This window comes from Anaerobacillus sp. (assembly GCF_046314235.1).
In the GTDB taxonomy this organism is placed as follows: domain Bacteria; phylum Bacillota; class Bacilli; order Bacillales; family Anaerobacillaceae; genus Anaerobacillus.
This window is the reverse complement of record NZ_JBKBWN010000019.1, coordinates 1-57,671: the sequence shown is the minus strand read 5'-3', so window position 1 is coordinate 57,671 and position 57,671 is coordinate 1. Positions and strand designations below refer to the sequence as shown.

Here is a 57,671-nt window from a genome sequence, read left to right as displayed (position 1 = left end):
CATTTTTCGATCGAGCAAAAGATATTTGTCAGTTGTGGGACCGGGCATTAATGGCTTATCGATCGCAAAAATTGAATGATTCAATTGAACGATTCCTCCCAACAATCATTAAAAGCTTTAAAGATTCGGTTTACCAGTGGAAACGAAACAAAATTAAGTCTAGCTTTATTCCGTATTACTACGGGACAGTCGTTGGAATGTTGGCGGTGGAGAATCGGAGAATACATGCAAAGAGCAAACAACATTTGCATTGGTTGTATTGTTAGATGCCTAGGTACAACTCGAACTAGGAAAGTAAAGACTAGCAAAATGAAGGATACCCTCCACTGCTCAGATCGTGAGTTTAGACGATAAAAAAAGAAGAGGCAATCTATAAACCTCCTCTTGTAAAAAAGATTTCTATTAATTTTCATTGGCTGGTGAAACAAGATTATTCGGGGGGCACAGTGACGTGGGATCTACTGTACCTGTATTCTCTCGTTTAGCGGAATTAAAGAAGCAACAGCTCTGTCCCCTTGCTTCTCTCATGAAATAATAAGAACTACAGCCAAAGCCATAGTTCTTAAATACCTAACTTCTATTCTATTAATTAAAACAGAGCGATTGAAGTATTGAAGTTACTTACGATTTCTTTCAACTGACTATAGTAAAAAATTGAATTTCTTCTTGAAGGTCGAATTCTCAGATTTCAATAGTTCAATTTCTCGATAAAGCCCCTCTATCGATTTAGTCTGCTGGGCCTTATGTTTGTTAAACTCTTTGAAGCTTACACTATTATAGATTGATAAGTAAGAGGCGATCGTAGCTTCAGATACTTCCTTGTACTCAAAGCCTCTTTTGATTAAACCATCTTTCAAACAGTCCAAAAAAGTAAATCCTACTGACATGAATCTTGCATTAGGATCATTAACTAAAACATCATATCTCATTAATTGCCCTACAGCCTTATCTTTGACGTCTAACTTTACCTCAACGTATAAGTCGTTCCCATATCTATCTTCAAAAAGAAGATCACATCTTTTCCCACTAAGGACCACTTCACGTCCTTTAAAAGTTAAGCCCTCCTCAATAAAGTTAGGGTTCAAGATTAACGCTCTCGTTAAATCAGCTTCATACATACCTGCATTCCCTTTTCAATGATTATTTTAGCCTTCTACTTTATAAATACATGATTGATTGATAAAGGGGGATAACGTTTTTAATATTTTTTTCAATTTTTCTATATGCAGCAGTGCAACAGGGACTACCCTAGTTTTATGGCCATCACCGTACATAAAAGAGGTCTTGTAATGACAACACCTCTTGAAATATTTGTTATGGGGCTAAATAATTCACTTTGTAATTGATTAATGTTTATTCAACAAAACTATTTACAAATGCAACATCATAAACTAGCAGAAGGAACCCATCTTTTCAAATAAACATTCATATAAATAGCAACATTGAAAAACATCCTACATTATTCAAATTTCAGTCTCAGCAAAATTAGGAAAATAGCGATAGTAACCAGCGTATTTTTCTATATCTCTTTTTTTAACTCCAGGTAAGGTCAAGCTACTAAAATCTTCACTAGGTAATTGAGTGTCCAATAATCGTATTTCTTTATAAGTTAAACTTGGTACGTCAATTAAATATCTTTCTTCACTAGTCTTAACAAAAGATAAATTCTCAAAAGTGCATTTTAAATACTTCCCTTCTTCCGCTTCTTCATATAATAAGCCACCTATAGTTAACATTTTTGCATTATCTTTATAGTTAAAATTAAATAATTGTTGAAACTTGAATTTATTTCCTCTTGGTCTAATACCATTCCTTTCCATAAGTGTTTCTTCAATTTGCGATAGAATTATTTTTCTTGTCTCTTTTGCGACTCCCCATCCCTCTAGATCCTCTTCCTTCAGGTAATCTGGCATCTTATCATGTAATGCATCTTTCATTCTTTCTACCCTTGTTCCAAGAGGGTAATGTACATTACATGAAAGAATTAACATAGAACCAGAGACCATACTCCCAATTAAATATTTTACATCTAGCAATTTATCTTGATCTAAGCTATCATCATAATCTAACCAAACTATGGTTTTATGGTCCCAATCTAACTTAGGTATAACTTCATTGGAAACTCCAGGTACCCACTCAATACATTTAAAGGGCAGATTTAACTCAAATCTTTCCTTATTTGATTCATCTTGTTCTATACTAACCATCTTGGAAATACCTAGTGTTTTATGAAACAAGATAAAATCGCTAAAAAAAGTTGAACCAAAACCAACATACCTATAGGATTCTATTAAAGCAAATTCGTTTAATCTTCTAAAAGCATCACAAAGCATTTTTCTCTCAATTGATTTTGCAGGACGAATTCTATAATTTATATTTTCATAGCTTGATTTATTACTCATTTAGTCATCACACTCCATTCTGTAAAAATAATCAAATGTCTTCTCTCCAACCTCTTTCAATGTAGTTACCTTTAGTACACTCTTAACTTTCAATATTTCCGATATCGGTTTAACGTATTGTATTTTCTGAGTATCATTCGGTTTACGAATTCTTACCAATTGTGGAGCTGTGAATTTCGGTGCTAACTCATCAGTCTTCAAGAAAGAAATCCTTTCATTTTTCGCTACATCTATTTTATCATTAAGGGAAAAATCATTTAAAATTTCGTCATCATCTTCCTCTTGATTTTCTTTAACTAAATCTTTTAAAAAGTCGATAACTGTTCTCCCAATTTTTATCATTTCTAAACGTATTCCCCTATATATTAGAGAATCTTGGTCAATACCACTTTTAGTTGTATTCCAGGGTAAAATATCCGCATCCTTTGCGTCTATAAAGACATAGCCTCTAAACCTTGCGAATGAATTATGAAAAAGGGGAAATCCATCTCCCCACCCTGTTACAAGAGTACGGTCTGCTTCTAAAATTAGTCTTTGGTTACAATAAATATACCACCCTGCTTCCTTTGGTTTCCCCCGATCGGTTATACCTGCATATATCTTAATACTAATCCCACCTTCGATTTCGAAGGTGCAATAGGCTGGTTTAATTTCATCTGATATCAATAAATAAGAGGGATTAAATTCAAGATCTTGCCCATTTATTGAGATAATTAATCCCTTTTCAAGCATTTTTTCGTGTGAGGCCTTAATTTCTTTTTTTAAGGTATTAATAAAAGTTGATTGTTCAAATTGTTTCGCTATATCTTCATAAATATTATACATAGTTATCTTCGTACCAAAATTGTCAGTCGTAGGATTTCCGTTAATATAATCAAATTTAAACTGCCAATCATTACTTTCATCTTGCTTCCATTCATTAACATCAACACTAATGGAAAATTCTGAACTAGAACACACACTTTTTACGGTGAAATTTTTACCGATTTTAAAAAGTGCTCTCTTCATTCCGACACCAAATCTACCAACTGAATTATCTACTTTATTTTCAGCTAGTTCAGTTCTACCAAATCTAAATGCATATTTTGCTGCAACTTCTGAAGAAAACCCGCCACAGTTATCTGTAATTTCAAAACTTTTGCTACTTAATGTTAGGTCAACACGCAGTCCTGTATAGTCTCCATTTTTTCTTATTTTAATTGCACCATCTACACAATTATCAACAAGATCTGCAATTGCATTTATTAAACTAATATCTTTAACTAACATTGATATAAAAAAATCCTTTGTTGGGTTTGCATTAACTTTTTCAACTGACATAGAAGTTCCTCCAATAAATTAAAATTTTAATTAATCTAATCAGTTACTATCTTCTTTAAAATACCTGGTATTTCGGCATGATCTTCATACCATACAATACGTATTCCTAACTTTTCGAAAGCTTTCTCCCTTGTTGAATGAAAATCCTCCATAAAACACTCCGTTAACCCTGGTGAGAGATTTAGTTTATTTAAATCCCTTTCTTCAATCTCATCCATATCTATCCTCTGCATTAATGCAAAATGTTTAATATTATTAGCATTTCGACGAGCTGAGATATCTAATATCCTCCTCATATTTGGATCTTTCATAGAAAGACCAATAAATAGGCATACATTTTCTTTTAATACATATAGCTGAATTATATTTGACCAGGAATAAGAATCTGTATAAATAGTGTGATATGCTTGTTCACTAAATACAATAAGATTATCTTTTAAATCATCATAGGAACTATCATTTTGAGGCAGATAGCCGTGGACATGAAAAACTGGAAGTTCGTTTGGATTAATCTCATCATTTTCTCTAAATACTGGTTTGTGATCCACTGGAATATCTCTGAGATGTTGTTCTAATAAATCATCAAAGTTAAATGTAACGACTGACCTAATTCTATATTTCCCCCTATGATTACAAAGCTTAGCTAACCAAACCAAAGTCTCAGAAGTATATTTTCTTTGTCGTTTTCCGTATAAAGCCTCTCTTATCCTTTTAGAAAAGGCCGCCGGTGAATTTAGAGCAGACTCAAGAAAATATGCATTTGTAATAGGAGAATCGTCATTTAGGTGTTTTAATAATTCAGTTAATGATTTTTTCTCTCGTTCATCAATTTTTTTCTCAAAAAGCTTTCCTCCGAAGTTCTTACTACACATATGCCTAATTAAGGAAGCGTTTAATTTATCTAATAAAGCCCCCCAGCCTGGAAAACCTGCTGAAGTAGAAACACCTGAACCTATAAACAATGAAAGTTGATCTCTCCTAAAGAAATCTCGAATTTCTTCTAAATAATCCTCTCTTTTTTTTATCCAATTGCTTTGTTCTGACTCTGTTAAAACTAGAGGAGATGATTTTTCTACATTAGATAATAAATCAAATTTATTATCAATTTTAATAAAATACTTATCCTTTGAACTATGAGTACCTGTATACCCCTTCATATGTCTTTTTATTTGTAGTTTAAGAACAGCTACTTCATTGGAAGTATTAAATATGTACCATCCATTTTTATTTATTGTATCTAATATCTCTTCTACTGTAGATGGTTTATCTAACTCTTTCAAAGCAAGGATGGAAGCTTCATAAATTCTCAATCTATAACACCTCAATTCAAGTTAACAGATTTCACCTTCTATTAATCAATAAAACAATTCTTACATAATATAACAAAATTCTATCACAATAGAAATTGTTTTCTTTAATGTGTTTAAAGTGATTTCCTAATTCCACTATTAATTAAAGAAACTTTACTAATAAATATTTAGACATATACTTTTTTACATTTCCACAAATATCGACTAATTTATTGTACTAAATAACTTTTTTAGCTATAATCAAAGTATAATATTACGTACGTAAAAAGGAGTGTTTACTTTGGAAACTGGTTTTAGTTATACGTTCCCAGCTTTAAGAGGATGGCAGGCAAGCCGTGAGTATTATGTTGTTATGGTCCCTTTGAGATTAATTCCGAAGATTTTCCTATTTGACGAAGATGAAATTCCACCTGAGCATCGTGCACAAAGAATTATTAACAGGTCAAGGGTTCCAGAAATCGCCAATTACATACTGGAAAACCAAAAAGACTACGTATTCTCTTCCCTAACAGCTTCCGTAGACGGTGAAGTTAAGTTTTATCCATTTTCTGAAGATAATCAATTTAAAGACTTAGGTAATCTAGTAATCTCTCTAGAAGCACGCTTCCTAATCAACGATGGTCAACACCGAAGAGCAGCCATTGAAGAAGCTCTCAAAGTTGCCCCAGAACTTGGTAAAGAAAACATTTCGGTTGTATTTTTTCAAGACAGCGGCTTAAAAAAATCTCAGCAAATTTTTGCGGACCTAAATAGACATGCGGTTAACACTACTTCGTCTATAGGTATTTTATATGATCACCGTGATCAACTAGCAATGTTAACTAAAGAGCTAATAGCTGAACTACCACTACTAACTAGATATACGGATAAAGAAAAAGTTTCATTATCAAAGAACTCCCCAAAGATATTTGCATTAAGCAATATTCATAACACAAACCAAAGGTTATTAAACAAGAAAAAAGGTGAGTTTATCTCAGATGAAGAAAGAAGGTTTATTCACGATTTTTGGCTTGAACTAACGTCCTCAATCACAGAATGGCAGCAAGTAATGCAGAAGGAATTAAATGCTAGAGAACTACGAGCAAACTACGTTGTTGCTCATGGTGTATTTTTAGAAGCAATAGGTATTATAGGTCGTTATCTATATTTAAATTATCCTAGTGAATGGAAAACATATATTAATAGTCTTTCAAACATTGACTGGAGTAGAGAAAATTCTGTAGACTGGATGGGTCGTGCTTATGGACATAGCGGCCGAATTAGTAAAACGAATCAAACGATTCAACTTACTGCTAATTTAATTAAACAGAAATTATCACTTCCATTGACTGAACAAGAGAAGGAATTAGAAAAAATCTTAAAGATAGGTGTTTAATATATGAATATTATTAGTAATCTGCTAAAAAATGAAACTCCACAAATAACAGCTTCCAAAACGTTAATCAAAGAAATGTATCTATCTGATGATACACCTTGGGTTGTTGGCTATAGTGGAGGTAAAGATTCTACAGTAGTAATACAACTTGTTTTTGAAGCATTATCTGAGCTTCACGCTGAACAACTACACAAAAAGGTATACGTGATCTCATCGGATACCTTAGTTGAAACACCGTTAATTATCTCATCCATAAATAGTACGTTAAGAAGAGTTCAGAAGTATGCTTTAGAGCAAGGTCTTCCTATTGAAACTCATAAAGTAAAACCTGAACCTGAAAAAAGCTTTTGGGCAAATATTATTGGAAAAGGATATCCATCACCAAATCAAAAGTTCCGTTGGTGTACAGACCGTCTTAAAATCGAACCAGCAAATAACTTTATTTTAGATAAAGTCTCAAAGTTTGGGAAAGTAATCATGGTTTTAGGAGTACGTGATAATGAAAGTGCTACACGTGCAAACGTTATGAAGTCGCATACTGTTGAAGGAAAGGTGTTAATGCGCCACTCTACCCTCTCAAATGCATTTGTGTTTGCTCCGATTAGAGACTTTACAACTGATGATGTGTGGCATTATTTGCTTAACTTCGTTTGTCCCTGGGGCGACGATAATAAGGAATTGCATAAACTATACATGGATTCATCTAGTGGAGAATGCCCTCTCGTTATTGATAAGTCAATTAAAGAAGAAGCTGGCTCTTGTGGTAATAGTAGATTCGGATGTTGGACTTGTACTGTTGTAACTGAAGACAAAGCTTTAAATGGATTTATTGAAAATGGTGAGGACTGGATGAAACCTCTTCTCGAATTTCGAAACTGGTTAGCAGACATTAGAGATGTTCCTGAATACCGACAAAAGTATCGCATGAATGGCCAAGTCTACTTTAAGGATGCAAAAGTAGAATTAATTGATGGAGAACTGTTCGTAATTATCCCTAAAAAGTCACGAAAAAAACTAGAGAAACTACCTTTATCTCAATTCGTCGTAATTTCTAAAGCAGAATTAAAGGATTATCTAATTACAAACAATATTGATCTTGGGTCTGTAAAAGAACTAAATCTCCTTATTAAGGAAGGCGAAACGTATATGCGTTTAGGCCATGGGCCATTTACACTTGAAGCAAGACAATTAATACTAAGAAAATTGCTAGAAACACAATTAAACCTCAATCATCCTAAGGAAACAAACTTTGAACTTATTAAAGAAGATGAATTAAAAGTTATACGTCGATACTGGTTAGACAATGGGGATTGGAGTGATCTAGTTCCTAAAATCTTTAGTGAAGTTATGGGGTATGATTTAGATTGGGAATATGATGATAAACCATTATTCGATGCTGAGCAATTAACTGACTTAGAATTACTATGCGAAGAGATGCAAGTAGATATGAAACTATTAAAGAAACTATTGTCTATCGAGCGAGAATTTAGCGGATACAAGGTTAGAAGAGGTTTATCACAGGAATTAGAAAAGGCATTAAAGCAAGATTATTTACATTTATAAATGAGGGGTCCCTATGCAACTTACAAAAATTACATTAGTAAACATTGGCGCTTATAGAGGCATTAATGAAATTCACTTATCTATTCCATCACCAGATCAAAACGTCATTTTATTTGGTGGCGAAAATGGAGCTGGAAAAACAACACTGCTGAATTCAATTAGATTAGCATTATTTGGTAGTTTTGTATACGGGTATATGACCGAAAACGATAAATATTTAAAAGAAGTATTTGGATTTCTAAATAAAAATGCAGTTAAGGAAAACGATAATCGATTCCAAATTATTTTAGAATTCAGTGAAGTAGAAAATTATAAACGTAACTTTTACAAATTTAATCGTAGCTGGACTCTTTCAAAAGGTGTCATTAAAGAACAGTTTAACATTATAAAAAATGGTGACCACTTATCAGATCTTGATAAAGAAACATATCATTCTAAACTAAAAGAAACTATGCCTCCAGAGCTATTCAATATGTGCTTATTTGATGGTGAAGAAATTTCAAGAATAGTGAATGATAATAGATTGGCAGAGCATCTCTTCTCTGCAGCTAAAGTTCTGTTTAATCTTAATATGTTTGAAAACCTTGAAACAGACTTAGATCAATTCATGAAACACTCGAACGAGCAGCGTGAATTATCCGGGGATGAAGCTAAACTATTATCATTAAATGAAGATCTAGAGAATTTAAATACCATGTTAACTACAAATAATAAAACCCTAAATATAAATGAGAACAAAATAGCTGGTTATAAAGAAAAGCTAACTCAATTAAAAAAGGACTTTGAAGTTCATGGCGGATTGATAAAGGAAGAGCGTGATCACCTCCTTTCACAAGTTAACGAAATTGAAAATAATCGTAAACAAAATAGTGATCAGGTTCGAGAATTTGTATCCACCCTCTTTCCTCTTTACTTAAACCGTGATTTGTTGAAAAAAGTAAAGACACAAATGAATCAGGAAAAAACTCACGAAATTCTTGATTTTCTTGATAACGGATTATCAGATGACAAAGTTTCTATACTATTATCTAAAATTGAAGATACAGGAGCTATAAAAGTTAATAAGCGAGAAGAACTTCAATCACAGTTCAAGAATGAGTTTTTAAACTTATTTAGCACTGAAAATGATCATTACATTCATCGAGCATCCTTTTCACAAAGAAGTGAAATTGAAAATATAGTTTCACAAGTTGAGAAACTTTCTATCTCAGCTTATAGAGACAAAATTACTAATAATCAAGAGTTATTAAATGTTACTTCATCCTTAAGAAAGCAAATTGATACCAATGATAAAACTAATGATTTCAAGGAAATCCTCTCAGAGATTGATGAGCTCAATCAAAACATAATAATACTTGAGCAGAAACAAAATGAAATACATGAAGCAAATCTTGCCCTTAATGAAAAAATACTTGGATCTGAAAAAGAGAGTGAAACGTTAAAGCAAAAATTAAAGGCGTCTACCAAAAATAAAAACGCGTTCATAATCTCATCTCAAATTATTGATTTAAGTAAGAGATTTAGGCAGCAACAGTTACAGAAAAAAATACATGAGGTTCAAATTCAGGCTACAAAGATGTTAAATTCGTTAATGCGAAAAAAGGATTATGTCTCTTCAATTCATATAGATATATCCAACTTTAATATTACGTTATTCAATCAAACTAAAGATGAAATTTATAAAGAAAGATTATCATCAGGTGAAAAAGAAATTTTACTTCTTTCTATTGTTTGGGCAATGTTTAAATCTTCTGGTCGTAGGCTACCGTTTATTTTTGATACCCTACTCGGACGTTTAGATAAGACTCATAAAAATACTGTCTTAACACAATTAATCCCTATGTGTGGCGAGCAAGTAATCATTCTCTCTACTGATACTGAAATTGATCCAGTTCATTACAACTTAATTACTCCACGGATCTCAAAAGAGTACATGTTAGAGTTTATGATTGAAACGGAACAGGTCAAAATCCATAATAATTACTTTAATTTTAATCAAGTGGAGGTAGCAAAATGAATTTCAGATTAAAAACAACAAAATATACCTCCGATAAATTAAAACAACTTCAATCAACAACCAGTATCACGCCTAATATATTGTCAAGAATGGCTGTCTCATTGTCTCTAAATCAGAATGAAGTCCCTGAAATACCAAAACCAGAAGCTGGTGGTTTAGAATTTAACCGTAATACTTTAACTGGAGAATATGACTTCATCTATAAAGCAATGATCACCCAGCACGCAGATAGAGAAATTTCAGATGATGATTATTTCCCTAACCTCTTTAATGCTCATTTAGAGCGTGGTATAAGACTTTTATCAAACGAGTATCAGCATGCTGGTAATTACGATAAATTCTTGATAAATCTATTTGATAACTAAAAGGTGGGGACAGAATATGCTCTATTTAGATAACAGCGCAACAACTCAAATGTTGCCCGAAGTTAAAGAAGCTATGTTGCCATTTTTATTAGAAGAGTTTGGTAACCCTTCAAGTAAGTACTATCCACTGGCTTCTAATGCTACTGACGCAGTTGCAAAAGCTAGAAAACAGATTTCCTTATTACTTGGATGTGAATCCGATGAAGTTATTTTTACTAGTGGTGCTACAGAAAGTAATAATATGATTATTAAAGGTGTCGCGGGACATTATGGAAAAGAAAATAATCATCTCGTTACATCAAAAGTTGAGCACCCTTCTGTCCTCGAAACCTTTAAATATTTAGAGAAAGAAGGATTTAAAGTAACTTATTTGGAAGTTGACAAGTTTGGCAGGATAAACATCGATGATCTTAAAGAATTGGTTTCCACCTCTCCCCCACTATTCGTTAGCATTATGTGGGGCAATAATGAACTTGGTTCGCTTAATGACATTCAAGCTGCATCAGAACTTTGTCATAACAACAACGTCATGTTTCATACGGATGCAACACAAGTAATAGGTAAAGTTTGTGTTAATTTGGAAGACCTTCCTGGCATCAGGTTTTTATCTTGTTCTGCTCATAAATTCCACGGACCAAAGGGGATTGGCGTTTCAGTAATCAGGAAGGATTCACTTGGATTAAAAACTAAACTTACCCCTCTTCTCCATGGCGGTGGCCAGGAGCAAGATTACAGAAGTGGTACATTAGCTGTTCATAATATAGTTGGTATGGGTAAAGCTGCAGAAATCTTGTCTCAAAACATTGAGTTTAATATTACGAGACTACAAAATTTAGAAGGCAGATTAATCTCCATTCTAGAAAGTAAATTTGAAAGCATAATAAGATTTAATAATGATAATACAAATAAGATACCTGGTATCATAAGTGCTCGATTTCAAGGTGTTAATAATGAAATCCTAGTAAAAAATGTAGCACCTTATGTTTCCCTTTCTACGGGTTCTGCTTGTAGTTCGGCTAAACCAAGTCATGTACTTCAGGCTATTGGACTGCAACTGGACGAGGTACGGGAAACTGTTCGTTTCTCTCTTTCCCATTTAATTAATGATAGTGAATTAGATATATTTTACCAACTATAACCGCACCAAGAGAGGATATTATATCCTCTCTTTTTTATTTATCGCAAAAACTGTCGATAAAAAGGAAAAATTATCAATTTAATAAGAAAAGCGATTTAATCAAGGACTAAAGTATTGTAAAATTATAATTAGTTAATTTAAAGAAATAGGTGATAACACTGAATAGATTAAAAGTACAAGAAAGTATACTATTGGAGCAAATCTGTCAAAAGTATGAATTACCAACTAAGTTAGTCGAACAACTACTAAAAAGCTCAGAGAAATTCACTTACGAAAATGTTCCTGATAGTGTCAGGAAAAAGGATTATTTAGACCTAATTAATTTTTATACCAAAAGTGAAAAAGGTGGTCAGTAATGTTATTTAAGAAATTAGTTTTCGATAACTATAAGACTTACTATGGACACCAAGAAGTGAATTTCTATATTCCCAAAGAAGATCGAGAAGAAAAACGTAAAAATATCATTTTACTTGGTGGTCTAAACGGTGCGGGGAAAACAACAATCTTAAGAGCTATCTTGTATGTGTTGTTCGGTAAAAGAGGCATTAATGATCAAGAGCATAAACGATTATTTTCTAATGTTATTAACAATACATTCTTTGATGAAGGTGGTCGTGATTGTTCTGTTGTCCTTACACTTGAAACGGACAAAGGCGAGGAATGGGAGTTAAAGGTCAAGTGGAGCTTTGACCATAATAAAAGGTTGATTGGTGAAAATCGTGGAATAGTCGTAAGAAAGCCTGGCGTACTTCATGGGAGACATGCTCAAATTGATAATATTGATGTCTTTAACCGCTTTATTGATAAAATTATTCCTTATCATGCTGCTCCGTTCTTTATCTTTGATGGTGAAGAGATTAAAGATATTATATTAAGACAAAATAGCATGGAAATGAAAGAAGCAATTCATAAGATTAGTGGTATTGAAGCTTATAAGCAGCTTTTAAAAGACCTTACTTCTATGAAAGTTTCACTTGAGAATACCCTTGCAAAGGCAGTAAGCCATGGGAAATTAAATAACTTAAAAAGTGCTCTTGAAGAAGTAGAAGGAGAACTTAATAAGCTTGAACCAAGAAGACTCACTGGCCAAGCAGAAAAGGAAAAATTAGAGAAAGAAATTGCTACCCTAAAGCAAGCAAGAAATGAAAAGTTATCTACTAACTCCAAATCAAGAGAAGTAGTAATAAAAAAACAAACCCGCTTAGAGGCTGAACTTAAGCAAGCTAAAGAACAATTGAAATATAGTTTTAAGAATGATGCGATTTCTATTATTCTTTACAAAAAAATTAGCAACTTAAAAACACGACTAAAAGTAGAAAGTGACCTTCGACATAAACGTATTTTACAAGAGGCATCACTAAACCCTTATCGTGATTTTATGTACCAACTATTAAGCAAACCAATTTCTCCCCCTTTATCAGAATTGCAGTTAGAGCAGATTAAAAAAATTGGAGAAAATGTCTGGATTAAAGAAAACAATATTAAAGAAATTACTGATGACCTTATTGAGATACATGATATCTCCTCAAAAGATTACAATTACTTAACGAATTTTAATAGTAAGGATAAATCTGGAATCGTGTCTATGATAAATAAAATTGAAAGATTAAACTCTGAGCTAGAAGCAATTGAAGTTGACATACGGAATGCTCCAGAGTCTGTCGATATTAGTCAGGAAAATGGAAAAATAGATGTATTCACAAAAAAGATAGGTGAAATAGATTTAAAACTTCAAGTTGTTAGGAAAAAAATAGCTATTGCAAAAGAAAAAAAGACGAATTTACTAAACCAAATTACACGCCTCTCTGACCAAAGTACTGATTTTAATGAAGTGAACAATCAACTAGCACAAGTAAGGAAAATAATAACAGCTATGAGCGAATATGTACAAGAAACAGTTACATTAAAAGCAAAATTTATTAGAGATGAATTTGCAATGATGTTACAAAAGCTATTCCGTAAACAAGATGAATTTGGAAAAATAGAATTTGATATCGACACTTTTACCGTTCGCCTATATAATGACAAAAATCAAGAGATTAGTATTCAAGATCGTTCCGCTGGGGAAATGCAAATTCTCTCCTCTGCTCTAATCTGGGCCTTAACTAAAGCTTCTGACCTAGCTCTACCTATGATTATTGATACTCCATTAGGTAGATTAGATAGCTATCATAGAAATCATTTAATAAATCACTATTACAAAGAATTAAGTGATCAAGTTATTATTCTGTCTACAGATACAGAAATCACACAAGAATATGTTACTCTGATGCAAAACCATTCATATAGACAGTACATGCTTGACTACGATGAGAATAAAAAATATACAGTTATCCGTGACGGATATTTTAGTTTTGTAAGGATGTGAAATGATGGCCAATAGAAATTTGATACTTTCTGGAACTGGGAAAGAATATCTAGATATACTCTGTGATCGCCTAGATGTAGAACGTCCACAAGGTTTAAAGATTGCATTTGCAAAGGGAATTTCTAATGCTCAAGGTAATGTCTCGGTTACACAAAATGAAGGAAATAAGCAAAATTGGGCCATTCCAGATGGAATTATCAGGGAAAAAGAATATTTACTTTTCAAACATTTGATCATTAATGAACTACAAACTTCATTAAGTGATGATGAAGTGAATAAACAAATGCTAAACTATATGGAGTTTGGACTTAGAGTAATTTCTAATGAGTTAAAACAACTTTCTTCTATGGAAGATTACAGAATTAAAGTCTTGAGCTAAAGAAGGGAACCACAATTGTGGTTCCCTTTTGATTTATTATATTCTATCCGATAACGGACTAATATCAACAATTGTTACAGTTGGTTTAGATAATTCGTTATTCTCCCTCAACACTGGGCCATGAACTATACATTGTCCCTTTTTTAATGTAGAGAGTCTGTTTTCCCACTTTTTCTTCTCTGCCTGATCATTCGCTAAACTAGCTGCAATATTAGATACTTCCTGCTCAGGTGGAGAAAAGTAAACTTTTTCTGACGCATTTTGCAATCTAGCTAATTCTCCTGCATCAAGCTGCGATTTTAAGAATTGTGTAGCATACCACCCTGACCAACCAAACTTCCTTCCTTCTGTTAGGATTCTTGCTGAAGGTGAGTTTTCTGTATGATCTAAATTTTGTGCTTCATCCAAAAGAACTGGCATTGGTGTATTCTTATTACCAAATCTTACTGAGTAATTCCATAAATCCCAGAGAATAAACTCAGTAATCATTAATTGAATATCTCTTGGATAACCTGTAAGTTGAACTATGAAAATTTCACCATTACTCTCAACAACGTCTTTCCAATCAATAGTTTCACCGGAACTAAAAGGATTACGATCGATTAGCTGCCTTATTTGAGATAGTGCTGTCTTCGCATAACTTGAATTATCATCTTCAAGAACTTCTTTCAGTCTAGGTAAACTCATATTTTCTCCATGAGTTTCCAACCCTCGAATTAGCGCCTCATAAATGGCATTTAATTGTTGAATTCCTAAACTCTTATAAACAGCTGAGAAAATACTCTTAATCCGTTCAGCGATATCTATATTCGTTTCAGGTAATGAAATTCCACCTATGTCACGTACATTTATCTTAAAAGGATTAATTGGAAGTTTATCACGAAAAACAATCTTATGTTTTAGCTTATCTCCCATATATTCAACAAATTCAGGTTCAAGCTGGTTTGGTAAAAAACCTTCTGTGTAATCAATTACGATACTCGGAATTCCTTGCTTCGACTTTTCTAATAGTAGGCATTGCATAAAATAAGTTTTACCTTGCCCTGATTTACCAGAGATCAATAAGTGTCGATTCGCAAGACCTTTATTTCCAAATTCCCAATAAACTTCTCTATTTGAGTTCTCTGCCTTACCAATAAGAATTCGAATATTCTCAATATTAATCCTTTCAGGTAGGGATGTTCCCTCTGGGCTTCCACTAGGCATTTTTACAAGCCCCACTTCTTCTTCACTTAAAGGCTCATCAACATGTACTCTAATTGCTGGGTCTACAGTTTCTGGATCATTAATTACCTCATCCAAATGCTCAGTTCGGCCTTTATACTGATATGATAGAAAGTTCTCCTTGACAAAATCAGTATCTTTTGTTTGGATACGATTATGCATCGATTCAATTGAGTTTACAAGTGCATTAAATCCATCAAACAATAGAAGATTTATCAGAGTAATTCCATCTTCAAGTGATGCACTTCTATGATAAGCATCTCTTTGGAATGATAGGATGGCACCTTCTCCAATTATTTGGTCGAGATCGTTAGAAACGACATACTGATCCTTATTTAACCTTTCAATTACATCGTCGGACAAATTATAATTCTTTTCATCCCATAATCCATTCTGTTGAAGTTTTTTAGCATTAGAAATAAATAATTGAATAAAGAAATTTCGATAAAACTTCTTTGTGAAACTATTGTCAGTGGTATTGAGCAATGCCTCATTTAATAATTTCTTAGTTTGCTTCACTTGTTTTCTGGCTTTCTCTAATACATCATTTTTATTTATGCCAATTTTGACTTCAACAGGATAGAAATGTAATTTTAGATCATTGCCTGAATTTTCTAACCCTATCAATAATAAATCATCACTATGGCTCCCCTTGACACCTAAATTCTTTGCTGTAAATACACCAGCTGTTTTGTTCAAACTAACAGCACCAGCTACCCGAAGAACTTCTTCTAGGGAAACAGGTACCCATAAGATATCAGGGTGATCAAAATAAGCCAATGAATATTTAATTGCAGAGATAATACTTAATTTTTCTTTCGAGTAGTGTCCTTTACTTCCAATAATCCTTAACAGCCATTCTCCATTAAAAGTATTAAAGGCCTTAATTGTATTTTTTACATTCTGATCTGACCCTTCGACTTCTTGAATTTTCAAAAACTCTTTTATCACCGCAAAATATTGTTGTGATTTATCAGTAACGGTAATTGCATCATACCTACTTGAGGAAGAATACTGATCGCTGTAGTGAATCACAACTAAATTTTTGTCATATTCATTAAAAAATTCAAGATCAACATTAGGATCAACAAACGTTACCCAGTATGATGAACGATATATGCTTTCAAGCGTTTCTTCGTCAATGGTAGAAGTTCTAGAGAAAATTGCTTCTCCTTTTCGATAAGAATCATTTCCATCGTTTCGTAGGTTAGCACTTAATTCATTTAATGAATAAGCTGTTTGAGTTAACAGATTATCTTCTGTAATCGAATACGCTTTTGTTCCGAAACCACTACGATAATTTTCATTTCCTTTCATAGAAGGAATGGATGTGTACAAGCCATCAATTGTCATTCCTGACAACATATCTCCCATTGATTGTAATGCATCATGCTCTTGAGCTTGCATCTTATAGAAAGAAATATGGGCATACTTGTATTCTCCAGTAATTCCTCGTTTAAAGTAATATAGTTTCTCTCGAATGAATCTTAATACATCTTGCGATTCGTAATTTTTTGATTTAATTGTGACATTTAACATTTCTTGAATTTGCTCAATAGATTCTGTTCTTGAGAAGATATCAAAAGTACTTTCAGCATTGTTATCCTCTTTATATATTGTAACTTCAATAGACATAAGCATCTCTGGTCCCTTTGAGTCAATCGATTTAAGCATCCATAGGATTATCCCTCTTAACACTTCTTTATCATTTGCAATATTTATGATGTTAACTTGTAAGGGAGCTTTAGATTGTTCTATGAATAAATAATCAAAATGCTCGACAAACTGACCAATCTTATCTTCCACTACTTTCGCTAGATACTGATTAGCATCTGAAACGGATACTTGTTTTACAGGCTTATAGATCATCCAATCCGGAGCATAATGCTGATTGTCAGGTTTATATAACTGATCGCTTCCATAATAAATAAATGGAAGTAAACCATCAGGTTTTAAGCGGTTTAAGATACTATTATCAAGTTCTTCATTAGCAAGAAGCTCATTAATCTTCAGTTGGTAAGCAACCATGAGTGGATGAAAAGGAGTAAAATAGATTTCATTACTAGCAATAATGGTTCCTAGTTTAAATAAATCTCTACCTCGTCTTCCTGCTTCATTACCTTCTTTAAATGATTTCACTTCGGAAATATATACACTTAAATACTCTTCTGCTCTTGCCTTTAATTCTGAACTAAAATAACAAAGACTTGGGATACATGTTTTTGTCTTAAAATACGTAACAAAGCGATTATAAGCTTCCCTGAGCTCATCATTTAAGCTAATATCTTCTGCTAATATCGCATCAGATTCAAGATTTGCACAACGAAGACCATTTTCTACCCAGGAGAACTCCCATTCGAACATACGCTTGTTATCAGAGTTCATATAAAACTCATGGTTTCCGAATATTAATTTGTTATTTTTCCATTCAAAATCTTGTTGTTGCTCTCTTTTTAATTTCCAAATTCGCAGCCCTGATATCGGAGTTGATTCTGGAAGCTCGTTCCTCAAAATAATAGGAATAACAGCCTGATTATCTTTCAGCCGTAACTTGATTAATAGTTCCTCATCGTCGTTAAATGCTTCAACTTGAGGTATAATCTTTAACTGCTCATCAAAATCAAGGTCAATAATTTGGTTATTATCAACTACTTCCGTTTCGACTCTATTAAAGCCTTGTCCAAAGATTAATTCATTTCCTTCATATTGGATTTCAACTAAATTTTTTGCTGTATCCACTAAGTAGCTTGTTTTGTAATTATCAAATAAGTATGCTTCTACCGGTACGACTGCAATTGATAATTCAGCTCCTAAATTGGCTTTGTTATCATGCTTATAAGAAACTCTTACAAACGTCGATTGTCCTTTTGTTGTTTTTATAGTGGCATTCAGGTTTATTTTCCCTAACGAAACCTCAACTGACTTTTTTGAAGCAAGAGGGATTTTTAAAAAGTCTTTGTCTAAACTTTTAACACTTCCACCATTAATTGAAAAAGTAGCCTGTACCGATACTTCCTCTTGTTGGTCTGGATTAAAAATTACAATATGCCTTTTTCTATTTCCGGCACTAGTATCCTTTTGGGCTCGATCCCAATAATTAAACCCTTTAATTTTTATTTCTTTCAAGTCAATAGATGTTTTTTTGTTAATAATTTTATGTTCTTCATAGTATCTATTGACGACAGAAAATCTTAGTTCATTCCAATCCTCATCATAAAGCTTACTAGCTCCGCTAGGTGAAAATTTCTTTTGCAATTCTTCTTCTTCTAGGCCATAATCATGAACCTTTCGAACGTAATCATATAACTCTCGGTTCAACCTTAACCGTTCTTTTAATTTATTTCCTGTAAAAGTATCAAGATCACTATCTTTGAATAAAGCAAATTTTTTATAATCTGTTTCTTCAATTGCTCCTTTTGAGAGAATAGAAAAGAAATCTTCGAACTCAAAAAACGTTATTTGTTGAAACGATTGCTCTTGCAGAAGCATATCCATATTATCTAACAAGATAATTTGATCAACCTTATCTAAAGTACTATTTTCAATGTTATACTTAAGTTTTTTGAGCAGGTAGTTTGGATGTAATGGCATCCCCTCTTTTTGAAGATCACTACTTCCACCTTGAATCGAATCCAATTGTTCAGAAACAACACTTAATAAAGCAGTGTTTTCCCAGACATTTTTTTGTTCTCCAACCTGATTTCTAAGTGTAACTAGAAAATCTGGCTTAACATCATCAGCTGTATGTGCTACAACTAGTTTAAGTTCATTTATCTCAATAGAAAAAGTTCGATAAGGATCTCCTAACTCATGTTGGAAAACAAATTCTTTCACGTTTTCTTGCTGTCTTAATGCTTCGAGTAGATCCGTAAGATCCTCTGTTTTATCTAGTTGTAGATAAAAGCGATCTCCAGCCTTTATAGATGTTTCTTTAAAAAACCTTAATAATAGCTCAGATATATAATTATAAAATTGGTTTGACATACTGTGCATCACCACTATCACTTTTTTTGTCTAATATGTTTAGAGAGTCTAATAAATCCATTATTTCTTTCTTGGAATAACGATCAAAAGCAATACCACGTTTTTCATACTCTTCGAAAAGTTGATTTAAAGGGATCCGCTTATCTTTTACACAAAGAGCTGTAATAAGTAACAAAGTCTCATGATTCATATTCAACACTTGTCCCAAACTACCTCTATTCTTTAAAAACAGAGCAGCCCCAACATCCTCTATATTTTGACCGAATTTAAACGCTACCTCAGTACTCGTCCCATCTTTTACACAGTTAAAAAGGGTTCGATATGCTTGGGGAAGATTTCCAGGCTCTTCTTTAGGCGTCACACCTGCCCAATTACTATACGCAACGATCCAAGCCTTTACATCTTGTAAAAAAGCTTCTTCTTTTCCTTCATGAACAACGATATCATGGAGCTCTTTGTAGTTCATAAAGCGAAGCGTTTCATTACCAACCCCTTCTTCCATATTATAAGCGTTATGGCTTAGCTGAGAAATCGTATGAACATGTACAAAGAGATTTTGAGCCCTATCCTTTACTCGCTTAAATCCATCAAGTTCATCTGCTGGCTTTCTTCTTTTACTTATAGATTCCCACTCTAAAGCAAAGTACAATGGATCTGCTTTGCTGTAGTCGGCTTCTTCAAAGCGTTCAAATTTCAACAGGACCTGACAGATGTACATAAACGAATAAAAATGGGTTAACAAAGGAAATGTACTTAAGAAATAATCTTTATGTTTACTAAGAAATAATAGATCTTCTCTGTAATAATTAGCTAAAACATCAAAAGTTGACTGATACTGTGCTTCCTGAGGTTTGGTTTCTAATGTATCCAACTTACTTAGAATAAGCTCAGTTAAAATGTCTTCAGTTTCCTTATTGTTAAAGACATTTATTACGGCTTCTTCTTCTTTAATTAGTGTATCTTTTAAAAATTGAGAGTGTTTTTTCAACTCTCCTTCATGCTTACTGTTCGCAATTGGTACATAATTAAAAAGATACGGATGTATTGGTTTAATCTCTTCACCTTGGCTAAATAAGTATTGCTCTAAAAATCGCTTTAAATCATATTTCTCATCATCGCCACACTCTACCTCCTTGATAATTTGTTCAACTAGGGGGTTTTCAGAGTAATTCAAGTCATCCTTCAGTTTTGCTTTCTTTAACTTTGTACCACAAATTTTCCGAATATACTCTCCCAATATGTCGTTAAAATTACCACGAATTGCTTTAGATCTTCTTGATGAAAAAGGTAATACATCTGCTACCTTTCCGACGTCATGTTTCTTTTTATTGATTAATAGTTCTAGTATCTCTTCTACGTGTAAAATTCTCTGCATCTCTATTACTCCTTCTCAAAAACAAAAGCGCCAAAATCATCACGTTTTAATTTGTACGATTTATTTTCATTGGGGAAATGGACCAATAGTTCCCTTTTCTTATCTCCGAAATTCATTACTTTATCAATAAACTCAACAAACTTAATTGCATCCTCTTCATCCTTTTTGCTAGGGCAATAACCTTCCTTCACTCTAAGTAAAAGGCGATAAAGTGGATAATCGATCTCTAAATAGGTATTGTTGTAACCTAATAAGATCGTTGCCTTGAATGACTCTAACACATCATTCGTATTAAATTTTAAATGATCAATTGATGGTTTAAGATTAAGCGATTGTGCTAGTCGAAATTTATCGATTGGCTTGTTTAAGTAGATATAACCTCTTTGCGGACTACCTTTCCATTTAAACAGGGCACTCTTTACATCTTCATAAAATTCTTTTATCTTACTTCTCTCACCAGAATTAATGTAAAACAAGTTAAGTACATAAGCCTTATAAGTATGATCTTCTATTTTTTGAGAAAAGTCTTCATTTGTTAAGTAAGCAACTCTAATTAATGTTTCGGAAAAGAGATCAAACGAATAGTCTCCAAGCTCCTCTTGTTGAATGAATGGCTTTAGCCAAGTTTTTGAAATAGCTGATTTGTTATAGTGTTCTACGATACTTTCCCATTCACTTAATGTATTTAATTCAATGATAAGTTTATCAATATAAGAAGATCTTAAGTGAATTGGATCTAGCTCACTTAAAACTTTCAAAATAGGTGATCGTTCTTTTCTTCTAAATAATAAGCTTGGGACAGATTGCTCTAGTCGCTCAAACTCTGTCATTAATCCAATAGCATTTACTTGATCCGGGATAACAATGTCCGCAAGGAAGTTTAAAAAAGCACGAGCAGAGATTACTAACTTATTTTTCACTAAGGTCTGTATAATCTCATTAACTATTTGTTTTTGGACAAAGTCTTCTTGCATAAATTCAAAATTATCATGAATCATTGTGCGGATGTTATTTGCAGCATCTTCCTTATAAGCTAGAAAAAATGGATTCCCTTCTGACTTACTAAAGATCCTTTCTACAAGAGTTAAGAAAAAGCTCGACTTCGGACCTGAACTTGTAAGTTCATACGAATGATAGTCACCAAAACTTATTAATGAATAGGTGTCTTCACTATAACTTGTAGTTATATTTTGAGAAAAAAGATCACTGTTCGCTACGAATTCGTTAAGTCTATCAAACGTAATACCCTTATGGTCTCTCGTAATAAAATTGTGTAAAACACCCATATTTATTGCAAGAATTACCTTTTTATTTGATTGATCAATCCTTTGATCTGAAAAATCCTGTAAGATTTCCTCTAACGTTTCCATTGCATTTTTAGTTGGAGAAAAGCTTTCCGTCGCATCATTAAAAATATGATAATCTTTAATTAAATCAGGTCTATTTTCATTAAGGTACGCTAGCAAATGTGATTTCCCATCCCCAACACTACCACATAGTAAAATTAGGCTGGATCTTCCACTGTTATTATTTTGTAGTAAAATACCTTCGAGATCTTTTTGAATTTTTCTTTCTACGTGTAAATACTTCTTAAACCTGCTAAAAGCATTAGCATTTTCAACTGCTTCTTGTGAGGAGTCTTGCAATCGTCTTAATTCTCTTAACAAGTAACTTTTCCCTTTTGGAAGGTTCTTTTGGAAAAGTGTATTTTGCTCCAAATCCTCACTAGTATCTTTATCAACTTCTTCGTTTTCACTTAGAACGGTCTTTTCATTTCCACCAATACTACTTTGACCTAATAATTCTAAAACTTGCCTTCTCACAAGTTCTTGTAAATCATTAGCATTATTCTTTGGAGGAGGTTTTGGTGGATTATAAGCTGGTAAACGAAGTTTTTCTAGTGAATAGACTTCGTAAAACCATACTGCTATATCGTGCATCACCCTATGTAGTTTGAAAGCCTCAGTAATATCGTTAAACTGAGCATCATGCGCTGCCTTATTTCCAGTGATCCTTATCGTATCAAACGCTTTTTGCAAATCTCGCTTAATATATCCCTCTCTAACTAGATATGTAATTTTTTCAAACATCGAAAAATTGTAGGGAACTTCGATATCTTCATTTAAATAAACTTTATTTAATACTGATTCTGCAAATAGTCTTGCCTTTACGATAGAACTAGCAGCATCTTCAAAGATTAACTCTTCCATCTTTTTTGAGATTTGTGCAGCGTCTTCGTTAATATTCTTGATGAAATCAAGGAAGTGTGCTTCATTCGACATTAAATCAACCCCGTACTTTTTCTATTTTAGTATTATTTTACCATACCACATAATTAAACCCTAATAAATTACGTATATTACAATTTGTGGTCAAGAAAATTGTAACTCTAACTGCCTTTGTTGTTAAATTTCTTCCACAATGAAGTCAATATCTCTGGATTTAATATACAAACATTAAGCTTCTTCATAAAATCACACTATCAAACGGGTCGTTCCCATCCAGTTTCTCACTTTGATATGATTATCTTGACACCTCATTTAATAAACCCATTCTTCACCCGAGGAGAAATCTGGTATATATTCTTGATATGCTAAGTTGATAATTTCATCTTTTAAGAAGTCAACTATAGCTGCTCTAACCGTGTGCCAATTTGGTAAAGGATATTTATCAAAAAGTTCATAATCTTTATATTTGAATTCATTTGTTTGAACAAACAAGGATATAATATCTCTCATGGGCATTTTTTTTACCACCTTATAAATATGATCTTCTACATCATATAAAATAATTTCTAGAATTTCCCCTCCCCTATACTGAAGCTGAAAGCAAAATTCCTCCCAATAGCTTCTTAAATTATAATCATCAGAATCCATTGAACCTTTGTATGAAAAATCTTCAATATCATTTCTTAATTCTTCTAGAATAGATCCAAGATTAATATTATTAATAAGGGAAACGTGATCTAGTACTCTATTATTTACTTTTTCGATATATTCATTAACAACATCATTAGACGAAAACAGTAAATCTCTTTCAATGTTTGGAATTAATATAACTTTTTCATTAATCTTTGGCATTATTTCTTCTATTATTTCCCCATAACTTTCATACTCATAAAGTAAAGTGAAGATTAATTTATCAAAAAACGTTGCAAAATTTATTCCAAAGGCTGAGAGAGTAGAAGAGTTAATTATTTCTATTAAAAACTCATCCTTTTTTAACTCCAAATATTGATTAAATATCTGAATTTGCTGTTCTAAATCCCTAAAAAATAAATTAGTCATATTTATTCACCTCATCTTGAAAATCTAACTCATTATAAGAAAAGACTGTAAACTTTTAATTTATTCCTCAACAAAATTTCAACATCATGTCCTAATAACTTGAAATAATAATTAATATAGTATTCCTACAGTATGGTCGTACACGAATTATTCTTGTACATCCAATAAATACAAACGTCCCTCAAACCCACCTCGTTTTTCAGCTTTATCTAAGCGAATAGACTCAAGATACGCATGATCTACTCCATGTAATTTTCCTATAGCATAAATAATCTCTAGAAGATCGGCTAATTCTTCTACAGCTTCTTCATCCGAGGTTGAATTCGAGTATTCTTTAATTTCCTCGGACAATTTCAACACGAGCTCTTTTTGGTATACTACCTTGTCTAGTTTTTTCACGCGATAATTTTTCCCTGTTTCTTTGATAATTTCGGGTATTTTGTCTCGTATTAGTTTATTATATATTGGCATCATGTACTCCTTTAGTCAGCTTCTAATTTACACCACCTTATTCGCCACCGGCACTAACCTCGCTGGCATCTCCTCATTCAACCGCCAAACAAAACTCATTGGCTTGCTTCCAGAATGGCTGACGTATTCGGCTGTTCCAAGGAAGGTGAATGGTGATGTGTAGCCGTTTTCGGTTTTATATTCTCTGACAAACAAGGCAATTTGGTGATTGTTTTGTTTGTGATGAATGTAGCGTTGGGCTGTTTTACTTTCTGGAGACACTCGACTTTGGGTTTCCCAGTGAAATAGTCGTTCGTTAATGGCATAGTCGTCGTATAAGGTTGATGGCGAGAAATCTTTTTCAGATTTGTTTAAGGTAATGAAAAAGATATCAAGGTTCTTGGCTTCAAAGTGTTTTACGCCTTCTCTGAAGGCTGGGCTTTGCTCTTCGTTAAAGTGATCAAAGGCTGCTAGTATTTGTGACGTTGTATATTGGTTGTGTACCTTTAATGGACATGTGAATGGAAAGTCATGTCCAATCTCAACATAATCAATCGTTGAATAGTTGTATTGGAGGATCTCTCTAATTTCTTCACGGAGTTCCTTTGTACTTAGTATCGCTTGCATCCCTTCTTCTATTGATTGAAATCCTTCTTTTGGTGGGGCTGCATTATAAAACGAATAATAAAGGATTCCTAGCATTAGTTTTTCTGATTCGGTTGTTACGGTTTGATCATCAAGATAGCGGATGAGAAAGGATAGTAATACTTGCGAACGGATATGAAATAGGTTTGGCAGTCGCTTTGTGATCACTTTTTCATTCGCACAGAAGAATTCGTCCATTAACCCTGCTTCTACTCTCAATCGTTGGAAGGAACGATCGCCGCTTTTTCCGTAAAAGTCGTAAATCGATAAATGATAATGCATTAAGAAGTTAGCTAGTGTTAGCTCAAGTCCTGAGTCCTCTTCGAAGTATTTCAATTTACTGACGAGATTTTTTCTAGTTAACGAGCTCTCTTTAATATTTCGCAGAATGTATTCCTTTGCCTGTTTTTCGAGTTGTATATAGCAGCCTTTAGGAATATTGAAAAATCCGTTTTCAACATAGTGCTTCACAGAGTGCTTCGTGCGACCAATTAGTGCCCGGAATTTTTCTTCAAATGAATAGTTTTTATGGGCTTGACCAACAAAATCAAGAACAGTAAGGCATTCTTTCCCTTCTGAGAGGCGTAAACCCCGTCCTAATTGTTGTAGGAATACGGTTAAGCTTTCTGTCGGTCGTAAAAACAGGATCGTATTAACTTCTGGTATATCAATTCCTTCATTATATAAATCAACGACAAAAATAAAGCGGATTTCGCCTGATACTAATTTCGATTGTGCCGTATCTCGTACCTTTTGGTCGACACCACCGTACAGCGTAATCGAAGGAATGTTTGAATTCGAAAAAAACTCAGCCATATATTTGGCATGCTCAATCGACACGCAAAAACCTAATCCTTTAACATCATCAAGGTCAGTTACATATTTACGAAGACTCGTGATGATTTGGTTGCTACGTATTTTATTAGAGGTAAAAACGTTTTCTAGTTCTTTAATTTCATAGCCTTTTCGACTCCATTTCAGTTTTGATAGATCAACGGTATCAGTGACGCAAAAATATTGAAACGGACTAAGTAGTTTTCGATCAATCGCAGCTGTTAAGCGCATTTCTGCAGCAATCGTATCATCAAAGTAAGTCAGAACATCCTTGCCATCCATCCGTTCTGGTGTTGCGGTTAGGCCCAAGAGGACCTTCGGCTTGTAGTAGCTGAGCAGCTTTTGATAGGAAGCTGCTGCTGCATGATGAAATTCGTCAACAATGATGAAGTCGTAATAGTCAGCTGTTGTTTTTTCATAGAGCTTTGAAGAATTAAAGCTTTGGATCGAGACAAACAGGTGCTCTAGCGAATCAGGGGTATTCCCGCCCACTAACAAATCGCCAAAATTAAAATCTCGTAAAATCGCGCGAAACGTTGTCCGGCTTTGCTTTAAGATTTCCTCACGATGAGCGACAAACAGTAGTTTTGCGTGGCGCTTGTTCTTCTTTAAAAAACGTTTGTAGTCAAACGCAGAAATGACCGTTTTTCCAACACCAGTTGCGGCCACTAGTAGGTTTTTTGTGCGACCAAACACCTCGCGTTCGGCCTCTAACTTTTCAAGAATTTCCTTTTGAAAATGATATGGTTGAATATCAAAGTGAAAATGGACATCGTCATTTTCATTAAGCTTCGTTTTACTTAAAGCTGTTTTTAAGCGCTGTTGATCGTCTTCTTTTTCACCATCAAAAAAGCTGAATTCCCCGTCGTTCCAATAACTTTCAAAGGTCGCATCGAATTTTTTCACGATATCAAACGAATCTTTCTCCGTTATTTTTAAGTTCCATTCTAATCCTGACGTAAGCGCTGGATTAGATAAGTTAGAGGAGCCAATGTAGGCTGTCGTAAAGCCAGTCTCCCGTTTAAACATATACGCTTTCGCGTGTAATCTAGTTCGATCCTTATCATAGGAAATTTTCACTTCAGTATTGGAAAGCTTGCTTAGCTCAATAATCGCTTTGTAATCAGATGCCTCCATATAGGATGTGGTAATCACTCGCAGCTTGCCACCAGTGTCGGTAAACGTTCGTAAGTCCTCGATAATACAACGGAGACCACTCCACTTGATAAAGGAAACGAGCATATCAATGTGATCTGCCGATTGAATTTCGCGACTTAGTTCTCCTAACATATTCGGCTCATGGTGCGAGCCAGTAAACAGCGAGCTTTGCGAAATCGGTGTGACTGGTCTTACGACTCCTTCTTTATTCAAGCTCCTAGCACTGTTAAGCTTTGAATAAATCGAAGTAAGCACTTCCCCTTCTTCAGCAATTTGTAGCGACTGAAACTCTGTATCATCAAGATGTTCACTCAAAATCGTAATGATCTCATTGCATGTTTTAATTTGCTTTAGTAATGCGGCTGCATGATCATCTTTTTTATCATCACGAATATAACTAAGCGCTCGCCTTGTCACAGACGATATGTAACTAGCCAGCATTTTCCGAGCTTCTTCTACATCAAGTTTTTCCGTTTGAATGTCGTGGTCGGTGAGGTTAGTAAGTTCGTTTTTTAGCCTTTTGTTTATAATTTCTTCGTATATTCCTTCAGGTAGCATTGGATCACCTCATAGTTGCATTATATGGTTACTTTATCCCATATAATGGATCATATATCATAATTCGACAGAAAGAGTCGAAAACCTTTCTTTTGCATACGAATATAGGGACATAGGGACAGGTCCACTGTCCCTATGTAACGACATATCTGCTCACTATTATCTTAAATGTTGGGAGAATGTACCAGTCCCGCACAACATTTATAAGTAATTTACCATAGCAATTTGACAAGACCCTGTCAGCGAACATTAGTTTGACACGGTTCATTTAGCGAATAAAAAAATTAGCCCCACCTAACATCCATCCTTCTTTTGTTATAAGGTCATAAATGAGCGCCCTAGATATGCCTTTGCATTTCCTTTCCAAAAAGCAGTCAATTGCTTATCCAAATAAGAATTTTAAGTAAAAAGTCTAACCCCCTTTTCTTTTCTGAGGATTAGACTTTGGTTTTCCTTAATTTAGCTAGTTGTGGAAATAAATTTTTTCTGCTTAATAGTGTGGTTGTACTGCACATTAATTAAAGCTGTTAATATCTACTTAACCTGTGGTTTGCTGTGGTAGTTTTATTACAAACCCTGTCACGGCTCTCAGTAATGTATCTAAGTGAGGTTTAAGTTTAATATGACAACTGTTCTTCTTTTTTCGATTCTTCCATTTCTTTCTTTGCTTGTTCTTTTGTTTTTCCATCTATATAGTAAGCAATTGCTGCTTTACCTACTGCATATGTTCCCGAATAAGCTATTGTACTACTGATAGCAGAGCCTGAACCTGGTATAAATACATTTAAAAATTTTGCACCCTGTTGAGCTACAAATCTCAATCCTAATCCAAACAATGCTACTCCTCCCAACGAAAGAATAAATTCCCTCGCCATCTTACTATCTATTTTTTGTCCACTTAGATAAGCTATAAGTGTAACTTCAACTATTTGTATAGGTATTAGAACTACAATATCACTTGCTGGTATAGGAGTAATTGCCACACCTGCACTCGCTGTTGAAAATACTTTGACAAACTTATTGGCAATTTTCTTAATAGCTATATCAAGTTTGTTGTTCAACATTAAATATACCGCGGCACGAAAGTCAATGTTTTCTTCTAAAAAATTTACCAGTTTATCAATATTGTATCTTCCATCAAATTCAATCACTAAGTTCGCACGCTCTTCTGGAGACAAACTTTCTGGATCTTCGTGATTCCATTCTATATATGAAGAAACTGGTACTATAAAAGTATCTGCTAGTCCTACTTCTTCTAATACTTGACGAACCTGTTGCTCCTTTATTGCAATGTTATCTCTTTTCTTTTGAGTGTAACTTGTTGGCTCCTTAATTCTAGATGGCTCTATATCATCTATTCGTGTAATAACTGTAACTAAAGGTACTTTTATATCTAGACTACTATAGACTTCTTTTAGATACACAGCATCTTCTTTTAAAGTAGATCTATCAGCACCATTTGTTAATAATAAAAAGGCATCCGGTTCAAACTCTTCAATTACAATTTTTAAATCTTCTTCAGCTGTACTCGATAATGCCTTTAAATTTTCTTTAATACCTCTAGTATCAATAATTTCAAATAAAACTTCATCATTTTTTTTATATTGAAATACTTGAGAATTTTTTGTGCCAACCTTTATAGCACTAGTTTTAGCTAAATATTCACCGAATATTGCATTAATAAGGCTACTTTTGCCTACACCTGTCCGCCCCATTATAACTAATCTAGGCGCTCTTCTCTCTTTGATACCTTCCATAATGCTAGTAATCTCTTCTGATTTTAAAGCCTTAATCACTAAATCTTTCGATATTTTTGGGATAGCAAAATCTAACCCATTAATAAATTCTTCCACAGCGTCCATCGTATCTGTAATTTGTTGTAATCTTTTTTCTAAGATCTCTCTACTATTCATAATTCCACCTCCAATTAAAATACCTAATTCATATTGCAATACTTAGAATCAAAACAATACATTATTCAATATAGACTTCTGATTTAAATTGTTGAATCTAATTTTACGTAATGATATAGGGAAAATTATCCACTTATATAATATCATTATAGATTCATTAAATATATCAAAATTTACTTGAATTACTTTTATTCATAATTTAAAGTCAACAAAACCGATAAAGGAGCGAGAGAACCATCTAATGTTGACTCTCCCACTCCTAAATGTAATTCTTCTATTACCTCTGTTTTGAGCCTTGGTAGTTTGTAATCTTCTTATTTGAGCATAAAGATCCTATCTGAAATTCACTTTTAAAAATTGCTCTAGCTTTAAATATCTCATTTATATGGATGGTACACTCCGGTTTATCCCCCAAAACTTAAATTTAATACAAATTCAATCCACTAACACATTATCCATAATATGGATAGATCATTAAAAGATAACACCTATAAAATAAAACCTCAGTTAAAGGACATTCGTTGATAAAAGAAATTAATTGTTGCACAGTATTCCTCTATTACGTCACATTACTTATTTTAAAGTAGTTCAAAATTCTTCTGTTGATCACGTTGGACCATATTGTAAAGCAGGTTGCTCACAAGCGATGCATGGTTTGCGATAGGAGATTTGCTTAATCCCGGTTTTCCTTCTTGAAATTAAGTTTATGCAAACAAGCGCAGTCGGCTCGTCCTAGAGTGACATCGGTGAGTCGCTGCTTCACTTTTGGTAAGTGAATAGGCTGCCGCTAATTACAATAAACTAATTGCCGGGCACTATCACAATAAAAAGCAAACAGTCTCGGTTTAGTTTTAGTTTCCACCAAAGTTATTCAAAGGGTTACCATCTGGATTAGTTCTCCAGTAACCATTTTCTCCACCTCTCCAATATCCTCTAACCTCAACACCATTTCTAACATAGGGTTCTACTTGATGAGGTGTTACATGGTGTACTCCTGGTGGAGGACTAGGAGAAAGAACTGGGAGCTTCATATTCACGTATCCAAACAATAAAGAAAAACTTATCATAAAATAAATCATTGCATAAGGTAATAGCATCACACTTGCAATTAAGAAAGACATTATAGAACTTATAAATCTTAGATAATAGGAAATAGGAATATATAAATTTCGCCCAAAAACATTCGATTGCGCTCTAGCTTTTAATTCATTTTTTAAGGAAAAGCGGACTGATACAAAGAAATGTCGATTTGCTAATCTCATATAATCTAGTTCTATCATTTCTTCAATTTCTCCAATATTATAAGGACCAAGATGCCATAAAACATTTCCAAATATAGCGATTAGAAGCCCAAAAACTATTTGTACCCACCATTCCAACATTCTAAATGAAGTATAGAGATCATGAAACCATAATCCGATATCATTTATAAACTCCAAAATTATCACTGCCTCTACTTTTTTCAGTCATCTTGCACAGGGTTCCCTAGATAGAATAGTAACTCTAGGAGGTCTAGTACTTTAGCGACACCCTCCTTTGAGTTCCTTAATGATCCATATCTTTATTGGAACATCTTTAATGTCTACGAGTTTTGTAGACTAATACTGAGGTGGTTTACTTAGGGTAATCGGCTAAACCCCATCGTGACATTTCTCCCATATTGTTTTTTATTAGACTAATTATATTTTAATATATTAATAAAATAAATAGAGCTTAGACTTTCTAGCAAAATAAATTCTAGTATGTTCCTGTTCTCGTCAAATCCTATTATTCAGGTTCCTTTTTATATCAGAGTGTATACTAAATAGGATCTAAAACTTACCTTAAGATGGGTCCTAACTTTATAAATATACTACATCAGCCCGCGACTCATAACTCCATCATACAAAAGGCCGCACGCTGTATTTGTCTTTCCAACATAAAATAGCATATATCCAACTTCACTTCCTTCAAATTTGAAAACAGGATATTAGACTCTCCTTCATGTTTTTTTTCAGCTATCTCTTTAACATGATTAGGAAATATCCAGCTGCATTCATAATTTTTAGATGAGTGTGTTGGAAAGGCATAAAGGGTTAGATTCTGGATGAATACCTACAAGCTGCTTAAAATGGATCCGAGCTAAGGATCTTACCGCTTTCTTCCTACCATCGTATGAAGAGCCGTATTAAATACAAGAATGCTCAATCACTTGAAGTGTTTAGCGAATTAAAAAATCAACGCCCTACATAACATTAGGAAGCTGAAACAAAGTCTAGGCTGAGGGATAGGCGATTCCCACATTTTCAATTACTTACGTTCTACTATTAACATTCCTTAAAAAGTGGTTAAACAAGGGAGCTGTGTATAAATAGAAAAGAAATCCCCCGAATGTTAATTCGAAGGAATTTTTCGTATATAGATAAAGCAATTTACAAACTACTCAAAAAATTGATTGGCATATGCTAATAAGTTTTCCTTTATGTTGCTAAAATCTTGTTGTAAATCAAGAGATACAACAAAAATTTGATTACCTTTAATGTGATAAATATGGTTAGGTTGATTTAATGCGGTTGTTTTCGCATAAAGTAACATACCTGCAACCGTTTCATCCGGCTCTTTTTTCCAATTATTTATATATGTAAATATTTGATAAAGGTTACCTGATTTTTGTTTTGCAGCTCCACCTTCAAACCTTGCTACCATATTCTCAGAATAAAATTTCCCATCCACAATCAACGTTTTTTTATCTTTTTGAAGTACAAGGTCTGTTTGCATAATTGGTAATGCATCTGTAAATGCATCATCAACACTCCACTGAATTTGAGGATGGGATACATTGTATTTCGTTTCACGTTTAAAAAATGCAAAGATGAATATTTCATATAAAGATGATAATCTTTGTTCGTCTTGAACCTCTTTCATCATTTGAGATGTAGTGCTTTCATCAAATAATAACTGCTCATAGAGATATCTACACACGTCTACAATAAATTGATAGCGAATGTTTTGGCGGTTATATCTAACATTTTTCCATAGCTTCAAATCTAGCTCTACATCTGATACCTCTGTAAAATAAGGCAGCAAACCGTAAAACAATCTACGCATTTTTTGACTTAGTTTATTTGAGCGCGATAGGTAAACGAGTGTCGCTTTAATAATTTGATTCAACAATATATTTTCAGAGAACTCATCATAAACTACTGCAACTTTCTTATTTACCAATGCATTTTTCTTTATCGTAGAGTTAATATCAATTTTCCCCTTAATCACATTCGAAGTCTCTTCAACACTTATATAGTCCTTGCTTAATCCACCCCGAATTAATACTGGTATGCCAATCGATAAAATTTCTGCGTAAAGATCTTTAACGTTCTCAAACTTTTCTGTTCCGATTTGTTTATACTCGGAAAGATTTAACGTTTGATATGCGTAGGAAAGCATATAGTATATATTACGAATTGGAATATGACTATTTCTCTCCATCGTAACAACCTCTTAGTCGTTCAGCCCAATCTTTTGCCTTCTGTTCATCATCAAACCAATACTCGAATAGCTGTGGAATAATTTCAAATTCGATAACTTCCTCTACACGATTTGCAGTATCTACTTTATAAGCATCACCTACAAGGTAGCTATGCCCAATTTGAAAGCCTGTCCCTAGCTCTTCAACAATTTGATTATTTAAGCTTTTAATTTCATCAATGATACGATTTAAAGCTTCTGGATTATTTAATTTGTTTACATACGACTTAAATGTCTCATTTTGGAACGCTGGTTTAATTTCAAAAAACGAAAATCTTCTTCTAAGTGCGTAGTCTAATAAAGCTAAGCTTCTATCTGCCGTATTCATCATTCCAATGATGTATAAATTCGGTGGCACAGAAAACTTATCATTGGAGTAAAGTAGATTGATTTGCTCGCCTCGCTTATCCGCTTCGATAAGCATCATTAATTCTCCAAATATTTTACTCATATTCCCACGGTTAATTTCATCAATAATAAAGAAGTAGTCTCGTTCCGGATCTCGTGCTGCTTTTCTAGCAAACTTCACAAACGGACCTTGCTTCAGCTCAAACCCATCTCCTTCAGCTTTTGGACGGAACCCTTCAATGAAGTCCTCATAACTATAGCTTTGATGAAACTGAACCATATGGATACGCGTTTCATCTTTTTCTTCCATCATTGCATACGCTAAACGTTTGGCAATAAACGTTTTACCTACTCCCGGTGCACCTTTCAAAATAAGATTCTTCTTATTTCTAAGTAGAGAAATTAGACGTACAAGTTCCTTCTTCTCGATAAAAACATCCGAAAGAAATTCAACCATTGTAAAGGATTCATTTTCTTGTACAGTAGGCTTAGATTCAATAAAACGAATGTAGTAATCAATTGAGCTTCCAGATACGCCTTTATATTTTTTGTAGGATTCATCTGATACAACGGCATCTTTCAAACGTTTTAGTTGCTCAATATCTGTTTCACCAAAAATTGAAGCATCAAAATGGTGCTCTATATCCTTTAACGCACTTACTTTTTGCATAACTGTTTTATCATTCAAGCTAAATCCTGTATCAGTAACTTGATTGGATAACCAATTTCGAAATTCATTTACTACAGCAATTTTCGGATCAAAATCTTCATTCATTACTTGATCAATTTCTTGAATAAAATTTGGATAAGGATTTAGACAAGTTAACGTTTTTTGAGCAAAAGTCTGATGTAGTTCCCACTTTCCAACTTGAAGCCATTCTACTTTTCTTCTATGTTTATACTCTGATGCTTCATCATCGAAGTAGTAATCTCCCGTAACAACTCCGCGTGCGAGGATTTTCTTAATTCCTTCTTTCACAAATACAACGTCGCCTGTTTGAATTTCACGATAGAAATCCCACACAGCCTTTGTATCATTGACAGGGCGCACCCCATCCGCTCTTTGCTCAGCTATTTTTCTTTCAACAGCTTCCTTTGAATGAAAGTTTTTTAAATCCCCTAAATAGTCCCAACCAAGTGCAATCATATTTTCTGCGTGGAACTGATCCCATAATCTCGAATATTCACCTGGTGAAATTACCCAATAATTAATGCTGTTATCAATTTGATCTTCTTGATTCGCAATTTTCTTCTCTTTTTTAGGATACGTTAAAGTAGGATTTTCATCATAATATAAAAATATTAAATATGAGCGCATCAAAACGCCCCAGTCAGGTATTCCACCTAAATTATCAGGTTTACTTCTTACGCCGCGATTATATTCATCTTCTGCATATTTTTTTCTAAATTGAATTCTTGTCGTACCAAAATTTTCAGGATATCGAGGAGTACTTTTACCAGATACTAATCGCTCAATTTCCTCATCACTTTGTTCCGTCATTTGTTGATAGATATTTTTATATTCCGAATATGATTGATAATCAAAGAAATTTCCCTTATAGCCACTCCCTAATCGAAACTTATCTAACAGGTGTCCAAGTTTTTCAAGATATGGCGTATACCACATACCTGTTTTTTCACCTAAATTTTCCGTAACCCAAGCTTTATATTTTTCTTTTTGATTATTCACAACATCATTCATAGCGTACCTCCAAAAAAGTATTTATTGCCTTAAATTAAAACACTGATAAAATTACTCCAATCTATGAGTAGTTAGTTGTTCTCCCCTCATTTATAAAGATAATAATGGCAGCTATCCAATTCAAGTAACTCGATGACTTTATTTGTCTTTATTAAATTCAGGGCAAACCTCTTTGTTAAATGCATACTTATCAGGTTTAACTTCATACTCTAAACACTCAACTGCACTTTTATTATTTTGACAATCACTGCATTGAGATGGTGTAACCTTTGGCTTGTAATCATCAAACCTTTTTTCGCTGCTCACTATAATCAACCTCCTGGATAAAAAGTGACCTAGAAAATAGCCGTTTCATAGGTTGCTTCTTAGAATTCCTCCGCTAATGCACGTCGTTCCTTGAAAAAGCATCACAATATCAACGTTTGAAAAAGAAAAATTAAACCTCTAATAGATAGACCTCTTCTTGACTGATCTTTACCTAAAAAAGTACTCCTTGTATTCCATTAATCTATCTTTGACATAATCCCAAATTATTACCTTCCCATTATTAACTTCAAATACTTTGCCATGCGAATTGTGATTATCCATTTTCATCTGATTAAAATTCCCACGAAAATCCCTAACGTAAGTTGAACGGTAATTGACTTCATCACTACATCTTCGCTCTAGTACCTCTAAAGGAACAAAACCTAGTTCACTCTCAACTTGAAAATAAGCACGTACAATTTTATGATTATATTGTTCAGGTTTTACAGCCCACTTTGGTATTCTATTTCTCGCTTTTCCTTTATCGGCATTCATAAGCTCATTAACCTTGCTATTTTTAGCTACTTCTTGACTTTTATATTTCTGTGAAGCAGCTGAAAAACTACTAGTTATGTAATCTATCATAAATCTTTCAATGACCTCATTACATTCTTCTTTATTAACCATTAAAGCTAATTTGAAATTTTCAACTATATCTTCCTTAATATTAATCTCAAATATTTTACTCATACTCGTTTCCCTCACTTAATAAATGAATGAATTCATTTTTAATTATGTAATTATGCTACGACGACACCTGTCTCGTATACCTACACTTCGGATAGTTACTACAGCCTTGAAACTGACCAAACTTCCCTTTTCTCATGACTAAGTTGCTACCGCATTTAGGACATTCTGAAGATGTAGCCATTCTTTTTTGAGCTGCTTTTTTCACTTTAATTGAGGTAACGTGCTCTTTTTTCACTTGCTGCTTTTGTTTTTTATCAACAATCTTTAGTTTTTCAATGGCTGTGTTGATTGATTGTAATTCTTGTTTTGAATATACAGCAGTTGAATACTCTTGTATCACGTGTAGCAATTGACTAAACTGAATAACGCGGGCTTTTCTAAATGGTTCGGTGAATTTCAATGTAGAATTGTTTGAGAAGGCTATAATTGAATAAAATTTGTCATCATCAGTGTGTAAATTGGTTTTTAGAGCTTTAATATGACCTGCGTTCTGCCAAATCGGGTTATATAGTTTTTCCTTACGCTTGTAAATGACTTGAGTCCAGTTTCTTTGATCTTCCTTCCCAAAGATCCAGCCTTCATAATGCTTTGTCTCAATGACAAATATTCCATAAGGTGAGGTAACAATATGGTCGAGCTGTGTTGTGCCGCCTTCCTCATTGGGAACATATAGGTCATGGAAGATCGTGTACTTTTCGGGATCTAGTTTTGACAGGATCTTGTTTACAAAAGCTTCTCCAATTCTTCCTTTGATAGAGGCATAATTGAACTTTAAATAGAAAATAAAAACCAAGAATAATAGCGTTAAAAACATACTCATGAACGAAACCTCGCTTAAATTGATCTATTTGTAAATATTCTAGTAATCTTTTATTCTTTTTACATATTTTACTACAATTCGACGTGTTATTCCATTTTATTCCGGGTATTTCTTTTTCGAAAAGACAACAAAAAGAAGGAGCAATCTTAAAAGTCTGCTCCTCTTATTATGTACTATATATCCTTACAGAACGAACTCCTGTTATTATGTCGACAAATGGCGTTTGTTACCTCGTGATTTACATCTAAATTATAAAAATTCATCCTTTTGAATTCTTAGTGGAATTAGCAAATTATATAAATCCGCCTTAAACTTTAAATAATCTATCTTGTCGCCTTTTTTCAAATCCTTTACCATCTTATTGGTATTCTCCCAATCTTTTTTTAAACCAGATGGTATATTGCCTTCCTTCTCCCATGTGTACTGACTCATAAATTTCATTAAAATATAGTTGTAACCGAATTACTTGAAGTACCATTTTAAAGCATTAGAATACAAGATTTTAGAGGAAGCTTTTTCTCCAAATAGACACTGAATTAGTTCGATATCCGCATACTCAAAAGGTCTTTTCGCCCTTGTAGATGGCAAATCTGTTCCGAACATAAGAGCGTCTGGGTTAATGTCATAAATGGACTTTAAAGCATTCTCGATATTTAATTGTACACGACCAAAACCAGTTGCTTTAACACGAATATCTTTATCCACTAACTTTAATAAATGTGGTAATCCTTCTTCAGATAAGCCTAAATGGTCAATTGAAATAGCAGGTAACTTTTCGATAGTCGATGCAATCTCTGGTAACTCTTTTGCATCAATATAAAGTTCACTATGCCACCCTACTAAATCGAAAACTCTTCTTGCAAAGTAATCGAGTTTTGATAAATCTTCTGAACCGCCTCGTTTGATATTAAATCGTAATGCCCTTACCCCGCTGTTATGTAAATTTATAATTTCATCATCGGTCACAGTAAACGGCAATTGTGTTACGCCACAAAATGCTGGACCCATTCGTTTAAGTGCTTTCATTAAGTAGCCTTGGTCAAATCCTTGGAAAGAACCAGATACAATCGGTCCACCTACTACATTCAAATCTGCAATTTCATTTTGATAATCTGTTACAACATAGTTCGGGGGTGTATATCCTTGGTTTTCAATAATCGGAAAATCATAATCAATAATATGAAAATGTGAATCAAAAATTCTCATCTTTAATTGCCCTCTCTTTTCTTGAACAAATCAAATTCCTTGTTCCACAATCCTGCTTTTCAGTTTAGTTTAACACAATTTTCCAGTAGAAAGGACATAAGATAACGGGCTGCATAACAGCCCGTTATTTTACTATTGCCTCCGTTTGTTTAGCAATTAATGATTTAGTGGAGAGCAAATATTAAGAACAAATATAGTAGCGGAAAAGTTGAAACCAGAAAAGGAACAACAGCAACCCACTTCTACCATTTTTTTTATATTTAAAACCTATTGTAAATAACACAACATTCAAAATTAAGCCTATAACCATAAAAATTTGCATTTCTAAAAACGTTATAAATATACCTCATTGTTAGTTCGAGATTTTCACCTCGTACTTATATTCTATTTCATTTAAATTTGATAATATATCATCTAAGTTAAAAAGCTGTTCCGTGTAGTGTACACCCGATGAATATTTATTTTCGACTAACTTATTTGCTATTATCGAAGCAACATTCCCTGTTATCTCGGTATTATTTGAACCAAATATTACTGATTCAATTGTCACTTCTTTACCCTCAATTTCTCCACACACTTCAGCTTTAATTAAATAATCATTTGAGCCAATTTTTAACTTTTCAAAAATATCTAACGCTCCAACAAATATCTTAACAAAGAACTTTTTAAAGAACTTATAGTTTAATAGGTTAAAAACACCTAACTTTTTTAGTATTGCTAATTCATTTGTTGTAAAAGCGGAGTCATAGAAAAATCGAGAAGATACATTTTCTAATTCAAGTGTACTACAGACAATATGTTGATCAGCGAGGTCAAATCTATAAGCTTTCCTTTTTCCATACTTCTTAGGTAACTCTACATATTTACCTTCCGTAAAACTACCTACTTTCAGCATATGGATTCTCATCAACATTTGGAATACGGGCAATCCCTACAATCTAGCATAGCGCCCTAAAATTCTAACATAGTGATTCTTATTGCTCCTTTTTGCCTCTTTAAGGTCTCCTAATTTTTTTACTAATTCTGTATCTAAACCTGACGTTGAAATCCACTCTAGGTTAGGTTGCTGTCTATAATCCTCTGTCTTGAGCCCTGCTACCCAATTTGCCAACTTCCCCTTCTTTTTATATTCTCCTAAACCATCTATCCACTTCGTAATTATGCGGTCTCTTTCTTCAGTGTCTTCCGCTTGAAGTACCTTTGGAATCATATTCACCAATTCTTGATCCCAATCAATTTCTCCTTTTGCCACTGAAGGATGTTAGTATTTCAAGAAGCCCCATATCTTGCCGAGTAGAGCTAAATTATTTTTCTTTTCTTCAGTAAGTCTCATTTCCTCCCAGATGATAGATTCTACTGGTACTGGTTTCTCTACTTGTACACTCTTTGTTGTGTACTATTTACACAACTAGTTAACAAGCTTAGGATTAACAAAAACACCAATATTCTCTTCATTACTTAACGTTTTCCAAAAATACGATTTGGTGGGACAAGGTACCTGTGATCTGTACCCCTTGTCAAGGACAACTTCTCGTTCTCCAAACACTGCGTATTGCTCATCCTGAAGTTGCTAATGTGAGATTTTTCCAATGCAAAACGGTAGCAACTTTTTTCCAGTAAGGTACATTATTCTTTGCCGATTATAATGATAGACATGGTAATTCTTGTAACTCTGTGAAAGTGGGTTAATATCAAAAGAACGTCCTATATTTACATTGCAATTACTTAGGTGAGTGAACGCACCACTGCATCTGGTAATATTGTTCATAACAAAAATATTATATAATTATGACTACATCTCCCTTTTTGAGGCCCGTTTCAACATAATGGTGCGCCTGAGCAGTCTGTTCCAATGGATAGCATCTATCGATAACCGATTTTATTTTGCCCTCCTCCATAATCTCTTTGAGGAAAATTAAGTCTTCAGCCTTTTCGTTTGCTAATGCACAGACAACTTTCTTGCTGCCTATTATGGAAGTACATAGCATTTGAAAAAGCTGTTTTATCTTAAAGCTAGCTAATAGATAGTGCCCGTTTTCCTTTAGCGAACCTTTACAACGTGAAAACGAACTTTTCCCTAAGATGTCAAAAATAAGATCGTAAGTTTCACCGTTTTTGGTGAAATCCACTTTGTTGTAATCAATGGCCTTATCAGCACCTAATGATTTTACATATTCTATTCTCGGAGTGCTACATACTCCGGTAACTACTGCACCAAAGTATTTGGCAATCTGTATCGCTGCTGATCCTATCCCTCCAGATGCACCATTGATAAGCACTTTTTGTCCACTATCAACATTGACTTTTCGAAGCAAATTCAACGCCATTATTGCCCCATAAGGAACAACTGTGGCTTCCTCATAGGACATATTCGCTGGTTTCTTTGCCAATAATCCTTTTTCTGGCATACAAATATACTCCGCATAAGCACCCATTTTTTGGCCGAGATATCCAAAAACCTGGTCTCTAGGTTTAAATGATTTAACATCTTTTCCGATTGATTCAATTTCCCCAGCAAATTCGCTACCCAGTATGGTTATCTTAGGTTTCCGGAATCCAAAATACACTTTTGCAAAAAACCAGAAGAGTAAGGGCATGTTGAATTTACGTGGTGAGATTTCTCTAAAATTCCGGGCCACAATATCTCCGTATTTTACAGATGTTGCATATACCCTAATCAATACTTCATTGTCATTGGGAATAGGTTGTTTCACTTCTTTTAGTTCAAGAACATCCGGCGATCCGTATTTTTTACATACAATTGCTTTTATTTCAACCATCTCCTTTAAAAATACGAAGTGTAAAAATTACTTACCTCATTATACCTTAAATGTTAAGTGAATTTTCAGTTTTTTTAAACGAGTATTCCACATAAGCGCAAACGGGGGAAGGTTCCGATCTGCCGTTAGCCCAAAGGACGGTGAAAAGAGCGAATGGACCCTTGCCCTTTGTCTGCAAAAAACGAAAACTAGTGTCAAATACGAAAGACGATTGCTACTAGCACAATCGTCTTGTTAGTGAGTTATTCTATAACCAGTATGGTTGTACGCAGCAAATTGACTCTGCTGTTTTTGATCTTTCCAATTCAACATTAGCTCCTGTTAGTGTAGTGAAGAATTCACAATCTATTATGGAGTTGATGATTAGAATGTTCAACCTTGATGACAACATTACCCTTTTTGTGTCCTCCCTCTACATATCTGTGAGCGTCTACAACCTCTTGTAATGTATACTCCCTATCAATAATCGGTTTTATTTCCTCTTCCTTTATCAACTTTTTAAGGAACAACAAGTCTTCTAATCTTTCCTTTGTTGGAGATTTTACAGAGATATAAGTTCCATTCTTCACTAAGATATCTTTACATCGAGACTTAGATATCTTTCCTACAGCATCAAAAATAATATCATACTCAGTTCCTCTTTCTGTAAATACTTCCTTAGTATAATCTATTACTTCATCAGCTCCTATAGATCTTACTAAATCTATATTATTTGTACTACATACTGCGGTTATTTTAGCTCTATAGAACTTAGCAAGTTGAACTGCATATGACCCTACCGATCCCGATGCACCATATATTAGAATCTTCTGATCTTTTTTTATATTTCCTTTTCGTAATAGATACAGTGCTGTCATGCCCCCAACTGGAATGACAGTCGCATCGGAAAAAGAAATGTTCTCAGGCTTTTTTGTGACAACTCCTGTCTTAGATTTTTCTGGAACACATACATATTGCGCATTACCTCCAAATCTTAATCCAGTCGTAGTTCCAAACACTTGATCTCCCTTTTTAAAATCCTTAACATTTTCACCAACACTTTCAACCTCTCCAGCAAACTCAACTCCAGGTACCTGCATAGCCTTAAAGCCAAACATTAATCCAATAACGGAAAGAATAAAGCGCGGAATTATACGTAATTTGACATCTCCTCTTGTAACAGAAGAGGCATACACTTTGACACAAATTTCATTTGGTTTTGGAGTAGGTTTACTAATTTCTTCCAGTTTCAGTACATCCGGTGAACCTGATTTTTTGCATACAATCGCTTTCATGTATTTCCTCCCTCTATTTACGAATCATCATTATAAATAACAAGCATTTTTCCTTTCCATTTCTCTCACAATTCTTCATTGATAATTAACTCAGACATAAAATGAGCCACATTAATTCTACTCGTTTTTCCTGAATAAAAAATGGCACTTTTAATAGGTGAAGGAAATTCAGAATTCTTACTCAAGTGGTATATTAAGTTTAGTATTTATAATTGGAGTAGACATTTCCTTTTCCTCTTTTCATATTATGATATATCCCCACTGGATATTAGTTAATATGAACTACTATTTTTTATTCCCATTAACAATCCTGCATTACTCCGTACTTTTTCGCTAACTTCCGCTGTACAATGATATTTATTCACCTAAAACCTCACTCAAACAATGGTCTGAGGAACATATATCAAACTTTATTTTTTGAGCAGTATAGGTCAACTAAGAAAGACGATTGCTATGAATTCAATCGTCTCTCTTAGTTGGTTATTATATTACCAGTGTGGTTGCAATAAAAAATTGGTTATATGATTATCAACAAATGATATAATTCATTTAAATCTATATCCTAGGAGTGTTTCTATATGAAAAATACCAATACTAGACTAATACAAATCCAATGGGAAGGTCCTTTCAACTTAATCGACCTACCTTCTTTAACTAATGGAGAATTTGATTATGGTATATATCAAATTTACGGTAAACACCCTGTTTATGGAAAAGATGTTTTATTGTATATAGGAAAAGCTGATTATCAAACTCTTGGAAAAAGAATTTCTCAAGAAAATTGGCTAAACACTAACGATGCCAACAATAACAAAATTTACGTTGGTAGATTACATGGTACTATTACACCACCAGAAGAAGTATGGTCTAAAGAAATTGACCTTGCCGAAAGATTTTTAATTTATGTTCATAAACCTGCATATAATGCGAGAAGCATTTCGTCACTACCTGACTCTGAAATTCAAGATATTCATATATTGAATTGGGGTAGCCATAGAGATCTTCTTCCAGAGATATCTGGGTTAAGATACTCTACCAAACTAGATGATGTAGGTTATGAATTATATAAATGGGGCTGATAATCAGCCTCTATTTGTTACAAGTTTAGAATCTACTGTGCAGTATTTAGTAAACAAAAAATCGGAAGTCCATTTAAACCTCCGCTTATTCCTTTAACGGTAAATATGTTTACTTTTATTGCCCTCCCATCCCCTATAAGAGGAAGTTATATCTCTTTTGTTGTTAGCGCGGCATTAGAAAATCATTACACTTTTAGCGATAAGATATCGTCTTTCTTACTACGAAAGTGATAGCATTTGTTTTTAACAATACAGTTCTTTCATCACGAACAATTTTATATTCCAATGGCTTTACTAACTGATTAACTACTTCCCATCCATTGTAAATATGCCTTAATTTATTCAACATGTCTTCAGTTTTAATATTAACCTCCATCATCACATCTAATTTCTCGTTTGTATCTAAATCAATTTCTTCTACTTCTGAATTAACAATTAAACAGTTTATTCCTTCATTTTTTGTTCCTACTGCCATTTTTCTAATTACATTTTCAAAAACATCTTCTGATTCAACATGCTCTAATGTTGATACGGCAACGATTAAATCATATACATTTTTAGCAATATCGTAATGCCCTATATCTACTTTTATCGTTTCAATTACTTCTTCTACTTCATACTCTTTGCTATAAAGTTTTAAATTATCTAATGCAGAATCCAATAAATCGACACAGACAACTTTTCCATTTTTATTTTTAATTTCTTGTGCAATTGGGATACTGTTTCTTCCCACTCCTGAACCTAAATCAAGAACTTTAGGATTAGTTTTTCCTTTGAGCAATGGTAGTAAATCAATTATTGTTTTAACTGGTTTATTTAGCCATGAACCCTCCTCGAATAATTTGTAATTTTCATAACAAAAATCATGGTATTTCTTTTCTTCTTTACGAATTAAATCAACTCTACTCATTTAAAACTCATCCCCAATGATTTCACTCTAGTCACTTTCATTAACTGTTCAATTTTTTCTTTGTTATGTAGCTGCCAGGAACTCGTCGATTGCTTCCAATTCAACTGAACGGATTGGCAATGCTTAGTATGTCGCAGCCAAGATAGCATAAGGGATTCTCCCATTTCAATTTTCATTTGCGTCTGGTCCTTTCTGGTCCTATTATTCTATAGAAAACAGCCTATCCTCGGAGTTGTTACAACTCCCTTTTTCAACTATAAATGGAATTATATATGAATTATTCGACAAGAAGTGAGGAGTTTCTTTGTTTTTGGTTGAAAGTGAAAGGAAAATAACAAAAAGTAGCCTATCAATTCCTCAACATGAGGAAACGATAGACTACTTGGTGGGACAGATGGTCAGGTTCACTGTCCCTCTGTGTTCACTATAGTCTTAAACGGTGGGACAAGGTACCCCCTTGTCCCATCCCTATCTACATGCATAGCTAACTTCCACCCCACTAAAATCCGATTATTTTTTCTAATAAACCCATCTGCTTAACTACTTCAACATCATCAATAAAATTTTGCAAACTAATTTTAAATTTATTATTCTCTAAATCTTTAGAGTAACCAAGACATAAGTTTAATATACTGTTCAATTTCTCTCCTGTACCAGCAATAAAATATTGTGTAAGTGTATGGTTCTTTTCACTTGCAAGTACAACAACCGCCGCCATCTCTAGTACATATTCTAAATCTTCGTCTGAAATAGTTCTATTCTTTTTATTTAGGCTATTAAATTCATAGCTATTTATAGAATGAATTCGTCCCTCAAGGAATTCGAGTATCGCTTTCTTATAGATAACGTAAACTCCTTTAACTAGCTCGATTTCTGGAGCATATGGATCGTCCAATATATATTTAATACGTTTATCTTCTTTAGATATCTCTATTCCTTCTAAATAATATTTTAATAAATAATCTACATCTTTAATTTGTTTTGGTGGAAATGATTTCTCTAAATAAGAATTATAACCCATAATATACATCCTTTATTAATTAAAATAATAAGTTACCAGAGTTTACCCCCACCATAGAATGAATGTGTACCATAATCATGCGGGTGATGATGTGCAAATGTACGCTTTCCATTTCTAGGACTAGGTGGAGAATGTGGATCATTATGTCTATATCGCCCAGTTGGCGAAGCCCATTTTGCAAGAATAAGTGCGTTTGATGATCCAATACTCAAGGTATCTAATCCATTTTTTAACCTAGAAATGGCCTTTGTTTTAGATCTACCTGGTCCAACCCATAGTCCAATTTCAGCTTAAACTAATTTATATGTAAACATTCTAGCAATCTCGTGTTCTATTTACATATTTTACTACAATTCAACTAAGTTTTCTAATTTATTATAGAGGGACAGGTCCACTGTCCCTCTGTTGGGACTTATCTGTTCGCTATAGTCTTAAACGGTAGGACAAGGTACCTGTCCCCTTGTCCCATAAAAATTGATTTATACATTTTCCTTGTAAACTGTATTAATTAGCGATAAAAAATAACAATTTCATTTCCATCAACATCGTAAACATCCAATCCATCACATTTAATGAGGTCCAGATTCTTTTCGTAATTATTATCGATATCAACATAATGAAGTTGTATTATACCTCCAGTATTTAACCCCTCAATAATCTCCATTGCTCGCTTATTGGAATCTGTAAACTCAGCTTTAACTATATCACCAACTTTGAACTTATCGGTTTTTTTTTCAACGATTTCAACAGAGAGAGACTTCTCGCTAAGTATTTCCACTACTTTCGTCTTAATTGATTCTGGTGAAAAATCAGCATCGATATTACCATCTTTCTGTTTTTGGCATCCAGCAAAAATCACCAAGGATAGAATTATGAATATGATAATTATTTTTTTCATATTATCCTCTTCTCTTAAAAATAATTAAAAGTTTTTTCTAATAGCATATCTTTGAGGTCAGATGGTAGTTTGATAAAGTTTCCATTTCCTATATTCGCTATATTACCACCTTCATAATAGTCAAATTGAAACAAGATAAGGCCGTCTGAACGTCTAATTATTAACTTCATGTCCCTTTCGATGACACTATTATGGAATTCTTCTTGCGGTATTTTACCTTGTTCTAAACTTTCTTTCATGGCACTAAAAATAAATTTTAATTCCTTTTTGTTACTACTTTCACTACCAATTGTCCAACCATTTTTATTGTCCCAGTATAGATATTCTATCTTTGCTGGATAAGTATAATTAGACCAATCTTTGTAAGTTACTTCATCCGAACTAAAAGATAGAGGATTGAACATAAATTTTTGATTTAATATGACCACTAAAACAACTACCGCTACTATTGAACTAAGAATAATCCAAACCTTTTTCAAAAAAAACTCTCCTCGTTGTTGCTTATTTAACGCTACTGTTCGTTAGCGTACCACGCAAAAAGAACGGTCTTCAAAACAGACTTCCCGTCCTTATGCTAAAGCCTCCTTTAGTTTAATGACTTTCCTTTTTGAAAGACACGATAACAAAGATAATTCCAATAAGGAAAAATAACGCTATAAAAGGGTTATCTAATATTGGTATTGTTTTTGGATTAGTTGCATACTGTCCAGTGTTTATTTGTGCTGACCAATAGACGTATCTACTTAATCTTTCAATCGTAAAAATTAGTCCACTAGTTAAAATGAACACAGATCCTAAAATTAGCCTTTTATTTTTATCCAATACATTACCTCCTTGGTTTAATAAAGGAATTTGATTTTTTTTAAATACCTAATTTCTCCTAAACTAACCTACTCAATACTTCGGCAAAGAGAAGGCGATAACCTTTTTTAAGCTATCGCACTCGTTCGTGAAAAGTAAGATTTTAATAAATTAGTCCTTTTCATGTTCAATGGTTTCGAGTTTATAATGGTTATCAAATAATCTTTTATAGTATCTAATTGCATACTTTTCATTTTCTTCGACGAGATCCCAAGTTGTTGCTGGTACTTCAATTTTAATTTTGTGATTAGGGTCATATTCACTTCTTAAAATAATATAATGCTTGCTGTTAACTAAAATTTTCTCCTCTGTCTTCATACTCAATGCTATTCCAGCACTTCCAGTACGTTCATATACATAGCTAATCCCGTACACAATTGGCATTAAAATAATCAGAAATACAGCAAAATTAATAATGCTAATTTGTTTATTAATTTTTCTCACCTCTTTTGTTATTCACTATTGATTATTTGAATATTAGAAAGTTACTCATTATTGAAGTATTCTGCTTTAATAATGAAACAAAAGCTTTAATGCTGCTGTTCCAGTAAAGACTCAGTTAGCTAGCTCAGTAAGCATTATTTAATTATCAACCATATCACTTAGACTCCTATATACTCCAAAAGGTATTTCATGAAACCCTTCTTTAATATAACCCTTTAATTCTATATTGGGATACCAAGTATCGAGTAAATCAGTATTTCTGAATACTTCTTTTATAGGACAAAATATTGAAAACTTAATACTTTCACCTGATTTAAGTTTTATTGGATTTGTTATATTGCTATCTACTTCTCCCTCAATCACAAAGGGATTATTCATTGAACCATTAGGAGTAATTATTGGATAATTCATATAAAAAATAAGATGTGATAATTCATAACCAGTATTGTTTGTAACTTCAAAAGTATAAGACTCAAACTCAGAATTGCTTTCGGCATGAACAACTTTAAAAATAACTTTGTCACCACGAAATGGTTTCATATCTGTTGAACAGCCAAATAAAACTCCAATTATAATAAAACTTAATAAAATTGAATACTTCATTAACCTAACACGCCCTCATATTTACTAACTTAATAATGACAATATCCGACCTGTTTGTTCAATAAAAAAACAAATCCCTTGTTAATTTATATCTCTCCCCAAATAATTCTGCAATTCGAATAGGTCCTACTGCACAATTTAGATTTTTTTGTTGCATTAACCTGCTCGTTAACGGAACAAGGGAGTGCTACTCATTATTCAAGATAAGCTTCCGTTAGTGGAGTAACAAACGCACATTAACCCCACCACATAGCCAAAACAAATAAAGACCAACAAGAAATAAAGAAGCTAATTCCTCCAAATACAGAAAAATATAAGGCAATTTTACTCTTATCAAATCTTCGTTTCTTATATTGAAGATATATCAAAACAAAAGAACTAAAATACAAGACTATACTTGTTATCGTTAAGACAGTTAAATAATATATTGGATGTTTTTCAGCTAAATTTTCATTCAAAAAGTAAGCCACCCCTTGACCAAATATTGCAAATATAGTCGCTAAAATTAAACTCCCAAATATGATAGCGTTAGTTTTACTCACCAATATCACCCCGCATTGATAATTTGATAATAAATTAAAAAATTATAGTTACAACATTTTCTTTCACTAATCTGCTTCGTTAGCACCACAACAGCAACAACGGCTTGTTCCATTAAAGCTCACCGTTACTTAAATAGGCGAATCATTTTTCGCTTAAATACTTTCGATAATTTTGATTATTACCGTTAACTACAATTCCAATAAAATCATTGCAATTATCATCAGCGAATAAGAATTTCACCTCAACAATTCCTTCGAATGAAACTGATTTATGAATAGGTTTGTTTTCTAATTGAAACAAGAAAACAACTTCTCCATCTTCCTTTTGTTTAGTTAAGAATTGCTTGTGTTCGTCTTTTAAAGTCCCTATCTTCTCAGCAAATTGACCACCTAATTCTATGCCAACAATGGGAACGTCCCTCCCTAAGTCTAAGCTTAAGTAAGTGTTTTCTGGTAACTCCTCTGTATCTGTAATTTCAAATTTACATGGTTCAGTAAGATTAATATAAGCCATTCCCGCAACAGAATCATATGTTATTTTTTTTTTGAAATCATCCCACACTTAAATGCCCCTTCCTTACAATTCATTCTTCACCAATTGTTAATAATGAATTGCTAAAAAACTATTCTCTTCAATACTGGAACAAGAGTAGCGACAGCTTCTTTCACTATCGCATTCGATAGTTGAACAAAATTTGTTATTCCTTATAAAATCAAAAATCTAGTTCGAATCGAATATTTGCACAAATTTTTTAGCAGTCTCTAATTCTTCAAAATTTCCTTTTGTATATTCATATATTACTGAACGCCAAAATATCTGTGCTTTAGTGTTTTCACGTTCTTGTGCAACTTCCCATTTTCCAGCATGTCTACTAAACACTTTAAAAGCAACTAATTTACCGATTCCTTTTCTTCTCCACTTTCTCAAAATAAAAAATTCAGCAATGGTGTATGTAATGTCTTTTCTATTTAAACAAGAAACATTGTTAATTAACACAAAACCTGCTAAATTGCCATTTACTTTTAACAAATAAGGGATTCTCCCTTCCTCTTCAATACTCTTTGATGTCCAATAATGGTCAAGATAGAGATATTCAAACACACCAAAACAGTTTGGTTCACTTCCATTAAACTCACTTACATCATACTCATAAAGATTTATTAAATTCCGAAGAACTCCTTTATCCTCATACTCAGCTTTATCAATTTGTAAATTGAACTGCTCCTCTTTCATTGACTTCCCCTTTCCGAATTCATTATATATAACCTAATATTTCTCCGTTAGCGCCACTACGAAATCGAGAACTTTTGTAACTATAGCGAAATTCTGAGCTGCTCATAATTCAAGGAGTTGGTTGGTCCTAGAGTCTAGATATTTAATCGCATGAACCGAATTATCCTGAATGATTCCTGATTCTACAAAACCCAATGAAGCGTATAATTCTTTAGCTATGACATTACTTTTATGATAAAAGAGGTCTACAGATTCTGCATCGCCATTTGGCATAGTTTCAATATCCGCCAACATTTTTTCAAAGGCAAGCTTGCCATATCCTTTCCCCTGATAACGCTTATCAATCATAAAATGCCAAATGAAATAGGTCTTCTTCCCGTAATAAACTTCATTTTGAAATGATTCATGATCCGTCGTATCATAAATAAACATCAAAAATCCAACCATCGTATCATTCGCATAAATAGCTAATGGAGAAGCTGGTATACCATCTGTGTTCAACATATGAGCGTCTGCGAAGCATCTAAGGTTAGTAGTTTCTAATATAAATTCTTTCTGGTTTTCTTCAACATCAAGCGTTATTACTTCATCTATGTTATCCCCGTTTATTTTTCGTAATTCAATCATTTTTTTATCTCCTCTCTAAGTCAAACCACTTTCGACATAACCTGTTTTCCTTGTAAATAAATTCCACATAAAAAGCGTTAATTCCTTCTAGAATTAACGCCATCCGTTAGTGCAAGATGGTTGATTGTTTGTTTCAAGTTAGAGTAGCGACAGCTTTTTATGCTATCGCCCCCGTTAACACAATAAACAAAAGGCACATCCAGTGTTAGGCGAGAGGAGTTACCGCCAACGACAGCTCCTGATTTTCAACTATTGCATCCGTTTAGTTGAATTAAGTTAACTCTTTTAATCTCTTCATTGCAGAATGTACCGTAAGTCTATGGAACGAAATCAATACATTTTTATAAATTACTCCATAGATACCATAAGGCGTAGGTGAAAGTTCCAACAATTCTTCTCTATCTTTTAAATCAATAATTTGTGTTTTAATATCTAATTTGTTTGCTCCCTCTATAACATTGTCAGTTGCTATATCTACAAATGGACACTGCTCTGTTCGTAGGATTGTTAATTCGTTAAATCTTTTCAACCTCTCATCCCAATCCTTTGGAAAATGTGGATTTGGGAAATCCCCAAATTTATATACAAGTAGTTCAAAACCATAAGGAGCTTGTTCAATTTCATAAAAGTTATTTTTTATAAAAACATCTTTACTTGGTGTCCAAGAAGTTTCTGGATTTGTAATTACGATAACTCCATTTTTGTTTTGTTCCTTCGCATCTTGAATACATTTATCAATTAATTTTGAAGCATATCCTTTCCCCGTAACATTTACCCATAAGCAATGAATAACCAAATAATTATCTCCATAGACAACTCTTGAAGAATATTCAATTGGTGTATATTCAATAAAGCCTGCTGGTTTGTTGTCATCCATTATTTTTATGTATTTTAAACCTTCATTAAACCTTCCTCTTATCCAGTTGTTCTTATTTGTATAACCTGTTGATTTTGGCTTACTGCGAAGACAGTAACAACCCGTACCTTCAAGATTTTCTTCGTTTAACTCTACTATTTCAATAGTTTCCAATCTCTATTTCTCCCCCGTTATTTTTATGTGCTTATTCAAGAATTCTGCTTCTTTAGTTTAAGTGAAATAATTTACAAATTCATAGATCTTCATAAATCAATAATACCAAAATAACAAGTTGTTGCTCTTAGTTTTCGTAAGAATGATCAGTCATTTCTATACTACCAGTCAAAAATTTCATTATAAACAAGTAAAATATTTCAGAAGCTCAATCTTTACTATGCAATGCTTTACTCTTCAAGTAAAAAGCGTTCATTGTTAAGGAATCTCTTACAATATTTTTCTACTAGCATAGGAAATGCGGTAGTTAATCCTTCATGCTCTGCTGCATTCCGGGAAAGAAATGCAAAATTGCCGATGATCGCCCAGATAAAAAATGCTTCTAGAAGTTTTGGATGGTTGTCTGGCAACCAGTGATCTTGTCCATAATAGCGGACGAACTTCTTTCGGTTATCTGGTACAAGGTGTAAAAGAGTCTCTGCAATATCAAATAAGTAAAACCCAAAGCCACATGACGAGAAGTCAATAGGGTACGGCTCGCCCTCATGAAAAATATAGTTACTTTCGTGCAAATCAGCATGAATAACTCCCCATATCTCAGGCTGTTTCTCCATATTAGTAAGTAGCGCTACTATTTTTTTCACCGTGTCGTCAATCACTTGAAAGTCCTGTCTAGTCAGGACACCTGCGGTTATTAGCGGCTCTAATTGCTGAAGAGAATCCACTAGATGATCGCTGTTGTAGGATAAACGCTCAAACCCCTGTGGAGCCTTCCAGTTAGCAGCGTGCTTGTGAAGCTTGATCATCAATTGTGCAAGCTTTTTCAGCTCATCCTCAGTTGGCTGCCGGTCTAAGGTTTCTCCTTCAAGCCAATCCTGTAATGTCCAGTATGCTTGCTCTCCCGTTGTTCCGTCACTAACTTTTGTTGTCCATTCTCCCATTGTATTTTTTACTGGCCTCTGGACCTTTATAGTTCTCTCCGTTGCCAGTGCTTCAAGCCACATGAACTCGGATTCTATCATATTTTTTGAAACGGATGCTTTATGACTTTTTAATACATACGTTTTTTCGTCTAGTGTATCAATTCGAAAAGCCACATTATCACTTTCTCCCAGAAACTCGATTTGTTTTACACCACCGAGGTTATAATCGTTCATCACCATTTGCTTAATTTCAACTATATTCATTACTTCTGCTCCACTCTTCATGCTCTTTCCACCTCAACCACTCCGTTTTTTTCTAGCAATAGGCTAGTTATTACTTAATCGTATTTTTAAATCTAAATATTAGTTTATAACCATCAAACGTCTCTCCGAACTCCTCCGTAAAGTTACCGTTCGTATAGTTTCCAATTGTTTTTCGCCAAAAATGTTGCCCTCTTTTATTCGTTTCAGTAGTAGGGTTCGTGAATAACTCCCATTTTCCCCTATAACGCTCAAATAGCTCAACAGCCGTATATTCAGCTATCCCTTTCCCCCGAAATGGTCTAAGAAGAAAGGCTTCATGAACGAAATAATCAATTCCTTTGTTACAGTACGGAGGTGACGAAATCAACATGAAACCTGCTGGCCGACCATCCACTCTGATTAAATAAGGAAAAAGGGTGTCAGGTTTCTGCCACCAAATATTCTGTACGTCATATTGGTCATTCAAGGTGCGATATTGATTGCTTTCTTCAAAAATCCCGTGCTCGTTTGGATAGTGCCCATATATTTCAGCCAAATCATGTAAATATAAGGGATATAAATTTCTTATTATGTATGACTCCTCTTCTTTAACCAGTTCAACGCTAACATCCATGTTCATCACTCCCTTAACCCTTAAAAAGTGTAATTGTGATTTTCTCGCAACCTTCTAAATCCCGCTAATGTTAATAGAAAAAAGGATGCCCTGACCGCTCAATATAGCGTAAGTAGCATCCAGTCTTGCGTTTTATTTAAGCATTTATTCTTTTACTCAGCGCTACTAAATTAACTGTAGCACAATTGTTAGAAATAGCGTTGTTCAAGAATGATTCTACCTTAAACTTGAACACGTACTTAAGCAACGTCTCTTCTCTTGGTTAATGATCCTCCTGATGCTAGATTCAGAGAGATAGTTTTCCTTCGCCAATTGAATGGTCGACACTCCTGACTGATAGCGACAGAAAATAGCCTGGTTTCTTTTGCTTAAATAGCTTTTCGTCCCGTTTTTTTCTCCCCAAGCTTTGTGGGTTTCTTGTTTCTTGGGTATATAAATATATCCGCCATCAATATATTTTTGAATCACCGTAATAAGTTCTTTTGGTAACACATTTTCGATGTTGTAATACTTCATCTCTTTGCTCCTTCCAAAATGTTCATTTCAGATAGAAACAAAGACTACAAAGCCGAGAACAATGAAGGAATATTACTAGTATTTATTAGGCTCCAAACAAAGTATAGCCGACTCGTTGTGTAGTCTTTGTTTGGAGCAGACGGTAAACTTTGAAAAATGCCTTTTGCCGCTCATTTTGTCTCACCTCCAGTAAGTTGGGAATACCCTCCTTTAAATATTTATTCCACACACATTGTATCTTTTCCTTTTTTAATCATTTGTAAAGTAAATCATTTTTAGTGAAGGTAAATGAGTAGCGACTGTTGTTATAATGCTGCGATTGAAGCTAAAAGAGACTATGTAGTGAGAATACAGCTAAAACGAACGTTTAGTTAGATGATTAAACCCTTTTAGTAGGTAGGTTTTTATTTTTGCTGCACTGTTTATAGTCAAATGCGAAGAAACGATCACTTAATAAACGTGATTGTTTCCTAATATTCAGCAGTATCGTTGTACTAGGGAGTAAATGATTTTGTTGTTTTTTCGTAATTCTTAATCAACATAAGCAATCGTTACTTTAATTACCTAATTTCACAATGATATATCCTCACCCGTTACATCAATAAGAAAAACGTTATACCTCTTATTTAAGGAAGGCCTTCGAGATCACAACTACAAGAAAAATGATTGGTGATTGGAATTTAATCTCTGTTATGGAAACATATGATATAGTTAGATTAGCAAAACCTACATTATGACAAAGTTTTTGAAAATCATTGGAGCAGTACTATATTTAGTTGTTCAGGCAGTTAATAAAGGAGAGTAATAATATGTTTAAAAGAAAAATAGTAACTTTTTTAATTTTAGTAGGACTAATATTAACTGCGGTATTAGGGTGGTCTAGTTTTAGGGGAAAGATGTATGAATATGAAAATTCAGAAACAATTAAGCAAATTGAAATGTATAACCTCTCATATGAGATAAAATTACCCAATAAAGTCCCATTTGAAGAAATGTGGTTATATGAAACAAATTTTGATAAAAATGGTGAACAAGTTACGGTAATGTTGATGAATAAAAATAAAGATACACTGGGTATTCGAATAAGTAATAAAGATTTTATTTACGAAGCTGATTCAGGACAAAATAATATCATAATTGGGAAGGAAAAAAATGGGGTTTTAATACCTGATAACTCTGGGAAAAGGATCCTGTATTGGAATGACGAGGGTATAAACTACGAAATTACTTATTATTCGAAACTAACCCCAAAGGAAATAAGTAAAAAACAATTGGTTATGATGGCAGAGTCCTTTAAATAGTCTTCTTACATTTGTGAATGCACTTGCAGGAAAAAACGAGGACTTTCATAAATTTGGAAGTCCGTCTTATAAGCAAAAAATTATTATTATACTTTAACAGTAAGCTCTGAATAGAAATCCATATCTTATTACCCACTTTAAACTTTTCTTCTAGCTTAACATAATTCCCCTGACCTAACTTCAACTAAACTGCTTCAATAGTTGAAAAGCGATAGCTCTGTACCGCTATCGCATTCCGTTAGTAAAACAACTTTTATGTTAGCCTTCCAATTAACCCTCCAAACAAATAACCTGCAAAATATATAATAAAACCTGCCCCTACATATATGGCAATACGAATAAATGTATCTTGTTTTGATATAAAATTGTAAATCTTTCTTATGGTAGTCCCCCCCTATTCTCAATTATTCTGCTGGATAGTTTAAGTGAAACACTTCACAAACTAAAGTGTTTCATAGATAAATCATACCAGAAAATAACAAATAAGGTATGAAAAGAATTATTAAATTACTTGAATCTATGAAGTTAGTTGGTTTATTACTTGCTGCGTAAAAGGATTTTACTATGCAACAGGTATTTAACTTAACCAAGATAATATCTACTAAATGATCCGATCTATCATTCAAAATATTTACTCAACTTGTCATAGATCGAGCAATTTATTCTGAATAAAGCAACAAATTCCCCTTTAAGTGTTTTATATTCTCTTCATATGCATTCTTATCCCAACCAAAAATATTATCCGCTTTATGTTTTCCAGGTGTTTCTTCCCATCGCCATAAAGTATCCCTAATCATGCTAATGTCTGTAATAGCGCTTTGCAGCACTTCATCAGAAGGTTGAATATCTTGTTCTATCCAACTTTTTACCATATTAATATAAAAACCAATTACATCTTCCTGTGTATCTATTCCAAGCATAATAATAAAATTTCTATGTGCTTTTAAAGCACTATATAGATCTGCGTAGGCATATAGCAAGTGTTCCTTATCAGATAAATTTAGCATGTTAGTCAAATGAACATCTGCACTTAATCCATCTTCGTATAAATTATATAGAGCGACTAGACGGATTTCTGATTCAGCATTTTTTTGAGTATATAAATAATAAAGTGGGATATTGCATAGTATTAGTAGAACTATAACAAAATTGATAAATGTTTTTTTGAATACCATAAAAAATTCCTCTCCACTAAGTAGCTCTCCAATATTTCTTATGGATCGTACCTTTCATCTGTTTCCCAATTTATAACGTTCCATTTGGGTATCCCTTGATAATACTGTCTGATAGTTTTGTAGATTGTTCCTTAGACTAAACAAATTCGCGTTGAAACTGAGGAATTTTTAACAATCCCCTATCTATGTCGTGTATTAAATTTGAAAAAGTCATTGATTGTGGTTCTGTATAGACCTAACAGGCGGTGTTGCTGTTACCTCAACACTAGGATCCTAGGATCATGCTACTATATTTTTCTTCTGTAATTCATTCAAGTCTATTAATATATATTATTGCATCTTCAGGCGTAAGATAGTCTCTTCCTTCATCAAGATGGAAAGTAGATCTCTGACGTTCTATTTCTATAAATTTAGTCACTTTATCTTCATAAAGAAAAACCAATAGATAAATATCTTCTCTCCAATCCAAATTACTACGATCTTTAAAATCAACCCCTAATTGATAAGACATGTAACTTTCATTGGTATATGGTTCAAAAAGAAATGCTTTATCCCAACTAAACTTTGTCATTTCTGCTATGTCAATTTGTGTATTTTCTTCCTCTCCGATAATTTCAAATAATGTTTTTTCTAATTTCTTATCTTGCTTTGATCCACACCCAACTAATAACACTAAAACAAAAAAGAAGATTGTTACTTTTTTCAAATTAACCACACCAGTCATTTTTAATTTTCACTTTATGATATAAGATAAAACACGATTTTACAAGTATCCCTTTTTTTAGGTTTTTATGAAAATTATAACATGTGAAACTAGTGGAAGATAATCCTGATCTAACAAGAGACAGAGGGACAGGTTCACTGTCCCTCTGCTATGACTTATCTGTTCACTATTCTCTTAAACGATCGGACAAGGTACCAGTGATTTGTCCCCCTTGTCCCATGAAGTAAAAAAGCCTACCCCCCCCCTTTTTTATAACGAGGAATTTAGACTTTGGTTTTCCTTATTTAGCTAGTTGTGGAAATAAAATTTTTTTCTGAATCGTATCGTTTTACTAACATGAAAATAACCATTTTCATTCTCTGTGGTGTATAGCTGTTTATGCGATACATGGACGACCACTTAGTAAATGATTTTGTTGTTTTTTCGTAATTCTTATTCAACATAAGCTCTCCGTTAGCTGAAATAGGATTGATTAATCTCTTTTGGTAGACCCAATAAAAGATAGTATTAAACCCACTACCACTATAAAGTAACCTAAAACTCCTAAACTTAAATTATTATCTAGTGTGACCACACCACCAACTAGTGTAATGTTAATCCCTAGTAGCATC

At 33.5% G+C, this 57,671-nt stretch carries 54 protein-coding genes (1 of these 54 running past the window's edge); 11 read left to right on the top strand and 43 right to left on the bottom strand.

What is annotated here, in order from left to right; translation table 11 throughout:
- A protein-coding gene (locus ACK4M9_RS19565) for a hypothetical protein (RefSeq protein WP_409854304.1) crosses the window boundary here: on the top strand, nt 1-266 show its 3' portion. Its footprint begins 556 nt before the window's first position; 266 of the gene's 822 nt are visible here — the last part of the coding sequence; the start codon falls outside the window, past its left edge; the stop codon is at nt 264-266.
- A gap of 375 nt (nt 267-641) precedes the next feature.
- Here ACK4M9_RS19565 and ACK4M9_RS19560 read toward each other — a convergent pair whose 3' ends face one another.
- From ACK4M9_RS19560 to ACK4M9_RS19545, 4 genes are all read right to left on the bottom strand, one after another.
- Complete coding sequence (locus tag ACK4M9_RS19560; RefSeq protein WP_409854303.1) at nt 642-1,118, bottom strand: endonuclease NucS domain-containing protein; 477 nt, start codon at nt 1,116-1,118, stop codon at nt 642-644.
- 345 nt (nt 1,119-1,463) lie between these two features.
- Entirely contained in the window at nt 1,464-2,402 is a 939-nt protein-coding gene (locus ACK4M9_RS19555) for an O-methyltransferase (protein ID WP_409854302.1), read from the bottom strand.
- On the bottom strand, nt 2,403-3,722 hold the full coding sequence (locus ACK4M9_RS19550; RefSeq protein ID WP_409854301.1) for an ATP-binding protein: 1,320 nt from the start codon (nt 3,720-3,722) through the stop codon (nt 2,403-2,405).
- Between the two features lie 35 nt (nt 3,723-3,757).
- Nucleotides 3,758-5,032 (bottom strand): SIR2 family protein, encoded by a 1,275-nt coding sequence (locus tag ACK4M9_RS19545; RefSeq protein ID WP_409854300.1) that lies wholly within the window; start codon nt 5,030-5,032, stop codon nt 3,758-3,760.
- Nucleotides 5,033-5,312: 280 nt separating this feature from the next.
- On the opposite strand from ACK4M9_RS19545, the gene dndB reads away from it, so the two are divergent.
- The 8 genes from dndB to ACK4M9_RS19505 all read left to right on the top strand — a co-directional run bounded on the left by dndB (nt 5,313) and on the right by ACK4M9_RS19505 (nt 14,237).
- The gene (dndB, locus tag ACK4M9_RS19540; protein ID WP_409854299.1) at nt 5,313-6,407 is read left to right on the top strand and encodes a DNA sulfur modification protein DndB; all 1,095 of its coding nucleotides are present in this window, start codon (nt 5,313-5,315) and stop codon (nt 6,405-6,407) included.
- Between the two features lie 3 nt (nt 6,408-6,410).
- Entirely contained in the window at nt 6,411-7,970 is a 1,560-nt protein-coding gene (gene dndC, locus ACK4M9_RS19535; RefSeq protein ID WP_409854297.1) for a DNA phosphorothioation system sulfurtransferase DndC, read from the top strand.
- Between the two features lie 13 nt (nt 7,971-7,983).
- Nucleotides 7,984-9,987, top strand: a complete 2,004-nt coding sequence (gene dndD, locus ACK4M9_RS19530) for a DNA sulfur modification protein DndD (protein ID WP_409854295.1) — start codon at nt 7,984-7,986, stop codon at nt 9,985-9,987.
- A complete protein-coding gene (gene dndE / locus ACK4M9_RS19525; RefSeq protein WP_409854293.1) occupies nt 9,984-10,352 on the top strand; it encodes a DNA sulfur modification protein DndE in 369 nt (122 codons plus the stop codon). The genes dndD (ACK4M9_RS19530) and dndE overlap by 4 nt, the downstream gene beginning before the upstream one ends.
- A 16-nt stretch (nt 10,353-10,368) precedes the next feature.
- Nucleotides 10,369-11,490 carry a cysteine desulfurase family protein gene (locus ACK4M9_RS19520; protein WP_409854291.1) on the top strand — a complete coding sequence of 374 codons (1,122 nt, stop codon included), beginning with the start codon at nt 10,369-10,371 and terminating at the stop codon, nt 11,488-11,490.
- A gap of 149 nt (nt 11,491-11,639) precedes the next feature.
- Nucleotides 11,640-11,846, top strand: a complete 207-nt coding sequence (locus ACK4M9_RS19515) for a DNA modification system-associated small protein (protein ID WP_409854289.1) — start codon at nt 11,640-11,642, stop codon at nt 11,844-11,846.
- A complete protein-coding gene (dndD, locus tag ACK4M9_RS19510) occupies nt 11,846-13,858 on the top strand; it encodes a DNA sulfur modification protein DndD (protein WP_409854288.1) in 2,013 nt (670 codons plus the stop codon). The genes ACK4M9_RS19515 and dndD (ACK4M9_RS19510) overlap by 1 nt, the downstream gene beginning before the upstream one ends.
- Nucleotide 13,859: 1 nt before the next feature.
- A complete protein-coding gene (locus ACK4M9_RS19505) occupies nt 13,860-14,237 on the top strand; it encodes a hypothetical protein (RefSeq protein ID WP_409854286.1) in 378 nt (125 codons plus the stop codon).
- A 36-nt stretch (nt 14,238-14,273) separates the two neighbouring features.
- On the opposite strand, the gene dptH is transcribed toward ACK4M9_RS19505, so the two are convergent.
- The 20 genes from dptH to ACK4M9_RS19405 form a co-directional block, all read right to left on the bottom strand.
- A complete protein-coding gene (gene dptH, locus ACK4M9_RS19500; protein ID WP_409854284.1) occupies nt 14,274-19,445 on the bottom strand; it encodes a DNA phosphorothioation-dependent restriction protein DptH in 5,172 nt (1,723 codons plus the stop codon).
- Nucleotides 19,426-20,820 carry a DNA phosphorothioation-dependent restriction protein DptG gene (gene dptG / locus ACK4M9_RS19495; RefSeq protein ID WP_409854283.1) on the bottom strand — a complete coding sequence of 465 codons (1,395 nt, stop codon included), beginning with the start codon at nt 20,818-20,820 and terminating at the stop codon, nt 19,426-19,428. The genes dptH and dptG overlap by 20 nt, the downstream gene beginning before the upstream one ends.
- 5 nt (nt 20,821-20,825) lie before the next feature.
- Nucleotides 20,826-23,102 carry a DNA phosphorothioation-dependent restriction protein DptF gene (gene dptF / locus ACK4M9_RS19490; RefSeq protein WP_409854281.1) on the bottom strand — a complete coding sequence of 759 codons (2,277 nt, stop codon included), beginning with the start codon at nt 23,100-23,102 and terminating at the stop codon, nt 20,826-20,828.
- Between the two features lie 258 nt (nt 23,103-23,360).
- Nucleotides 23,361-24,107 (bottom strand): hypothetical protein, encoded by a 747-nt coding sequence (locus ACK4M9_RS19485; protein ID WP_409854279.1) that lies wholly within the window; start codon nt 24,105-24,107, stop codon nt 23,361-23,363.
- Between the two features lie 147 nt (nt 24,108-24,254).
- On the bottom strand, nt 24,255-24,581 hold the full coding sequence (locus ACK4M9_RS19480) for a phosphoribosyl-ATP pyrophosphohydrolase (RefSeq protein WP_409854278.1): 327 nt from the start codon (nt 24,579-24,581) through the stop codon (nt 24,255-24,257).
- A gap of 24 nt (nt 24,582-24,605) precedes the next feature.
- Entirely contained in the window at nt 24,606-27,752 is a 3,147-nt protein-coding gene (locus ACK4M9_RS19475; protein WP_409854277.1) for a DEAD/DEAH box helicase, read from the bottom strand.
- 617 nt (nt 27,753-28,369) lie between these two features.
- Entirely contained in the window at nt 28,370-29,665 is a 1,296-nt protein-coding gene (locus ACK4M9_RS19470; protein WP_409854276.1) for a GTPase family protein, read from the bottom strand.
- A gap of 851 nt (nt 29,666-30,516) precedes the next feature.
- The gene (locus tag ACK4M9_RS19465) at nt 30,517-31,104 is read right to left on the bottom strand and encodes a hypothetical protein (protein ID WP_409854274.1); all 588 of its coding nucleotides are present in this window, start codon (nt 31,102-31,104) and stop codon (nt 30,517-30,519) included.
- Between the two features lie 430 nt (nt 31,105-31,534).
- Nucleotides 31,535-31,753, bottom strand: a complete 219-nt coding sequence (locus ACK4M9_RS19460; protein ID WP_409854324.1) for a competence protein ComK — start codon at nt 31,751-31,753, stop codon at nt 31,535-31,537.
- A gap of 330 nt (nt 31,754-32,083) precedes the next feature.
- Nucleotides 32,084-33,130 (bottom strand): 5-methylcytosine restriction system specificity protein McrC, encoded by a 1,047-nt coding sequence (locus ACK4M9_RS19455; protein WP_409854272.1) that lies wholly within the window; start codon nt 33,128-33,130, stop codon nt 32,084-32,086.
- Nucleotides 33,117-35,219 (bottom strand): AAA family ATPase, encoded by a 2,103-nt coding sequence (locus tag ACK4M9_RS19450; RefSeq protein WP_409854270.1) that lies wholly within the window; start codon nt 35,217-35,219, stop codon nt 33,117-33,119. The genes ACK4M9_RS19455 and ACK4M9_RS19450 overlap by 14 nt, the downstream gene beginning before the upstream one ends.
- A gap of 138 nt (nt 35,220-35,357) precedes the next feature.
- Nucleotides 35,358-35,525, bottom strand: a complete 168-nt coding sequence (locus tag ACK4M9_RS19445; RefSeq protein WP_409854268.1) for a hypothetical protein — start codon at nt 35,523-35,525, stop codon at nt 35,358-35,360.
- 168 nt (nt 35,526-35,693) lie between these two features.
- Nucleotides 35,694-36,215 (bottom strand): hypothetical protein, encoded by a 522-nt coding sequence (locus tag ACK4M9_RS19440; RefSeq protein WP_409854267.1) that lies wholly within the window; start codon nt 36,213-36,215, stop codon nt 35,694-35,696.
- A gap of 55 nt (nt 36,216-36,270) precedes the next feature.
- Entirely contained in the window at nt 36,271-37,035 is a 765-nt protein-coding gene (locus tag ACK4M9_RS19435; RefSeq protein WP_409854265.1) for an NERD domain-containing protein, read from the bottom strand.
- Between the two features lie 462 nt (nt 37,036-37,497).
- Complete coding sequence (locus ACK4M9_RS19430) at nt 37,498-38,241, bottom strand: amidohydrolase family protein (protein ID WP_409854263.1); 744 nt, start codon at nt 38,239-38,241, stop codon at nt 37,498-37,500.
- A 352-nt stretch (nt 38,242-38,593) separates the two neighbouring features.
- Entirely contained in the window at nt 38,594-39,154 is a 561-nt protein-coding gene (locus ACK4M9_RS19425) for a hypothetical protein (RefSeq protein ID WP_409854261.1), read from the bottom strand.
- Between the two features lie 18 nt (nt 39,155-39,172).
- Nucleotides 39,173-39,460, bottom strand: a complete 288-nt coding sequence (locus ACK4M9_RS19420) for a hypothetical protein (RefSeq protein ID WP_409854259.1) — start codon at nt 39,458-39,460, stop codon at nt 39,173-39,175.
- Nucleotides 39,461-39,612: 152 nt separating this feature from the next.
- Nucleotides 39,613-39,696, bottom strand: a complete 84-nt coding sequence (locus ACK4M9_RS19415) for a lipoprotein (RefSeq protein ID WP_409854322.1) — start codon at nt 39,694-39,696, stop codon at nt 39,613-39,615.
- A gap of 323 nt (nt 39,697-40,019) precedes the next feature.
- Nucleotides 40,020-41,012, bottom strand: coding sequence for an NAD(P)-dependent alcohol dehydrogenase (locus tag ACK4M9_RS19410; protein WP_409854320.1), 993 nt, complete (start codon nt 41,010-41,012; stop codon nt 40,020-40,022).
- 347 nt (nt 41,013-41,359) lie between these two features.
- Nucleotides 41,360-42,295, bottom strand: a complete 936-nt coding sequence (locus tag ACK4M9_RS19405) for an NAD(P)-dependent alcohol dehydrogenase (RefSeq protein ID WP_409854258.1) — start codon at nt 42,293-42,295, stop codon at nt 41,360-41,362.
- Between the two features lie 578 nt (nt 42,296-42,873).
- Between ACK4M9_RS19405 and ACK4M9_RS19400 the strand changes: the two genes are divergently transcribed.
- Nucleotides 42,874-43,374 carry a hypothetical protein gene (locus tag ACK4M9_RS19400; RefSeq protein WP_409854257.1) on the top strand — a complete coding sequence of 167 codons (501 nt, stop codon included), beginning with the start codon at nt 42,874-42,876 and terminating at the stop codon, nt 43,372-43,374.
- 193 nt (nt 43,375-43,567) lie between these two features.
- Here the strand turns inward: ACK4M9_RS19400 and ACK4M9_RS19395 are convergent, their stop codons facing one another.
- The 17 genes from ACK4M9_RS19395 to ACK4M9_RS19315 all read right to left on the bottom strand — a co-directional run bounded on the left by ACK4M9_RS19395 (nt 43,568) and on the right by ACK4M9_RS19315 (nt 53,860).
- Nucleotides 43,568-44,284, bottom strand: coding sequence for a class I SAM-dependent methyltransferase (locus ACK4M9_RS19395; protein ID WP_409854256.1), 717 nt, complete (start codon nt 44,282-44,284; stop codon nt 43,568-43,570).
- Nucleotides 44,281-44,433 (bottom strand): hypothetical protein, encoded by a 153-nt coding sequence (locus ACK4M9_RS19390; RefSeq protein WP_409854254.1) that lies wholly within the window; start codon nt 44,431-44,433, stop codon nt 44,281-44,283. The genes ACK4M9_RS19395 and ACK4M9_RS19390 overlap by 4 nt, the downstream gene beginning before the upstream one ends.
- Nucleotides 44,434-44,783: 350 nt before the next feature.
- Nucleotides 44,784-45,305 (bottom strand): hypothetical protein, encoded by a 522-nt coding sequence (locus ACK4M9_RS19385; RefSeq protein WP_409854252.1) that lies wholly within the window; start codon nt 45,303-45,305, stop codon nt 44,784-44,786.
- A gap of 32 nt (nt 45,306-45,337) precedes the next feature.
- The gene (locus ACK4M9_RS19380) at nt 45,338-45,517 is read right to left on the bottom strand and encodes a hypothetical protein (protein WP_409854251.1); all 180 of its coding nucleotides are present in this window, start codon (nt 45,515-45,517) and stop codon (nt 45,338-45,340) included.
- Between the two features lie 296 nt (nt 45,518-45,813).
- Entirely contained in the window at nt 45,814-46,203 is a 390-nt protein-coding gene (locus ACK4M9_RS19375; protein WP_409854249.1) for a hypothetical protein, read from the bottom strand.
- A 14-nt stretch (nt 46,204-46,217) separates the two neighbouring features.
- Complete coding sequence (locus ACK4M9_RS19370; RefSeq protein WP_409854247.1) at nt 46,218-46,682, bottom strand: hypothetical protein; 465 nt, start codon at nt 46,680-46,682, stop codon at nt 46,218-46,220.
- Between the two features lie 112 nt (nt 46,683-46,794).
- The gene (locus ACK4M9_RS19365; protein WP_409854245.1) at nt 46,795-47,025 is read right to left on the bottom strand and encodes a hypothetical protein; all 231 of its coding nucleotides are present in this window, start codon (nt 47,023-47,025) and stop codon (nt 46,795-46,797) included.
- Between the two features lie 150 nt (nt 47,026-47,175).
- On the bottom strand, nt 47,176-47,508 hold the full coding sequence (locus ACK4M9_RS19360) for a hypothetical protein (RefSeq protein WP_409854244.1): 333 nt from the start codon (nt 47,506-47,508) through the stop codon (nt 47,176-47,178).
- Nucleotides 47,509-47,646: 138 nt separating this feature from the next.
- A complete protein-coding gene (locus tag ACK4M9_RS19355) occupies nt 47,647-48,111 on the bottom strand; it encodes a hypothetical protein (RefSeq protein WP_409854242.1) in 465 nt (154 codons plus the stop codon).
- A gap of 236 nt (nt 48,112-48,347) precedes the next feature.
- Nucleotides 48,348-48,653, bottom strand: a complete 306-nt coding sequence (locus ACK4M9_RS19350) for a hypothetical protein (protein WP_409854241.1) — start codon at nt 48,651-48,653, stop codon at nt 48,348-48,350.
- A 142-nt stretch (nt 48,654-48,795) separates the two neighbouring features.
- Nucleotides 48,796-49,215, bottom strand: a complete 420-nt coding sequence (locus ACK4M9_RS19345) for a hypothetical protein (RefSeq protein ID WP_409854239.1) — start codon at nt 49,213-49,215, stop codon at nt 48,796-48,798.
- Between the two features lie 159 nt (nt 49,216-49,374).
- On the bottom strand, nt 49,375-49,887 hold the full coding sequence (locus ACK4M9_RS19340; protein WP_409854238.1) for a GNAT family N-acetyltransferase: 513 nt from the start codon (nt 49,885-49,887) through the stop codon (nt 49,375-49,377).
- Nucleotides 49,888-49,989: 102 nt separating this feature from the next.
- A complete protein-coding gene (locus ACK4M9_RS19335) occupies nt 49,990-50,514 on the bottom strand; it encodes a GNAT family N-acetyltransferase (RefSeq protein ID WP_409854237.1) in 525 nt (174 codons plus the stop codon).
- Nucleotides 50,515-50,785: 271 nt separating this feature from the next.
- Entirely contained in the window at nt 50,786-51,544 is a 759-nt protein-coding gene (locus tag ACK4M9_RS19330; protein ID WP_409854236.1) for a GNAT family N-acetyltransferase, read from the bottom strand.
- A gap of 230 nt (nt 51,545-51,774) precedes the next feature.
- Nucleotides 51,775-52,752: a phosphotransferase enzyme family protein gene (locus ACK4M9_RS19325; protein ID WP_409854234.1), complete on the bottom strand. Its 978-nt coding sequence runs from the start codon at nt 52,750-52,752 to the stop codon at nt 51,775-51,777.
- Between the two features lie 49 nt (nt 52,753-52,801).
- Nucleotides 52,802-53,344 carry a GNAT family N-acetyltransferase gene (locus ACK4M9_RS19320; protein ID WP_409854232.1) on the bottom strand — a complete coding sequence of 181 codons (543 nt, stop codon included), beginning with the start codon at nt 53,342-53,344 and terminating at the stop codon, nt 52,802-52,804.
- A gap of 216 nt (nt 53,345-53,560) precedes the next feature.
- Nucleotides 53,561-53,860 (bottom strand): CD3324 family protein, encoded by a 300-nt coding sequence (locus ACK4M9_RS19315; RefSeq protein WP_409854230.1) that lies wholly within the window; start codon nt 53,858-53,860, stop codon nt 53,561-53,563.
- Between the two features lie 809 nt (nt 53,861-54,669).
- Between ACK4M9_RS19315 and ACK4M9_RS19310 the strand changes: the two genes are divergently transcribed.
- Entirely contained in the window at nt 54,670-55,161 is a 492-nt protein-coding gene (locus tag ACK4M9_RS19310; RefSeq protein WP_409854229.1) for a hypothetical protein, read from the top strand.
- Between the two features lie 659 nt (nt 55,162-55,820).
- On the opposite strand, the gene ACK4M9_RS19305 is transcribed toward ACK4M9_RS19310, so the two are convergent.
- Together ACK4M9_RS19305 and ACK4M9_RS19300 are read right to left on the bottom strand one after the other, a co-directional pair.
- Entirely contained in the window at nt 55,821-56,336 is a 516-nt protein-coding gene (locus ACK4M9_RS19305) for a hypothetical protein (RefSeq protein WP_409854228.1), read from the bottom strand.
- 307 nt (nt 56,337-56,643) lie between these two features.
- Nucleotides 56,644-57,042 (bottom strand): hypothetical protein, encoded by a 399-nt coding sequence (locus tag ACK4M9_RS19300; protein ID WP_409854226.1) that lies wholly within the window; start codon nt 57,040-57,042, stop codon nt 56,644-56,646.
- Nucleotides 57,043-57,671: the final 629 nt, after the last annotated feature.

Excerpts from the sequence above, each read along its gene's own strand:
- dndD (WP_409854295.1), top strand. The coding sequence starts at position 7,984 with ATGCAACTTACAAAAATTACATTAGTAAACATTGGCGCTTATAGAGGC.
- ACK4M9_RS19520 (WP_409854291.1), top strand. The coding sequence starts at position 10,369 with ATGCTCTATTTAGATAACAGCGCAACAACTCAAATGTTGCCCGAAGTT.
- ACK4M9_RS19405 (WP_409854258.1), bottom strand. The coding sequence starts at position 42,295 with ATGAAAGCGATTGTATGCAAAAAATCAGGTTCACCGGATGTACTGAAA.
- ACK4M9_RS19395 (WP_409854256.1), bottom strand. The coding sequence starts at position 44,284 with ATGAGTAGAGTTGATTTAATTCGTAAAGAAGAAAAGAAATACCATGAT.
- ACK4M9_RS19400 (WP_409854257.1), top strand. The coding sequence starts at position 42,874 with ATGAAAAATACCAATACTAGACTAATACAAATCCAATGGGAAGGTCCT.
- dndE (WP_409854293.1), top strand. The coding sequence starts at position 9,984 with ATGAATTTCAGATTAAAAACAACAAAATATACCTCCGATAAATTAAAA.
- ACK4M9_RS19480 (WP_409854278.1), bottom strand. The coding sequence starts at position 24,581 with ATGATGCCAATATATAATAAACTAATACGAGACAAAATACCCGAAATT.
- ACK4M9_RS19425 (WP_409854261.1), bottom strand. The coding sequence starts at position 39,154 with ATGTTGATGAGAATCCATATGCTGAAAGTAGGTAGTTTTACGGAAGGT.
- ACK4M9_RS19550 (WP_409854301.1), bottom strand. The coding sequence starts at position 3,722 with ATGTCAGTTGAAAAAGTTAATGCAAACCCAACAAAGGATTTTTTTATA.
- ACK4M9_RS19385 (WP_409854252.1), bottom strand. The coding sequence starts at position 45,305 with ATGGGTTATAATTCTTATTTAGAGAAATCATTTCCACCAAAACAAATT.
- ACK4M9_RS19335 (WP_409854237.1), bottom strand. The coding sequence starts at position 50,514 with ATGATTGAATTACGAAAAATAAACGGGGATAACATAGATGAAGTAATA.
- ACK4M9_RS19415 (WP_409854322.1), bottom strand. The coding sequence starts at position 39,696 with ATGAAGAGAATATTGGTGTTTTTGTTAATCCTAAGCTTGTTAACTAGT.
- ACK4M9_RS19315 (WP_409854230.1), bottom strand. The coding sequence starts at position 53,860 with ATGAAGTATTACAACATCGAAAATGTGTTACCAAAAGAACTTATTACG.
- ACK4M9_RS19555 (WP_409854302.1), bottom strand. The coding sequence starts at position 2,402 with ATGAGTAATAAATCAAGCTATGAAAATATAAATTATAGAATTCGTCCT.
- dndC (WP_409854297.1), top strand. The coding sequence starts at position 6,411 with ATGAATATTATTAGTAATCTGCTAAAAAATGAAACTCCACAAATAACA.
- ACK4M9_RS19440 (WP_409854267.1), bottom strand. The coding sequence starts at position 36,215 with ATGAGTAAAATATTTGAGATTAATATTAAGGAAGATATAGTTGAAAAT.
- ACK4M9_RS19450 (WP_409854270.1), bottom strand. The coding sequence starts at position 35,219 with ATGAATGATGTTGTGAATAATCAAAAAGAAAAATATAAAGCTTGGGTT.
- dptG (WP_409854283.1), bottom strand. The coding sequence starts at position 20,820 with ATGCAGAGAATTTTACACGTAGAAGAGATACTAGAACTATTAATCAAT.
- ACK4M9_RS19485 (WP_409854279.1), bottom strand. The coding sequence starts at position 24,107 with ATGACTAATTTATTTTTTAGGGATTTAGAACAGCAAATTCAGATATTT.
- ACK4M9_RS19340 (WP_409854238.1), bottom strand. The coding sequence starts at position 49,887 with ATGAAAGAGGAGCAGTTCAATTTACAAATTGATAAAGCTGAGTATGAG.
- dndD (WP_409854288.1), top strand. The coding sequence starts at position 11,846 with ATGTTATTTAAGAAATTAGTTTTCGATAACTATAAGACTTACTATGGA.
- ACK4M9_RS19505 (WP_409854286.1), top strand. The coding sequence starts at position 13,860 with ATGATGGCCAATAGAAATTTGATACTTTCTGGAACTGGGAAAGAATAT.
- ACK4M9_RS19430 (WP_409854263.1), bottom strand. The coding sequence starts at position 38,241 with ATGAGAATTTTTGATTCACATTTTCATATTATTGATTATGATTTTCCG.
- ACK4M9_RS19475 (WP_409854277.1), bottom strand. The coding sequence starts at position 27,752 with ATGCTACCTGAAGGAATATACGAAGAAATTATAAACAAAAGGCTAAAA.
- ACK4M9_RS19310 (WP_409854229.1), top strand. The coding sequence starts at position 54,670 with ATGTTTAAAAGAAAAATAGTAACTTTTTTAATTTTAGTAGGACTAATA.
- dptH (WP_409854284.1), bottom strand. The coding sequence starts at position 19,445 with ATGTCAAACCAATTTTATAATTATATATCTGAGCTATTATTAAGGTTT.
- ACK4M9_RS19435 (WP_409854265.1), bottom strand. The coding sequence starts at position 37,035 with ATGAGTATGTTTTTAACGCTATTATTCTTGGTTTTTATTTTCTATTTA.
- ACK4M9_RS19560 (WP_409854303.1), bottom strand. The coding sequence starts at position 1,118 with ATGTATGAAGCTGATTTAACGAGAGCGTTAATCTTGAACCCTAACTTT.
- ACK4M9_RS19375 (WP_409854249.1), bottom strand. The coding sequence starts at position 46,203 with ATGAAAAAAATAATTATCATATTCATAATTCTATCCTTGGTGATTTTT.
- ACK4M9_RS19355 (WP_409854242.1), bottom strand. The coding sequence starts at position 48,111 with ATGAAGTATTCAATTTTATTAAGTTTTATTATAATTGGAGTTTTATTT.
- ACK4M9_RS19470 (WP_409854276.1), bottom strand. The coding sequence starts at position 29,665 with ATGAATAGTAGAGAGATCTTAGAAAAAAGATTACAACAAATTACAGAT.
- ACK4M9_RS19325 (WP_409854234.1), bottom strand. The coding sequence starts at position 52,752 with ATGAAGAGTGGAGCAGAAGTAATGAATATAGTTGAAATTAAGCAAATG.
- dptF (WP_409854281.1), bottom strand. The coding sequence starts at position 23,102 with ATGTCGAATGAAGCACACTTCCTTGATTTCATCAAGAATATTAACGAA.
- ACK4M9_RS19320 (WP_409854232.1), bottom strand. The coding sequence starts at position 53,344 with ATGGATGTTAGCGTTGAACTGGTTAAAGAAGAGGAGTCATACATAATA.
- ACK4M9_RS19305 (WP_409854228.1), bottom strand. The coding sequence starts at position 56,336 with ATGGTATTCAAAAAAACATTTATCAATTTTGTTATAGTTCTACTAATA.
- ACK4M9_RS19455 (WP_409854272.1), bottom strand. The coding sequence starts at position 33,130 with ATGGAGAGAAATAGTCATATTCCAATTCGTAATATATACTATATGCTT.
- ACK4M9_RS19390 (WP_409854254.1), bottom strand. The coding sequence starts at position 44,433 with ATGCTATCTTGGCTGCGACATACTAAGCATTGCCAATCCGTTCAGTTG.